Genomic DNA, 55,605 nt, shown 5'->3' with positions numbered 1-55,605 from the left:
GACACCGCCGAACAACCCTTCACAGAAAGCCCCCCGACCACAGGTCGGGGGGCTTTCTGCATTCACGGGTACGGGTGTCCGGACACAGTCCGATCAAGCAGAGTTCCGTCGTGTTCGCGCCGGGATAGTCTCTTACCCATAATGCCGCAGAAACCACGACGCTCGATATCACCCCTCGGTTCCCCGCTGCTCGGGCACACCGAGGAATCCCCGCGTCGCCGGCGTATCCGGGTGCAAGTTTTGCTCACTGTCTTCCTGCTGGGCGCCAACGCAATCGGTGCCGTCATCGTCGGCGCTCTCATCAGCGTGGTCGTGCCGGGACCAGATGTGGTCACACCGCGCGAGTACTGGTGGGTCAACTTCATTCTGATCCCGTGTTACCTGGTGGTGGCGTTCGTCATCGGGGTGGTCTGGGGAACCAAGCGCACTGTCAACGGGCTTCGCTGGGCCATCGAGGATCGTGTTCCCACGCGCAAGGAGCAGAAGCGCACGCTGGCGATGCCGTGGCGGCTCACCCGGTTGCAGATCGGTTTGTGGATCGCGGGGCTCGCGATCGTGACGACGGCCGACGGCATCATCGATCCGAACTCCATTCCCAAGGTCGCCTTCACCATCGCGTTCGGTGGTGCGACCGTGTGTGCGTTCAGCTACCTCCTCACCGAGTTCGCGCTACGCCCTGCCGCGGCGCGTGCGCTCGAGGCCGGCGATCTCCGTCGCATCCGCCTCGCGGGCGTCATGGGCCGATCGCTGCTGTCCTGGCTTCTGGGTACCGGTGTCCCCGTGGCTGGTCTGATGGTGATCGCGATCGCGTCCTTCATCCGTGACGACACCACGGCCGATCAGTTCGCCGTCGCGATCCTGTCGCTCGGCGGGATCACGTTCCTGTTCGGCTTCGCACTGACACTGCTCGGCGGCCTGGCGACGACGGCGCCCATCGACAACGTGCGCTCGGCGATGGTCGAGGTCGAACGGGGCAACCTCGACGCTCGGGTGTCCGTGTACGACGGCACGGAACTCGGAGAACTGCAGAGCGGTTTCAACCGGATGGCCGAGGGGCTCGCGGAACGCGACAAGATTCGGGACCTCTTCGGCCGCCATGTCGGCATGGAGGTCGCGGAGGCGGCGCTCAAGAGCAATCCGGAGCTCGGCGGGGAGGAGCGGGACATCGCCGTCTTCTTCATCGATCTGATCGGATCCACCGAGCTGGCGTCGTCGCAGCCGCCGGCTCAGGTCGTCGACCTGCTGAACCGCTTCTTCGACGTCGTAGTCGACGAGGTGGACAAGCACCACGGGTTCGTCAACAAGTTCGAGGGTGATGCGGCACTGGCAATCTTCGGTGCACCCGGTGATCTCGACGATCACTGCGGGGAGGCACTGAACGCGGCACGCGCCATCATGCGGCGCCTCGAGCTCGAGGTCCCGGATTGCCAAGCAGCCATCGGTATCGCGTCGGGCCGTGCAGTGGCGGGCAACATCGGCGCGAAGCAGCGGTTCGAGTACACGGTCATCGGTGATCCGGTGAACGAGGCTGCACGACTGTCCGAGCTCGCCAAGACCGCGGACGGACGTCTGGTGGCGTCGGCACGCACGGTGGAGCACGCACACGACCAGTCGAGTGAGGAGTGGTCGTTCGGCAAGAGCGTGACCCTGAGGGGGCGGTCGGAGGAGACGCAGCTCGCGACCCCTGCCTGACTCTGCCCAACCCGGTCGATAGGGTTGGCCCGTGCGTCTGGTCATTGCTCGGTGTCAGGTCGATTACGTCGGCCGCTTGACGGCCCATCTGCCGTGGGCGAAGCGTCTGCTACTCGTCAAGTCCGACGGATCGGTGAGCGTCCACGCGGACGATCGGGCCTACAAGCCGCTGAACTGGATGACGCCGCCGTGCTGGTTGGTCGAGAACCCCGCCGAGGCGCTCCCCGCGGACGGCGACGTCGTTCCGGCGGATCGGCAGCTGTGGGTCGTGACCAACAAGGCCGGTGAAGAACTGCGCATCACCATCGAGGACATCGAGCTCGACACCAGCCACGAGCTCGGAATCGATCCCGGCTTGACCAAGGACGGCGTCGAGTCGCATCTTCAGGAGTTGCTCGCCGAGCACGTGCACACCCTCGGAGACGGATACACGCTGGTGCGCCGGGAGTACCCGACGGCGATCGGCCCCGTGGACCTGCTGTGTCGCGCGGAGGACGGTGCGACGGTCGCGGTGGAGATCAAGCGTCGAGGCGACATCGACGGTGTCGAGCAGCTGACCCGCTATCTCGAACTGTTGAACCGCGATCCGCTGCTCGCCCCGGTACGGGGCGTGTTCGCGGCCCAGCAGATCAAGCCGCAGGCGAAGACGCTCGCGCACGACCGCGGGATCCGTTGCCTCACATTGGATTACGATTCGCTACGCGGTATCGAGTCGTCCGACTTCAGATTGTTCTGACACGGTCGCCTACGATCGGGGCTGTGCCGCGGCGTAACAATCAGCGAACCGGCCGCTCGGGACGGGCGGACCGGCCTGCTCCGACGTTCGGGAACTCGACTGCCCGCAGGGAGGCCGGGCCCGCGTTCGACGGCGACGAGGAGTACATAGTCCGTCCCGTCCCCGGCGCGCGAGCCACCAAGCACTACCGTTGCCCCGGATGCGACCAGGAGATCTTTCCCGGTGTCGCGCACGTCGTGGTGTGGCCGTCCGATCGCATCGGGGGAGCGGACGACCGTCGACACTGGCACACGGGCTGCTGGTCCGGCCGCAGGACCAGAGGCCTCACTCGCCGCTGGTCCTGACCCCGCCCTGCTTACGTGGCGTCGACGGACGTGTCCGAGTCCTCGTCGTCCAGCAGGGTCTCGTCGATCTCGAGGTCGTCCGGGGCGAGAGGCGCGTCCAGCAGTTCGCTCTCGCGGTTGACCGACGCCAGCATGGCCGGCACGGAATCCAGCTGCCCGCGGATCCCCAACAACTGCGCCAGGACTCGGCCACGCAGAACCCGGAGTTCCTCGGCCAGTTCCTTCGCGTGTGCGATACGACGCTCGGACTGCTCGGTGGCGGCCTGCAGTCGACGCTTGGCCTCCGCGGTGGCGTCGGCAAGCCTGCGCTCGGCCTCCGCCTTGGAATCGGCCTCGAGCTCGTTGACGGCGTTCATCACCTTGGTGCGGCGATCGACCATGGTGATCTCGAAGTCTTCCTGCGCTGCGGCCCGCTTCTTCTCGGCCTCGGCGGCCAGGCGATCGCGCTCCGCCTGGGCTTCTTCGATGATGCGCGCGGCCGTGGTGCGAGCCTCGGCCAGCGTCTGTTCCTGCTCGGTCTCGAGCGCGGACCGTCGGTCCTTCAGCTCGGCGACCAGGCCCTCGTACTCCCCGCGCATACGCGCCGCGTCCTGCTCGGCGATGGACACGGTCTCGGCTGCTTCGGCCTCGGCCTTGGCGCGAACCTCGGAGGCCTCGTCGGAGGCGAGGCGCAGCATCCTGGAGATGCGATCGCTCATGCCCTCCGCGGTGGTGGGGGGAACGGACAGACGGTCGATGTCCTTACGGAGATCGTCGATGTCGTCGCGAGCGTCTTCGAGCTGGACCGCGAGATCGCGGGCCTGAGCCGCTGCGGCATCCCTGTCGGTGGAGATCACCCGGAGTTCGGCGTCGAACCTCTCGAAATACCGCTGGACCTCGTCTTTGTCATATCCCTTGCGGGCGATGCTGAAAGGCAGGGAGCTGCTACCGGTGACGTTCTCTGGGGCCATGGGCACAACTTACCGTCACGCGCCCCGTTATTGCTGTCGGGTCGTCGACCAGCTGTCCGAGATACGCGGGTCAGTGTGCGGCAGGTTCGACCAGTTCCACCAGCACACCGCCGGCATCCTTGGGATGGACGAAGTTGATGCGCGAGTCGGCAGTGCCTCGACGGGGAGCGTCGTACAGCAGCCGCGCGCCGCGGTCGCGCAGGAACGTTGCGACTTCCTCCACGTCCTTCACCCGGAAGGCGAGCTGCTGGAGTCCCGGACCGTTGCGGTCGAGGAACTTCGCGATGGTCGACGACTCGTCGAGGGGCGCGAGCAGCTGGATCTGAGCGGCGCCGCTGTCGGCTCCCGGCACGGAGATCATGGCCTCGACGACGCCCTGGCTCTCGTTGACCTCACGGTGGGTCACGGTCATGCCGAAATGCGAACGGTAGAACTCGATGGCTGCGTCGAGATCCGGGACCGCGATACCGACGTGATCGATGGCGGTGACCAGACCGGCCGACACCGCATCCGCCGTGGCCGTGGTCTCCTGGGTGCTCGTCATGCTTTGACGTTAGACCTTTTCGGGCCGGGTGTATCGGTGGTGTGAGTCACAATCGAAGCCCGGTTCCGTTGGTGACAGCCCAGTGAGGACCTACGGCAGAATAGGGGCATGGCCGACAACCGTGTTTCCAGCACCGACATCCCCGCGACCGGTCCGGCGGTCGCTCCACCGATCGTCCGGTGGTTCCGGATCGTGGCGATCGCCGAGGCGATCACCTGGGTCGCGCTGCTGATCGGGATGGCCGTGAAGTACGTGCCGGACCCGAACATCGACAGTGGTGTCCGTATCCCCGGCATGCTGCACGGTGCCGTCTTCGTGCTGTACCTCGTCGTGACCGTCCTGACGGCACTGGCTCTGCGCTGGAGCAAGGGCCTGACGGTCGTGGCCCTGCTCGCCAGCATCCCGCCCTTCGGGACCATCATCTTCGAGGTGTGGGCGTCGCGGACCGGACGGCTGGTCCGTACCGCTGTGCCCGCATCACCACAGCGCGTCGACAAGTGACAAAATAGCGGCGTGACTCGACCCGGATCTCGTCCCCCAGTACGCCCGTCCGCCGCTGCGGCCGCCGCCATGTCCGGAGCCGTCGACCTGTCCGCGCTCAAGGCCAAGGCGCAGGCTGCCGCAGGCCCTCCGCCTCCGACCGCCGAGAACGGTCTGGCAGTGTCCATCACGGTCACCGAGCTGGACTTCGAGGCCGAAGTGCTCGTGCGGTCCAACCAGGTTCCGGTGATCGTCAACCTGCTCTCGCCGCGCTCCCCGCAGTCGCTCCAGCTCACCACCTCGCTCGAGGCCCTCGCTGTCGAGGGCAACGGTGAGTGGGTGCTGGCGAACGTGGACGTCGACGTCAATCCGCGCATCGCGCAGGCTTTCGGGGTCCAGGCAATCCCCACCCTTGTCGCCGTGGCTGCCGGGCAGCCGCTCGCCGATCTCCAGGGTCTGCAGCCGGAAGAGAGTTTGCGGGAATGGCTCGCGGCCATCGCCCGCGCCGTGGAGGGCAAACTGACCGGACCGACGGGAGCCGACGGCCCCGCGCCCGAGCCCGAGGACCCGCGTTTCGACGCGGCCGAGAACGCTCTCGCCGACGGGGATCTCGTTGCGGCCGAGGCTGCGTTCCAGGACATCGTCGATGCCGAGCCGGCCAACAAGCAGGCGCTGAACGGTGTCCGACAGGTTCGGTTCCTCGCCCGCATCCAGGATCTGCCCGAGGGCGTCCTGGAGAAAGCGGATGCGGCTCCCGACGACGTCGACCTGGGTCTGCAGGCTGCCGATTCGTTGCTGTACCAGCAGCGGACCGAGGACGCGTTCGCTCGGGTCATCGCCCTCGTCGCCCGTACACGCGAGGACGACCGTGCCCGCGCACGGGCCCGGCTTCTGGAATTGTTCGAGCTGTTCGACCCGGCGGATCCGCTGGTGGTCGCTGCACGACGCAAGCTTGCGACGGCTCTCTACTGACCGGTTCTCGTCAGCGGTAGCGCCCGTCGCACGCGTCCTTGCCGCCGAGGACTCCCCAGCGGAACGCGTCGACACGCGAGAAGCCGCTGGGGACCGTGCGACCGTCGACGTCACTCGCCGCGAGTCCGTCCGACAGCAGTCCGGACACCGCCTCGTCCAAGTCGCCGGGGGAGAGCGTGACCGCCAGTCCGGCCGCGACGGTCGGATCCGTCGGGCTCAGCGCTGCCGTCACGGCGCCGGACAGGCAGGCCGACCGCAGGGCGGTGCGCGCATCGGTCAGGGAATGGCCGGCGTCCTTCTGGACCGCGAGGACGTAGCGGGAGACGAAGAGGACGTAGGCGCCGTAATCGCCGGTGACGTCCACCGGCACGACAGCGTCGTCGCTCATCTCGGTGGGACGTCCACGATCTGCCAGGGCATTGACGGAGATGCCGATTATGTCCGTGGACGGGCAGTACGACACCGGTTCGGTGGTGTCCGCGTCGGGACATCCGGTGTCCGCACCCGAGTAGTCCACCGTCGGAGGTGAATCCGTCGGCATGACCTGTTCGAAGGTCTTCGCGAACTGCTCGAGCGTGTCGCGCGTCACCGGGAGCTCACCGGTATCGAGTGGGCTGTCGAACTGTCGCGGCAGAGTCGAGCGCCGCGATTCGACCTCCTTCTCGTCGATTCGCGTGCACGATTCGGCGCCGTCGGTGAACCCGATCTGAGCGGCGGTGACGCGCTCGAAGGCGGACCCGTGCACGGAATCCGGATCGTTCGGATCCACGTCCCGCACCGCGACGGTTGCGGCGAGGACGTCGTTCAGTCCGTCCGAGGTGTTCAGCGTGAAGTGAGTCGAGTCGCCCTCGGCGACGTGCCTCATGAAGGCGCCGGCGAAGCAGTCGGCCTGCTGCTCGGCGACGATCGTGGGATCGTCGTCGCCGATCAGTCCGGATTGCGTCTGCACGGCGTGTCCGTACTCGTGCGCCAACACCATGACGACCGACATGGGGCCGAAGGCGTCGACCATCGCGGGCATCAGGACGCCGCGGTCCCAGCCGATGCTGTCGTCGAGGGAGCAGTACCCCGCGTTGGCGAGCCCGTCCGTCGTCTCGTCGCAGAAGATCGGACCCTCGCCGGGTTCGTCGGACGAGTCCCACGACACCAGTGACCGGATGGGCTGGAACGATCCGCGGAACAGCGTCGAATAGGTCGTGCGCCAGAACTTCTGGATGTCGTCCACTGCATCGGCGGCCAGAAGGTCGGTCTCGGTTCCGGCGAAGCCGACGACGTCGAGTTGGGCGTGACCGACACCGGGACGAGGACCGGAGGGACCGTCCGTGACCGGCAGGCCCGCCACGGTGAAGGGGTCGTCGTAGATGGAGACGGCGGTGCCGTCGATCACGGACCCGCACGAGGACAGGACCGTGACCGCGGCCAGCGCGAGGAGGCTCGCGGAACCGAAGGTGCGGAGAGGCCCGCGGCGAGTCGATCCATCGATATCGACGCGAGCCCCGACCATCATCTCTCCAGTCTGAGCCAGATCGCTCCGTAAGGCGGCAGGGCGACGCGGGCGGATGCCGGTCGACCGTGCCATGAATGCTCCGTTGCCGTCACCTCGCCGAGGTTGCCGACTCCCGAACCGCCGTAGACCTCCGCGTCGGTGTTCAGGATCTCGACCCAGCGACCCGGCTCGGGTAATCCGACACGATAGTCGCCCTTGGGTGAGCCGGAGAAGTTGAACAGGCACGCACTGACGGATCCGTCGTCGCCGTAGCGCAGGAAGCTCAGCACGTTGTTCGCCGTGTCGTTCGCGTCGATCCACGAGAATCCGTCGGGGGAGCCGTCCTGCGTCCAGAACTCCGGCCCGGCGACGTAGGTGCGGTTGAGGTCACCGACGAGCTGCTGCACACCGCGGTGCAGTGCGCCGACGCCGTCGTCACCGATTTCCCACCAGTCGAGCCCGCGTTCGTCCGACCACTCGGCCGTCTGCCCGAACTCCTGGCCCATGAACAGCAACTGCTTGCCCGGGTGAGCCCACATGTACGCGAGCATTCCGCGCAGTCCTGCGGCCTTCGCCCAGTCGTCGCCCGGCATCCGGGACCACAGAGTGCCCTTGCCGTGGACGACCTCGTCGTGGCTGATGGGAAGGACGAAGTTCTCGCTCCATGCGTAGACCAGGGAGAACGTGACCTCGTGATGGTGGTACGCGCGGTGGATGGGGTCGCGCCCGACGTAGCCGAGCGTGTCGTGCATCCAGCCCATGTTCCACTTCATGCTGAAGCCGAGTCCGCCGACGCTGGTGGGCCGGGTGACACCGGGCCACGACGTCGACTCCTCCGCCACGGTGACGACACCGCGGTGGAGCTTGTGGACGGTGGCATTCATCTCCTGCAGGAACGCCACGGCCTCGAGGTTCTCGCGACCGCCGTAGATGTTCGGCGACCATCCGCCCTCGGGGCGCGAGTAGTCGAGGTAGAGCATCGAGGCGACCGCGTCGACACGGAGTCCGTCGATGTGGAACTCGTCGATCCAGTAGAGGGCGTTCGCGACGAGGAAGTTGCGCACCTCGGTGCGGCCGAAGTCGAAGACGTAGGTGCCCCAGTCCAACTGCTCGCCGCGCTGCGGGTCGCCGTGCTCGTAGAGGGGAGAGCCGTCGAACCGTGCGAGGGCCCAGTCGTCCTTCGGGAAGTGCGCGGGAACCCAGTCGACGATGACGCCGATGCCGTCGCGGTGCAACAGGTCGACGAAGGCACGGAAGTCGTCGGGGGAACCGAACCGCGACGTCGGAGCGTAGTACGACGTCACCTGGTAGCCCCACGATCCGCCGAACGGGTGCTCGGCGACCGGGAGGAGCTCGACGTGCGTGAAGCCCGTCTCGCGGACGTGAGCCGAGAGTTGCTCCGCCAGTTCCTGGTAGTTCAGGCCGGGACGCCACGACGCGAGGTGCACCTCGTACACGCTCATCGGGGCGCGGTGAGGTTCGAGTTCGGCTCGCGCGGTGATCCACTCGTCGTCGTTCCACTCGTAGGTGGAGTGGTTGACGACCGACGCGGTGGACGGCGGAACCTCGGTGGCGAATGCCATCGGGTCGGCCTTGTCCTTCACGGACCCGTCCTTGCCGTGCACGCGGAACTTGTACAGCGTGCCCGCGCCGATGTCGGGAACGAACAGCTCCCACACACCGGTGGTGCCGAGAACTCGCATGGGCCAGGTCTGCCCGCCCCAGCCGTCGAATTCGCCGACGACGGTGACGCCCACGGCGCCGGGCGCCCAGACGGCGAACGACGTTCCGGTGACGGTGCCGTCCGGCGTGGTGTAGCTGCGGGTGTGCGCGCCGAGGATGTCCCACAACCGCTCGTGACGGCCTTCGCCGAAGAGATGCAGATCGAGTTCCCCGAGCGTGGGCAGGAACCGGTATCCGTCAGCGACGGTGACGGTATGGCCACCCGGGTATTCCACGCGCAGACGGTAGTCCGCGAGATCCTCGACCGGCACCTCGGCGGAGAACACACCGTGGGCGACGTGGGAGAGCTCGTATTCCTTCCCGCCGATGAGGGCGGTGACGCTGAGAGCGTTGGGCCGCAGGCTGCGGATGGCGGTCCCGCCCGGCACCGGGTGCGCACCCAGCACGGAGTGCGGATCGTGGTGGTGGCCGCGTGCGAGCAGCGACAGGTCGTTGCCGCTCGGTGCGGCGAGCGTGTCGGACCCCGAACCGGGGGAGGTGCGTTCCGTCATGACTGTTCCTTCCGGAAAGCGAGTTCGGTGCGGAGTGAGTACGGGACGGGCGGAAGCGCCAGGATGTGCGCTACCGAGCGCCACGGCTCGAGCTTGACGTAGTTCGCCTGACCCCACTGGAATTGTTGGCCGCTGACCTCGTCGGTGACGGTCAGGTGCTCCTGCCAATCGCGTCCGATTGCCGGCATGTCGATCCAGACGGTGCCTTCCTCGGCGCCGAACGGGTTCAGGTTGATCACGACCAGCACGGCGTCGCCGGTGACCGGATCGAACTTCGAGTACGCGATCAGCGCATCGTTGTCGATGCTGTGGAAATGGATGTTGCGCAGTTGCTGCAGGGCCGGGTGCGCCTTGCGGATCGCGTTCAACGTGGTCAACCACGGCTCGAGAGATTCTCCGCGTGCGCGGGCTCCCTCGAAATCGCGGGGACGGAGCTCGAACTTCTCGGTGTCGAGATACTCCTCGCTGCCCTCGCGGACCGGAACATGTTCGTAGAGTTCGTAACCCGAGTAGACACCCCACGTCGGCGACAGCGTCGCGGCCAGGGCTGCCCGCAGCGCGAACATTCCGGGTCCACCCGTCTGCAGGCTCTCGTGCAGGATGTCCGGAGTGTTGACGAAGAGGTTCGGACGCCCGAGATCGGCCTTCGCGGCGATCTCCTGACCGAACTCGGTCAGTTCCCACTTGGCCACACGCCACGTGAAGTACGTGTAGGACTGCGTGAATCCGCGTCGGGCGAGCCCGTACAGGCGAGCGGGACGCGTGAACGCCTCGGCGAGGAAGAGGACCTCGGGGTCGGTCTTCTTCACCTCGGCGATCAACCACTCCCAGAAGTCCGGCGGCTTGGTGTGCGGGTTGTCGACCCGGAAGATCTTGACTCCCTGGCTGATCCAGAATCTGACGACGCGCAGCACCTCCGCGTAGATGCCCTTGCGATCGTTGTCGAAGTTGACCGGGTAAATGTCCTGGTACTTCTTCGGCGGGTTCTCGGCGTAGGCGATGGTGCCGTCGGGGAGAACGGTGAACCAGTCCGGATGAGCCTTCGCCCACGGATGGTCCGGTGCGCACTGCAGCGCCAGGTCGAGCGCGACCTCGAGGCCGAGCTTGCGTGCGGCCGTCACCAGAGCGCGGAACTCCTTGACCGTGCCGAGCTCCGGGTGCACCGCGTCGTGCCCGCCCTCGGAGGCGCCGATGGCCCACGGCGAGCCCACGTCGGTCGGGCCGGGGGTCAGAGTGTTGTTGCGGCCCTTGCGGTTCACTCTGCCGATCGGATGGATCGGCGGGAAGTACACGACGTCGAAGCCCATCGCCGCGACGCGGGGGAGTGCGCCGATCGTGGTCTCGAACGTGCCGTGTCGCGGAGTGCCGTCGTCGTTCCACCCGCCGGTCGAGCGGGGGAACAGTTCGTACCAGGAGCCGACCAGCGCCGCGCGCCGGTCGACCCACACGTTGATGGCCTCGCCGCGCGTCACCAGCTCGCGCAGAGGCTTCGCGTGCAGAAGCTCGCGCACCTCGGTGGTGAACGCCGGGGACACCCGCGACGGCAGCGGCGCGTCACTACGGAGCGCCGCGACGACGTTCTCGAGGAGGGGCTTGTCGGCCCGGTCCACGTTCTTGGTCGCGCGCTCGAACAGGCGTGCCCCGGTCTCGAGATCGTTGGCCAGTTCCGCCGGCCCCTGGCCGACGCCGAGCTTGGCCTCGACCGCGTGCATCCAGGTGGCGATGGGATCGCCCCACCCCTCGACGCGTGCGATCCAGAAACCTTCGGTGTCCGGAGTGAAGACTCCGTGGAAGATGTCGGGCTGTTCACCGGGAGTCATCGGGATGTGAACCGATTTACCCTGGCCGGGCCCGCGGACCGCCAACGTCGCGTTGACGGCGTCGTGTCCCTCCCGCCACACCGCGGCGGTGATCGGGAAAGTTTCTCCCACAACGGCCTTGGCGGGATATTTACCGGACGATGTGTTGGGTAGTACGTCGTCGATGCCGATACGGCCTGTCACCGAAGCCCCTTTTCTGCTGGTTGTCGCCAGTTCTATGGTGTCGGGCTGAGCCTGAAGTTCAACCGTAGACGAACCGGCTCGGTCTTTCTCGGAACCGACCGAGAGCACGACCGCGACCCGACGTGAGGGCACGGAGCATCCTCGGATCTCTCGTGCGTGATGTACCCGCACGGCAGTTCTGCAAACGCTTTTCCGGCGTGCGCGAGCTCTCCCGGCAGTAGTCTTCGGAATCGTGAAAGCCCTCCGCAGGTTCACCGTCCGCGCACAACTCCCGCCTCGTCTGTCCGGGCTGGCCGAATTGTCCGTCAACCTGCGATGGTCGTGGCACCCGCCGACGCTGGAGCTCTTCGAGAGCATCGATCCCGAGCTGTGGGTCAGCGGTGACCGCGACCCCGTCCGCATGCTCGGTGAGGTGCAGGCCTCGCGTCTGCAGGCACTGGCCGAGGACGACGAGTTCGTCCGGCGGGTCGACGACCTGGTCGACGACCTGCACCTCTACCTCGCGCAGCCGCGGTGGTTCCAGAAGCAGGTCGACGCGGGCGAGGACCTCCCCGTCGGGATCGCCTACTTCTCGATGGAGTTCGGTGTCTCGGAGGTGCTGCCCAACTACTCGGGCGGCCTGGGAATCCTGGCCGGCGACCACCTCAAGGCCGCGTCCGACCTGGGCTTGCCGCTCATCGGCGTCGGCCTGCTCTACCGGTCCGGCTATTTCCGCCAGTCGCTGACCGCGGACGGTTGGCAGGCCGAGCGGTACCCGTCGCTCGACCCTCAGGGGCTCCCGCTGCGGTTGCTCACCGACGAGTCCGATGCCGCCGTCCTGGTCCACGTAGCCATGCCCGGCGGTCGTGTGTTGCGCGCGCGCATCTGGATTGCGCAGATCGGCCGTGTTCCGCTGCTGCTGCTCGACTCGGACATCGCCGACAACGACCCGGAACTGCGCGGCGTGACGGACCGCTTGTACGGCGGCGACCAGGATCACCGCGTCAAGCAGGAAATTCTCGCAGGTGTCGGCGGAGTCCGGGCCGTGCGCGCCTACACCGAGTACCACTCGCTTCCGGCGCCGAGCGTCTTCCACATGAACGAAGGTCACGCCGGTTTCCTGGGTCTCGAACGCATCCGCGAGCTGCACGTCGACGGCCTCGACTTCGACGCCGCGCTGGCGGCGGTGCGAGCCTCCACGGTCTTCACCACCCACACGCCCGTTCCCGCCGGCATCGACCGGTTCCCGGCGGATCTGGTCCGGCTGTACTTCGGGGACGGCACCGCCGACTCCTCGCTTCTGCCGGGTATCGAGATGGAACGCATCCTCGAGCTGGGCCGTGAGAGCGACCCGACCGTGTTCAACATGGCGCACATGGGTCTGCGATCGGCGCAGCGCGCCAACGGTGTGTCCAAGCTGCACGGCATCGTCAGTCGAGGCATGTTCGACGAGCTGTGGCCGGGCTTCGACTCGTCCGACGTCCCCATCGGCTCGGTCACCAACGGTGTCCACGCGCCGACATGGGCGTCGCCGCGCTGGCTCGACCTCGCGAAGCGGACCGTCGGATCCGACAGCATGGAGGAAGCGCGCGGGTGGGAGCAGCTCGCCGACGTTCCCGCCACCGAACTGTGGGAGACGCGCTCGGCTCTGCGCGCCGAGCTGGTGACGGAAGTGCGTCGGCGCGTGCGCAATTCGAGCCTCGAACGCGGATCGACGGACGCCGAACTGGCGTGGACGGACGACGTGTTCGACCCGAACGTGCTCACCGTGGGCTTCGCCCGCCGCGTGCCGACGTACAAGCGGCTGACCTTGATGCTGCGTCAACCCGAACGTCTGCGCGCGATGCTGCTCGACCCCGACCGTCCCGTGCAGTTGGTCGTCGCCGGCAAGTCCCACCCGGCCGACGACGGCGGCAAAGCGCTGATCCAGCAGATCGTGCGTTTCGCCGACCAGCACGACGTGCGGCACCGCATCGTGTTCCTCCCGGACTACGACATGTCGATGGCCCGCTACCTCTACTGGGGCTGCGACGTCTGGCTCAACAACCCGCTCCGTCCTCTCGAGGCCTGCGGCACATCCGGCATGAAGTCCGCGCTCAACGGTGGACTCAATTTGTCCATCCGCGACGGGTGGTGGGACGAGATGTACGACGGCGAGAACGGCTGGGCCATCCCCACCGCCGACGGCATCGTGGACGAGAACAGGCGTGACGATCTCGAAGCGGCGGCGCTGTACGAACTGCTCGAGAAGTCGGTGCTGCCGAAGTTCTACGACCGCGGCGCCGACGGCCTGCCGGCTCGCTGGGTCGAGATGGTGCGGCACACCCTGACAACGCTGGGTCCGAAGGTGTTGGCGTCCAGGATGGTTCGCGACTACACGGCGCAGTACTACGGTCCGGCCGCCCGGGCGGGAGCCGCCGTGATCACCGACGACTACGCCGGAGCGAAGGCACTGGCCGAATACCGCCGACGCGTCGACTCCGCCTGGTCGGACATCACGGTGACCGACGTGGACGCCGACGGGTTGCCCGACACGCCGGTACTCGGATCGTCGCTGACCCTGTCGGCCACGGTCGCTCTCGGTGGGCTCAGTTCCTCGGATGTGTCCGTGCAGGCAGTGTTCGGCCACGTCGATCAGGACGAGCAACTCCGCGACGTGGTCAGCGTTCCGATGACGCACGAAGGAGGAGCGTCGGGCGGAGAACGGTTCACCGTGACGACGACGCTTCCGCTGTCCGGGTCGGTGGGCTACACCGTGCGGGTGCTGCCCCACCACGCGCTGCTCGCGGGAGATGCCGAGTTGGGACGCGTCGCGGGACCGGTGGGCTGACTCAGGCCGGGTCGGCGGTGAGCCGGGTGAGCGCCTTGCGGACGATCTCCGGGTCGGTGGTCTCCCAGAACGGCGGCAGCGACGCCCGCAGGTAGCCGCCGTAGCGCGCTGTAGCGAGGCGGGAGTCGAGGACCGCGACGACACCCTTGTCGTCGACGCTGCGCAGAAGTCGGCCCACCCCCTGGGCGAGCAACAGAGCAGCGTGGTTGGCGGCGACGGCCAGGAAGCCGTTGCCGCCCCGCGACTCGACCGCGCGCTGGCGTGCGACCAGCAGCGGATCGTCGGGCCGGGGGAACGGGATGCGGTCGACGATCACCAGTGTCAGCGAGCGGCCCGGAACGTCGACGCCCTGCCACAACGACAGGGTGCCGAACAGCGATGTCGCCTCGTCCTTCGCGAACCTCTCGACCAGCGCGCCGGTGGCGTCGTCGCCCTGACACAGCACCGGGGTGTCGAGCCGTTCCCGCATCTCCGCGGCCGCGGCCTTGGCGGCGCGCATCGAGGAGAACAGTCCCAGCGTCCGACCGCCCGCCGCGGAGACCAGCCCGGCAATCTCGTCCAACTGGCTCGGCGACGTGCCGTCACGACCGGGGGCGGTCAGGTGCTTCGCGATGTAGAGGATTCCCGCCTTGCCGTGGTCGAAGGGCGAACCCACGTCGAGGGAGTTCCAGCGGAACGTGTCCGCGTCGGACGGCGCCTCGGACCCGGTGGCGAGGGCGGCGTCGACACGTGTGGGGTTGGCCGCCGGGAGTCCCCAGTTGACGGCGAGCCCGTCGAACGAGCCGCCGACGGTGAGCGTCGCGGACGTGAGGACCACGGTCGACTCCGCGAACAGGCGAGTCCGGAGCAGACCGCCCACCGACAGCGGCGCCACCCGCACCACCCGCTTGACGACGCCGCGGAACTCGTCGACCGACAGCCAGACCACGTCGCGGCGCTTGGCCGGGTCCGACTCCTCGAACGTCTCGAGGATGCGCACCGCGGTGTCGTGCACGTCGTCGATGGCCGCCAGCGCGGCCGTCCGTGCGGCGGCGGCGTCGGGATCGGCCGCGGCGGCGCCCTGCTTCGCCGGGCCGATCGCGGTACGGACGGCCCACGCCGCATCGCGGATGCTCGCGATGGTCTGGGAACCGCCGTGCGGCAACTCTTCCCAGCGTCCGCCGTCGAGCTCGTCGAGCAGTGCGGCGAACCCCTCGGCGGCGCCGGCGAGGCGGTCCAGGATCTCGTCCTCGACGAGCTTCCCGCATCGACGCATGGCCGCGCCCACCGCGGTGGCGGACATCTCGGCGGTGGCGGCGGAGGTCACGCGATCCACCAGTTCGTGGGCCTCGTCCACGACCACCACGTCGTGTTCCGGCAGGACGGCGATACCGGTGATCGCGTCGATGGCGAGCATCGCGTGGTTGGTGACGACGACGTCGGCTCGGCCGGCGTCGAGGCGCGCGATCTCGGCGAAGCAGTCCTCGCCGTACGGGCAGCGCGACTTGCCCAGGCATTCGCGTGAGGTCACGCTCATCTGCCGCCAGGCCTGATCGGACACGCCGGGGTTCAACTCGTCCCGGTCACCGGTCTCGGTGTCCGAGGACCACTCGGTGATGCGCTTGACCTCGCGGCCGAGTCGCGAGACGGCGAACGCGTCGAACAGCTCGTCCTCCGGCGCTTCGGACGGGGCGCCGTGCAGCTTGTTCAGGCACAGATAGTTGCCGCGCCCTTTGAGGATCGCGAACTTCGGCTCGTGAGAGAGCGCGGTGGTGAGGGCCTTCGACAGGCGAGGAAGGTCGCGGTCCACCAGCTGACGCTGGAGCGCGATCGTGGCCGTCGAGACCACGACGGTCTTGCCGGAGGTCACCGCGTGCCGGAGCGACGGGACCAGATAGGCCAGGGACTTGCCGGTGCCGGTGCCCGCCTGGACGGCGAGATGCTCGCCGGTGTCGATGCTGTGCGCCACCGCCGATGCCATGGTGAGCTGCGCCGTCCGCTCGGTGCCGCCGAGAGCGGTGACCGCGGTGCTCAGCAGACTGGGAACGGTGGGCAGATCAGACTTCGGGGATTTCGGGGACTTCGGCGGCACCGTGGAAGGCTACCGCTCGCCACCGTCGCGCTTGCTCACCTCATCTGCTGGCGCGGACACCGTCGCGAGCGAGGTCGTCGAGCACGGACGGCACGGTGGTCGGGGACACGGCAGCGCAGTAGTCGACCAGCACGGTGGTGTCGAAGCCTTCCTTCGCGGCGTCGCGCGCCGTGGCCCGTACACAGTGATCGGTGGCCAGGCCGACGACGTGCACCGCGTCGATGTCGCGGGCACGCAGCCAGTCTGCGAGTCGCGCACCGTCGTCCGCAGCGCCCTCGAAGCCGGAGTAGGCAGCGTCGTACTCGCCCTTGGAGAACACCGTCTCGATGGAGGACAGGTCGAGATCGGGATGGAAGTCGCACCCCGGCGTGCCGACGACGCAGTGCGGCGGCCAACTGTCGACGTAGTCGGGGGTGTCGGAGAAGTGTGCGCCGGGATCGATGTGGTGATCGCGGGTGGCGACGACGGCGTCGTAGGTGGACCCGGCGATCAGAGTGGTGATCGCCGCGGCGACGCGCGCACCGCCGTCGACGGCCAGTGACCCGCCCTCGCAGAAATCGTTCTGGACGTCGACCACCACGAGTGCTGTACCCACGGTCAGGAGAATACCGTCGGAACGGCCGGATCACCCTGGGACAAGCCGAGGCCTTCCCAGGGCAGCGACCGGAGTCCGTCGGCGACCAGGGTTCTGGCGTCTTCGACGGTGCTGCACTCGACCACCTCGCCCGCGCGCACCAGCGGTACGGACAACTCGCGCACCGTGTACGGATCGGAGGCCGGTGTCGCCGCGTCGGCGTGCAGCACCAGTTCCTCTACGACGGTTCCGGTCCGCCGCGCCAGCCGCACCGCGCGCTTGCGGCCACCCCGCGATTCCTTGTGGGAGCTGCGCTTCGCCACCGGGATGCCGTCGACCTCGACGAGTTTGTAGACCATGCCTGCCGTGGGTGCGCCCGATCCGGTGACCAGCGAGGTGCCGACGCCGTAGGTGTCGACAGGTTCCGCACGCAGCGAGGCGATGGCGTACTCGTCCAGATCACCGGAGACGACGATGCGGGTGCCGGTCGCACCCAGGTCGTCCAGTTGGCGACGGACCTGGCGGGCCAGGACGCCGAGATCGCCGGAGTCGATGCGCACTCCGCCCAGTTCCGGTCCGGCCACCTCGACGGCCGTCGCGACGCCCGCGGTGATGTCGTAGGTGTCCACGAGGAGGGTCGTGCCGACGCCGAGCGCGGCGATCTGGGATCGGAATGCCGCGGCCTCGTCGGGGCCGTTCGCGTCGGTGTGCAGGAGCGTGAAGGCGTGGGCGCTGGTTCCGGCGCCGGGAATGCCGTGCCGGCGTACCGCTTCGAGGTTCGACGTCGCGGAGAAACCGCAGATGTATGCGGCGCGGGAGGAGGCCACCGCGGCTTCCTCGTGGGCGCGTCGTGAGCCCATCTCGATCAACGGTCGGCCGTCGGACGCGCTGACCATGCGGGCCGCGGCGGCCGCGATCGCACTGTCGTGGTTGTAGATCGACAGCGCCAGGGTCTCGAGGATCACGCACTCGGCGAAGGTGCCGCGGACCGAGAGGATGGGGGAGCCGGGGAAGAACAGTTCGCCCTCCCGGTAGCCGTCGATGTCGCCGCCGAACCGGTAGTCACGCAGCCACGCCAGCGTGTCGGGGTCGAGGAACGCCAACGAGTCGAGCTCCGCCTCGCCGAAACGGAAGTCCCGGAGAGCGTCGAGGAAGCGGCCGGTACCCGCCACCACGCCGTACCGCCGTCCACCGGGCAACCGGCGTGCGAACACCTCGAAGGTGCACGACCGGTGCGCGGAACCGTCCCGAAGGGCGGCGGACAACATGGTCAGCTCGTACTGATCGGTGAGCAGCGCTGTTGACGTCACCAGGCCACCCTAGTTCGGTCGTCGTCTATACGATTGTCGACCATGTCGCGACCTCTGTTCATCGCCACAAGCATCGTGTTGGCATTCTGTGTCGGCGTAGCGCTCGCAGGGCCCGACCCGATGCCCGCGCACTTCGCCTCCGACGGTGTCGCTACCCGATTCGAGTCCCGTGTCGAGTTCGCCGGGACAATGGGTGCGATCACATCCGCGCTCGGTCTGCTCTTCCTGGGCGCACGGTCGGTGATTCCGCGGCTTCCCGCGTCGGCGATCAACATGCCGAGCGTTCGGGCGCACCGATACTGGACATCCGCGGAACGCCGAACGATCCTCGATCGCATGGTGTCGGAAGACATCGAACGGATCGGAATTGCGACGATGGCCCTGCTTCTGGGTGTTGTGGTGTGCTCGGTGGCCGGGGCGTCGTCCGGTCGGCTGCCGGTGGCTGTCCTGGTTACACTTACCGCCGCCTACATGATCGTTCTTTTCGCCTATGTGTGGTGGATGGTGGCCCGTCGTTACCGCGTACCGGAATGAGTACCGCACGCCGTATCCTCGAACCCATGGCTTCGGATCTCACCGCGACACTTCCGCAGGCCACCCCCGACGCGGACGTGGCGGTGGCGGAGGACACGGCGACGGACACCCCGTGGGTCACCATCGTCTGGGACGACCCGGTCAACCTCATGCACTACGTCACCTACGTCTTCCAGAAGCTGTTCGGATACAGCAAGGACAAGGCGACCGAGCTGATGATGCAGGTGCACTCGGAGGGCAAGGCCGTGGTCTCGAGCGGAGATCGCGACAAGATGGAAGTCGACGTGCAGAAGCTGCACGCGGCCGGCCTGTGGGCCACCATGCAGCACGACATCTGACCTGTCGGCTCGCGAAGAGAACTACCCCGTGATCGTTGGAAGGACCGTCGTCGTGCGCATGTGGACCCGGAAGAACGCGCTGAGCGGCGTCAAGTTCAAGTCCGAGATGGACCCCCGTGAAGTGGCCGTGCTCCGCTCGCTCGTCGAGTCCGTGATCGGCCTGCTCGACCGCCGAGGCGCCGAGGCGCCGACGGACGACCTCGCGGAGCTGACCGGTATGCGCTCGGGGAACACGCGGCCTCCGGAGGACCCGACGCTCGCGCGATTGCTCCCCGATTTCCACCGCCCGGAGGGTGCGGACTCGGCCGAGTCCGACGGACTCGCCGAGCAGGCCGACCTGAACGGCGCTCTGCGCGGCCTCTACGAGCCGGAGATCATCGACGTCAAACGTGCAGCGGGAGCGACCATCCTGTCGACACTTCCCGAGGGCGGAGGCAAGATCGCGCTGACCCGTGAACAGGCCGATTCCTGGCTGACCGGCCTGAACGACGTCCGCCTCGCGCTCGGGACGACGCTGGGCATCGACGCGGACACCCCCGACCAGCTCGAGGAGGACGATCCGCGGGCGCCGCATCTCGACGTCTACCACTGGCTCACGTGGATGCAGGACTCGCTCGTCCAGGTTCTGATGCCGTGATCCGCGACCTCCTCTCGGATGTCGTAGGACTGACGGTCGGGCACCACCACGTGCTCGATGAAAATGTCACCCTGTCCGATCCCGACGTCGACGGCCACGGCCGAGCGACCGGGTGCACCGTCGTCATGACCGATGCGCCGGTCACCGCCGCGGTCGACGTCCGGGGTGGAGGACCGGGAACGCGGGAGACGGATCTGCTCGACCCGTCGCATTCCGTGCAGAAAGTCGACGCCGTGCTGCTCGCCGGCGGATCCGCCTACGGTCTGGCCGCCGCGGACGGAGTCATGCGGTTCCTGGAGGAACGCGGTCGCGGCGTGCGGATGGGCCGCGACGACCGGGTGGTGCCCATCGTTCCCGCCGCTGTCGTCTTCGATCTTCCGGTCGGCGACTGGTCGACGCGACCGACCGCCGACTTCGGTTACGCGGCGGCGGCCGACGCCTCGGCCGACTACGCAGCGGGCAGCGTCGGAGCGGGAACCGGTGCACGCGCAGGAGTGCTGAAGGGTGGAGTCGGCAGCGCGTCGATGCTCATCGAGTCGGGCGCCGCGGCAGGACTCACCGTGAGCGCACTCATGGTGTGCAATCCCGTCGGATCCGTGTTCGATCCCGCGAGCGGAACCCTGTGGGGCGCATCGTCCGTACCGGAGCTCGATCTGCGGGACCCCGATGCCGCCGACATCGCCGCCGCCGCTGCACTCGCCCCGAAGGACACCTCTCTGAACACGACCATCGGTGTCGTCGCGACGGACGCCGACCTCGGTGCACCCGCGTGCCGACGCCTTGCCGTCGCCGCGCACGACGGTCTGGCGCGGGCGATCCGTCCGGCGCACTCCCCGCTGGACGGCGACACGATCTTCGCGCTGGCCACCGGCCGCACGGAGCCGATCGACGACGGCCGCGGGGGAGTCGACGCCTCAGGTCCCGACGATCCTGCGATGCTCCCGGACCTCGCCGTGCTCGACGCCCTCTGTGCCGCCGTGGCCGTGGTGGCCGAACGCGCCATCGTCCGGGCCGTGCTCGCGGCCACGTCGGTAGCGGGCATTCCCTCGTATCGCGACGTCTTCCCCAGTGCTCACGCCTGACTCGACGCCTCGAGTATCGTCGGAACCAGGACACCTCACCGATCTGCACGACGGGACTGCCATGACCATCGGAACACCCGGCGCATCGCCGGCGACGACGCGCGGACGGTCACGGTGGGCAGGCGCCGCACTGGTGACAGGCAGCTTCGTCCTCCTGCTGTACGTGATCGAAGCTGTCGACGTCGCGTCCGGTCTGGCGCTGGACCGCCACGGCATCGGTCCCCGGTCGATCGACGGACTCCAAGGCATCGCCTTCGCCCCACTGCTGCACCACGGCTGGGACCACCTGTTCGCCAACACCGGCCCGCTCCTCGTTCTCGGATTCGTGCTGATGCTCTCGGGAATCGGCCGGGGCCTCGCGGTCACGGCGGTCGTCTGGATCGTCGGCGGACTGGGAACGTGGTTGACCGGAGCGACCGCCTCCCTGCACGTGGGCGCGTCGATCGTGGTGTTCGGATGGTTGTCGTACCTCATCGTCCGCGGCGTGTTCGCCCGCGACATGAAGCAACTCCTCGTCGGAGTCGTCGTTCTGTTCGTCTACGGCAGCGCCCTGTGGGGAGTGCTGCCGACGCAGGAGGACGTCTCGTGGCAGGGACATCTGTTCGGAGCCCTCGCGGGAATTCTGGCCGCCTGGATGTTCGCCGGTCATGCTCGACGCGAGCGTTCGGCACCGATCACGGTGCAGCAGAGGCTCTCTTGACACTTCCCGACGTCCGCGTGTGACCTACGGAGAATGTCACGACACGGCCGGTCGCGGAACGTGCTCGCGGCGCGTGCCCGGCGTGGCAGCATGACCCTCATGCGTCTCACGGTTCTGGGTTGTTCGGGCAGCGTCTCCGGTCCCGACTCACCGGCATCCGGCTATCTGCTCGAGGCTCCGGACACGTCGCCGATCGTCATGGATTTCGGTCCCGGCGTCCTCGGCGCGTTGCAGAAGTACGTGAACCCGGCCGATGTCCATGTGCTGCTGTCGCACCTGCACGCCGATCACTGTCTGGACGTGCCCGGTCTGCTCGTCTGGCGTCGGTACCACCCGACCCCGGCGGCGGGCCGAGCGATCGTCTACGGGCCGTCGGACATGGCGTTCCGGCTGGGGGTGGCGTCCGCGGAGAGCGGCGGACGCATCGACGACATGTCGGACACCCTCGACCTGAGGTACCTGCGGGACGGCGGAACCCTGCAGTTCGGCGCGTTGACCATCGAGCCGCGTCGGGTGTACCACCCGCCGGAGTCGTACGGCATGCGCATCACGACCGAGCGCGGCACCGTGCTGGCCTATACCGGTGACACCGGCGTCTGCGATGCCGTGCAGGAGTTGGCCTCCGGGGCGGACGTTCTCCTGGCCGAAGCCTCGTGGACACACGACGCCGACCGTCCCGTGGGCGTACACCTGTCGGGTACCGAGGCCGGGCGGCTGGCCGCGGCTGCCGGGGTGTCCCGTCTACTGCTCACCCACATCCCGCCGTGGACGTCACGCGAGGACGTCATCGCCGAAGCCGCGGCCGAGTTCGACGGGCCCGTCGACGCGGTGACTCCCGGGTACGTCGTCGAGATCTGATCACCGGCGTTCCGATGGGCAATCCCCGCTACGGCTAGGGTGGCAGCCGTGTCCACACGCGAAGACGGTAGAGCAGACGACGAACTCCGCAACATCACGATCACCCGCGGATTCACCTCGCACCCGGCCGGGTCGGTGCTGGTGGAATTCGGCAACACGCGAGTGATGTGCACGGCCAGTGTCGAGGAGGGAGTTCCTCGCTGGCGCAAGGGATCCGGACTCGGATGGCTCACAGCCGAGTACGCGATGCTTCCCGGCGCGACCCACACCCGCAACAGTCGCGAATCCGTGAAGGGCAAGGTCAGCGGACGCACGTCCGAGATCAGTCGTCTCATCGGCCGGTCGCTACGGGCCTGCATCGACCTTGCTGCCCTCGGCGAGAACACCATCGCGCTCGACTGCGACGTCCTCCAGGCCGACGGCGGCACGCGCACCGCGGCCATCACCGGCGCCTTCGTCGCCCTGTCCGACGCCGTCACCTACCTCGCCGCGCACGGCAAGTTGGCCGATCCTCAGCCCATCTCCTGTGCCATCGCCGCGATCTCCGTCGGTGTCGTCGACGGCCGTGTGCGCCTCGACCTCCCGTACGAGGAGGATTCCCGCGCCGAGGTCGACATGAACGTCGTCGCCACGGACACGGGCACCCTCGTCGAGATCCAGGGAACGGGTGAGGGCGCGACGTTCCCTCGGTCGACGCTGGATGCGATGTTGGACAACGCGCTCGCCGGATGCGAGCGCATCTTCGAGATCCAGAAGGAAGCCCTCGCCGCGCCGTACCCGGGAGAACTGCCCGGTGCCTGACCTGACGCCCAGCACCGGGACGGTCCGACTGCTGGTCGCGAGCCGCAACGCCAAGAAGCTCGCGGAACTGCGCCGAGTCCTCAACCGCGCGCAGGTGAGCGGGATCGACCTGGTGGGCCTCGACGAGGTCGACGAGTACCCGGAGACCCCCGAAACGGGAGCCACCTTCGAGGAGAACGCTCTGATCAAGGCGCGCGACGGCGCCGCGGCAACCGGATTACCCTGTGTCGCAGACGATTCGGGGATCGCTGTCGATGCGCTGAACGGTATGCCCGGTGTGCTGTCGGCGAGATGGTCCGGACGCCACGGCGAGGACGAGGCCAACACCGCACTGGTTCTGGCGCAACTGTCCGACGTCCCGGACGATCGCCGGGGCGCGGCCTTCGTCTCGGCATGCGCGCTGGTGCTTCCCGACGGTCGCGAGACCGTCGTCCGGGGAGAGTGGCGGGGGACGGTCGCGCGGGAGCGGGCCGGGTCCGGCGGATTCGGGTACGACCCGGTGTTCGTCCCCGAAGGATCGGCGGTCTCGGCCGCAGAGATGACCCCCGAGCAGAAGGACGCCGCATCGCACCGGGGAACGGCGCTGCGGGAATTGCTGCCGCAGATCGCGGCGCTCGTTCCCTGACCGATCAGACCGCGAAGTCCCGCTTCACCTGCTGCGTGCGCTTGTGCTCGATGACGAAGGACAGGAACGGGATGGTGCCGGCGAGGAGGGTGCCGATGGTGCGCCCGACAGGCCAGCGCACCTTCACGGCCAGATCCAGCGTCACGATCAGGTAGACGAAGTACACCCACCCGTGCACGACCGCGATCCAGGTCGGAGTGTTCTCGACGCCGAAGATGTACTTGGCCACCATCTCTGCGGTCAGTACGAGGAGCCAGACGCCGGTGGCGTAGGCGAGCACGCGGTAGCGCAGCAGCGCCGGCCTGATCCGGGTGCCGTCGGCACGAGTCGTGGATCGAGGTTCTGCGGTGCTCACGAAGTGCTCCTGTCGTTCTCACGGCTGGAATCCAGCTCTGCAAGATAGCGGTTGTACTCACGAAGTTGACGGGATTCGGCGTCGTCGCCCGTGGACGTGGCCGACTCCGGACGCCGGGGCAGCAGGTCGGCGGGGATCTCGGTCATCGGGGCCGGGCCGTCGTCGTCCGTCGGTTCGTCCACGCTGTCCTCCAACTGGACGAAGCGGCGGTAGGCGAAGACGACGAACGCAGCGAACAGCGGCCACTGGAACGCGTAGCCGAGGTTCTGACCCGTGCCGGACGAGGACTCGAACCGTTCCCATTGCCAGTAACCGAGCACCAGGCAGCCGACAGCACTGACGGCGACGAGCAGGATGAGTGCTGGTCGACGCGTTCCGCGGGCCTTGTCGCCGGTCTGTTCCACACCACGACGGTACCGGACGAGCGAGTATCAACGACAGTGCGTCGTACTCGCAGAAGCATGGTGCGCGAGGGGGGACTCGAACCCCCACGTCCTCCGGACACCACATCCTAAGTGTGGCGCGTCTGCCATTCCGCCACTCGCGCGTGCAGTCGTACTCTAGTCGACCCCCGTATCGTCCGGCAGCGTCGTCGCGGTCGTGCCGGAATCTCGGCGGCGCGCCCACGTTGCGGTCTGACTGTGACAGTTCGGGCAGAGATATCTCAGATTGGCCAGCCGGCAATCGAAGTAGTTGCCGTCGACGTGATCGACATGAAGGCGTAGGCGCGAGCCGTTCCACGTGGTTCCGAGCCCGCAACCACGACACCGCTCGGGAACGCCCGACTCGGTCAAGGCGCGTCTCAGATGATGCGGTTTTGCCCGGGCGGAACCCGGAGGGCGTACGACGAGAATGTCGAGCGCTGTCTGTCGATTCCCGGCCGGTACTCCCTTGCGATGGGCTTGCCCGGTGAAGTGTGAGGTATCGAAACGGAGTCGTGTGATCCGACGCGAAATGTGCGCATGCGAATCGCCTGTGGGAGCAACGCCGAGGTACCGAAGTACCCCGGCGATGCTTACCGATTGCGAAACGGCGTTCCGCAGTTTCTCCTCGCTATGTCTCAACTACCCGCGGTTGCAGCTGTCGGCGCCGCCGTTCGATCTGTTCGCGACATTTGTCGACGCTGGTACCGCCAGATGCTGTGCCGGACTGTCGCCACGTCGACCTGCAGGACGATGGCCGCGTTTGCGATCAGGTCGCGGCACTCGACGTCCGGCACGTCACGAGTGCATGCCTCCGAGACGAAGGCGGTGACGTGCCGATCGAGCGCTGGTACGTCGACGCCCGAGGACCCGACGAAGACGTCCCACGACGCCGGCCCGACTCCTGCTACTCCCAGAACGGCCTGACGTACTGCGGCGAGGCCGTCCGAGTCGAGTGCGGCGAGATCACCCACCGATCGCACCCCGAACCCGACGACGAGAGCCGCGCAGTCACGGACCGCCTCGGCCTTGGACATCCGGTTACCGGACACGCGCTGGCGATTGCCCAGAATGTCGAGGAGTTCCTCGGGTGAGAGAAGCGCGAACGACGACAGGTCGTCGGATGCGTCGCCGCGCCACGCGCGCCAGGACGTGACGACCTTGCGGACCCCCGTGGCAGCGGTGCCGTACGTGGCACGGGACGAGAAGATCGCGTCCAGCAGTGCGGCCTCGGAGTCCTGAGGCCACCCGTCGAACCAGAAGGGCCAGCTCTCCCGCGGCATCGCGTCGGAAATGGCGGCGACGACGCGGTGGAGAGGCGTGGCCAGATCTATCGGCCTGGTGTCGAACGTGGACGTGGTGTCGAACGTGGACGTGGTGTCGAACGTGGAACTGGTGTCGAGCGTCATGATTCCCCCCGGAAGCAGCACTGGTGCACGGTGTGTGCAGAGGGGACCGTAAACCGTCGGTCCGACAGGAAAGTCGCTGGTTATCGGCGACGTCGGGCAACGTGACCGTGCTGCCGCATGTAACGCTTTGATAACGATGAACACGAGGGTTTCCTCAGGTTCGTGTGTCGAGGAAACGGCGCTGGTCTGCAGCGATACTCCCTACTATTCGGTCAGTTGAGGCCGCAATTCTGGCCACGATCACGACATACCCGCCGGTAGCACTAGGACGTCAAACAGAACGTGAGGAATTCCTCATGATTCTGTGCGACCCTGGTTCCACGAGATGAGAGTGGTCTGTCGATGACGACTGCCACCGGCTCGGCCCCGACGTCCATGGCGACGAGGCCGATATCGGTCCTACGTGAGACCCACACAGGTCGATCGACACCGGGGCCGCTCATTCGAGCACCACACGACCCCAGCGCCTCGTACCCGAGGCAGGAGAGGACACGCACGCGTGACCATCAACGAGAGCACACCCCCCAATCGGCAACGATCCACCGATCGCGCGGAGGCTCTCGCCGAGCGCTTCGTCGCGGGTGAGCGCTACGCGTTTGCATTCGGCGGTCAGGGTGCACCCTGGCTCCCCACACTGGACGAGCTCACGCGCGATTGCGCTCTCGAGCCGCAGATCACCGAACTGGTCAACTCGGCAGCAACCATCCTGGCTCCGGTCTCGCAGGAACTCCTCGTGGTCCGTCCGCTCGGATTCGACCCCATCGCCTGGATGCTCGAGCAGGAACTTGCCGACGACCCCTCCGCCGGACCGTCCACCGCAGCACTCTCGTCCGCGGCCGTCTCCGTTCCCGGTGTCCTCCTGACCCAGATCGCTGCTCTGCGCGCACTGTCCGTGCAGGGGCTCGACTACACCGCGACCCCTCCGGCCGCGGTCATCGGTCATTCCCAGGGCGTGCTCGCACAGGCAGCCGTCGCGGACCAGGGTCGCAGCGACGCGGAACTGCTCGCGGTCGCCCAGCTCATCGGCGCAGCCGCCGGTCTGGTCGGACGTCGACGCGGCCTCATCGGCGCCGGTGAGCGCGCTCCCATGATCGCCGTGTCCGCCGTCGACCCGGTCCGCCTGAAGACGATCGTCGACGAGGTCGCCGGTGACGATGCCTCCACCTCCGCCGTCGTCGCCATCCGCAACGGCCGCCGCCGCGTGGTCCTCAGCGGCCCGTACACCAAGCTCGTCCGAGTCCAGCAGCGCTGCGAGGAGATCTCCGCAGCCGAGACTCGCGAGCGCGATGCCAAGAAGCGCGGCGGGGCGATCTTCGCTCCCGTCTTCGAACCCCTCGACATCGAGGTCGGCTTCCACCACCCGCAGATGGACGAGGCAGTCGACGTCGTCGCGTCGTGGGCCGCACGGTGCGGCGTCGACGTCGAACGCGCCCGCTCGCTCGCGCAGTCGATCCTGGTCGATCCCGTCGACTGGGTCGCCGCGACCGAATCCGTCGTCGAATCCGGTGCATCGTGGATCCTCGACCTCGGACCCGGTGACGCCCTCACCCGCCTGACCGCCTCGAACATCAGCGGACACGGTGTCGGCGTCGTCGCCGCGTCGACACGCACCGGTCACCGCAACCTGCTGACGCCGGGCGCCGCACCCGAGGTCGACCGACCGTGGAGCGACTTCGCCCCGACCGTCGTCCAGCTGCCGAACGGCTACACGGGCGTCGAGACGTCCTTCACCAAGCTCACCGGCCGCTCGCCGATCCTGCTCGCGGGCATGACCCCGACCACCGTCGATCCGAAGATCGTCGCCGCCGCGACCAACGCCGGACACTGGGCCGAACTGGCCGGTGGCGGACAGGTCACCGAGGAGATCTTCGCCGGACACGTCGCCGAGCTGCAGGACCTTCTCGAGCCGGGCCGGTCGGTCCAGTTCAACTCCCTCTTCCTCGATCCGTACCTGTGGAAGCTGCAGCTGGGCGGCAAGCGCCTCGTGCAGAAGGCCCGCACCGCCGGCGCCCCCTTCGACGGTGTCGTCGTCACGGCCGGTATCCCCGAGCTCGAGGAAGCCGTTGCGCTGATCCAGGAGCTCACCGAGGTCGGCATCAGCCACGTCTGCTTCAAGCCGGGCACGGTGGCGCAGATCCGCGCGGTGATCCGGATCGCCAACGAGGTCCCGGACTACCCGGTCATCGTCCACATCGAGGGCGGCCGCGCCGGTGGCCACCACTCGTGGGAGGACCTCGACGACCTGCTGGTCGCCACCTACGCCGAACTGCGGTCGCACGACAACATCGTCATCTGCGTCGGCGGCGGCATCGGAACACCCGAGCGTGCAGCCGACTACCTCACCGGCCGTTGGTCGGAGGCCGCCGGATTCCCGGCCATGCCGCTCGACGGCATCCTCGTGGGAACCGCTGCCATGGCGACCCTCGAGGCGACCACCTCACCCGAGGTCAAGCAGCTCCTCGTCGACACCCCCGGAACCCCCGACTGGGTCGGCGCCGGCACCGCGATCGGTGGCATGGCGTCGGGTCGCAGTCAGCTCGGCGCGGACATCCACGAGATCGACAACGCCGCCTCGCGTACCGGCCGTCTGCTCGACGACGTCGCCGGTGACGACGAGGCTGTCGCGGCACGCCGCGAGGAGATCATCGCGGCGCTCGACTCCACCGCGAAGCCGTACTTCGGTGACGTCGCGTCGATGACCTACCTGCAGTGGCTCGAGCGGTACGTCGAGCTGGCCGTCGGACACGACATCGACACCGACACACCGTGGTTGGACGTCACGTGGCGCGTGCGCTTCCGCGACATGCTGCAGCGCGCGGAGGCCCGTCTGCATCCGTCCGACCGTGGCCCCGTGCCGACGCTGTTCGCCGACGAGGATCTGCTGAACCGTCCGGCCGACGCCATCGCAGCCCTCACCGCCGCGTACCCCGATGCGGGTTCGGTGGAACTGCATCCGGCGGACGTCCCGTTCTTCATCTCGCTGTGCCGTCTTCCCGGTAAGCCCGTCAACTTCGTCCCCGTGGTGGACAAGGACGTCCGTCGGTGGTGGCGCAGTGACTCGCTGTGGCAGGCACACGACGCCCGCTACTCGGCCGACCAGGTCTGCGTCATCCCCGGCACCGTCGCCGTCGCCGGAATCGACCGGCTGAACGAGCCGGTCGGCGACCTGCTCAACCGCTTCGAGAAGGCCGCCGCCGATCGACTCCTCGCAGAGGGCGTCGAGTCGGTTGCCGTCGCGACGCGTCGCCACCCCGACATCGCCGGCGGACTGGTCGGCATGGTGCTCGCTGCTCCCGACATCACCTGGGCATCGCGGTTGGCTCCGAACCCCGTGCGTCGACTCGGCGCACTGTCCGAGTGGGACGTCGTGTCCGACGAACTGGCCACCCACGCTCGTACCGGTGCTTCGCTGTCGGTCCTCGGAACCGATCAGGTTCTGCTGTCCGTACCGCTCTCTCCGGGCAAAACCGTCGACATCCGGATCAGCGTCCCCGCCTCCGCCGTCGACGGTGGCGCCCCGCTGGTGACCGACGCCGACGCCGAGTCCTCCATGTCGGCTCTGCTCGGAGTGGCTGCAGGACAGGATCTTCCGACCGTCAAGAACGGTTCCGCACGCCTCAACATCGCCTGGTCGCCCGATCTGGTCGCCGATCACGCGGGCGTGACGGGATCCGGACTGCCCGCGGCCTTCGGCATCGGCCACTCGGCTGTTCCCGACGTGCTCGTCGGCGCCTGCTGGCCCGCCGTGTTCGCCGTGCTCGGATCCGCCCGGACCGCCGACGCCGGCGCCGTCATCGAGGGCATGCTCGACTTGGTGCACCTCGATCACCGCATCGACCTGGTGGGCGAGCTGCCCGATCACCACAGCATCCTCGTGGTCAAGGCCGCAGCGGGCGAGGTCGTCGACACGGACCTCGGCCGCGTCGTCGAGGTGTCCGTCGAGATCGGCGCGATGCTCGGCGAGGGGCTCGACGCTCCGGTCGTCGCCACGCTGGTCGAGCGCTTCGCCATCCGCGGGCGCACCGGCACCGGCACGCTGTCCGATCCGCCGCGCGCCGGTGGCTCGGTGACCGACGCACTGGTCGAGACCCCGCGTCGTCGCCGCCGCGACACCGCCGTCACCGCACCCCGCCACATGGGTGCGTTCGCACAGGTGTCCGGTGACCACAACCCCATCCACACCTCCGATGCCGCAGCACTCCTCGCGGGCCTCGGAAGCCCGATCGTCCACGGCATGTGGCTCTCGGCCGCCGCCCAGCAGGTCGTCGTCGCCGTCGATCCGTCCGCGACCACACCGCCGCGTCGCCTGACCGCGTGGACCACCCGTTTCCTCGGGATGGTCCGTCCGGGAGCGACCATCGACGTCCGCGTCGACCGCATCGGCTTCGAAGCCGGCACCGAGGTCGTCGAGGTCTCCTGCAAGGTCGACAGCGACATGGTCATGCTGGCTACCGGCCGCATCGCCGCACCGAAGACCGTCTACGCCTTCCCGGGTCAGGGAATCCAGCAGCCCGGAATGGGCCTGGACGCGCGGGCTCGTTCGAAGGCTGCCCGCGAGGTCTGGGAGCGTGCGGACAAGCACACCCGCGCAGCGCTCGGCTTCTCCATTCTCGCTGTCGTGCGGGACAACCCGACGGAGTTGCGGGCCAGGGGAGTCGTCCATCGTCACCCCGACGGTGTCCTGCACCTGACGCAGTTCACCCAGGTCGCCATGGCCGTCCTCGGCGTCGCCCAGGTGGCGGAGCTGCGGGAGTCCGGCGCCTTCGTCGAGGGCTCGTTCCTCGCGGGTCACTCGGTCGGTGAGTACAACGCACTCGCCGCCGTCGCCGGCGTGCTCCCTCTCGAAGCTGTCCTCGAGGTGGTCTTCCAGCGCGGATCGGCCATGCACCAGTTGGTGCCACGTGATGCGAAGGGCCGCAGCCAGTACCGCATGGCCGCCATCCGCCCGTCGCAGATCGGCCTGGCCGATGAGGACGTCATCTCCTTCGTCGAGGCGATCGGTGAGCGCACCGGCGAGTTCCTGCAGGTGGTCAATCTCAACCTGCGGGGCTCGCAGTACGCCATCGCCGGAACGGTCGCGGGTCTCGATGCTCTCGAGGTCGAGATCGACCGTCGCCGTGCCGAGTTCGGTGGCAAGCGCGCCTTCATCGTCGTCCCCGGCATCGACGTCCCGTTCCACTCCACCGTGCTCCGCGGCGGTGTGGACGACTTCCGTGCGCGACTGCTCGATCTCCTGCCCGCGGACATCGACCCGTCGATCCTCATCGGTCGCTACATCCCGAACCTGGTCCCGCGTCTGTTCTCGCTCGAGCGTGACTTCGTGCAGGAGATCGCGGATCTGGTTCCGTCGCAGCCACTCTCCGATGTCCTCGGAAGCTGGGACGACTGGGCCGCGCGCCCGTCCGATCTGTGCCGCGTGGTGCTGACCGAGCTGCTCGCATGGCAGTTCGCCAGCCCCGTCCGATGGATCGAGACCCAGGACCTGCTCTTCGGAGACGATTCCGACGGTGGTCTGGGTATCGAGCGATTCGTCGAGGTCGGTCTGGGATCGGTTCCGACGGTGGCCAACCTGGCCACGAACACGCTCAAGCTGCCGGGTCGCATCGGCCACCCGGTCGAGGTGCTCAACATCGAGCGCGATGCCGCCGTCGTGTTCTCCACCGACACCGACCCGGAGATCGTCGACGAGCCGGAGGCTCCTGCCGCGGACCCCGCTGCGACGGCGGCTCCCGCCGCTGCCGCGGCACCCGCTGCAGCCCCGTCGGCACCTGCCGGTGCTCCCCGTCCCGACGACATCGCGTTCACCGCATCCGATGCCACGACAGTGCTGATCGCCCTGTGGACCAAGCTCCGCATCGATCAGATCGGCCCCGCCGACACGATCGAGGCGCTGTGCGACGGTGTCTCCTCACGCCGTAACCAGTTGCTCGTCGACCTCGGTTCAGAGCTCTCGCTCGGTGCCATCGACGGTGCAGCCGATGCCGACATGGGCGCTCTCGCCGGCACCGTGAACAAGCTGGCGCGTACCTACCGCCCCTACGGCCCGGTGCTGACCGACTCGGTGAACGACCACCTGCGCAAGGTGTTCGGACCGTCGGGTCGACGTCCCGGATCCATCGCCGAGCGCATCGCCAAGGTCTGGCAGCTCGGTGACGGCTGGTCGCATCACGTCACGGCCGAGGTCGCTCTCGGTACTCGTGACGGTTCGTCCATCCGCGGTGGGGATCTCGGCGGGCTCGCTCCCGGTGCCCTGGCCGACGGCGCTGCCGTCGACGCGGTGATCGACGCGGCCGTGGCCGCAGTGGGTCAGCGTCGCGGAATCCAGGTGTCGATGCCGTCCAGCGGTGGCGGCGGCGGTGGTGGCACCGTGGACGCAGCTGCACTGGGTGAGTTCACCGAGAACATCACCGGACGCAGCGGCGTGCTCGCCTCGGCCGCCCGATTGGTTCTCGAGCAGCTCGGATTCGCGGACGAGGCAACGCTTCCGGAGGCCGACGCGAGTGAGGCCGAACTGGTCGACCTCGTCTCGACCGAACTGGGTACCGATTGGCCGCGTCTGGTGGCACCGTCGTTCGACGCCCGCAAGGCCGTCCTGATCGACGACCGCTGGGCCACGGCGCGCGAGGACCTCGCTCGCCTGTGGGTCGGAGACGCGAAGGCTCAGGCGCTCGCCGTCGGAGCCTTCGCCGGGACCGGCGACGCTGTCGCCGATCATGCGACCTGGTGGAGCAACCGTGCGGATTCGCAGGGTCTGACCGCGCTGGCCGAGACCTACCGCGCCATCGCGACGGCTGCAGCCTCGACCAGCGAGGCCTCCACCCGCTGGGCAGGCCAGGTCGCCGTGGTCACCGGTGCGAGCAAGAACTCCATCGCCGCCGCCGTGACGAGCGAACTGCTGTCCGGAGGTGCCACGGTTTTCCTGACCACCTCGCGCCTCGACGAGAGCCGTGTCGGCTTCTACCGGGAGCTCTACCGCACCAGTGCCACTGCGGGAGCAGCACTCTGGGTCGTTCCGGCCAACATGGCGTCCTACGCCGACGTCGATGCGTTCATCGAGTGGATCGGTAGCGATCAGATCGACTCCGCCGGTGGCGCCAAGACGCTGGTGAAGCCGGCGATCACACCGACGATGCTCTTCCCGTTCGCCGCGCCCCGCGTGGCCGGCGAGCTGTCGGACGCCGGATCGCGGGCCGAGATGGAGATGCGAGTCCTGCTCTGGTCGGTGGAGCGCCTCATCGGTGGACTGTCGAAGATCGGTATCGACCGCGACGTCGACGCGCGACTGCACGTCACGTTGCCGGGCTCACCCAACCGCGGCCTCTTCGGCGGCGACGGTGCGTACGGCGAGTCGAAGGCTGCGCTCGACGCAGTCGTCAACCGGTGGAAGGCCGAGCGCACCTGGGCCGAGCGAGTCACGTTGGTGCACGCACGGATCGGATGGGTCCGGGGCACCGGCCTCATGGGCCACAACGATCCTGTCGCCAATGCGGCCGAAGCGGCCGGCGTGCGCACCTGGTCCACCGCCGAGATGGCGGAACAGTTGCTGGCAACCTGCGACGAGGCCTCCCGTGAGGCCGCTGCACAGGCTCCGCTCGAGGTGGATCTGACCGGTGGACTGGCCGAGGCCGGGCTCGATCTGGCCGCACTGGCCAAGCAGGCGGCCGACGAGGCCGTCGCCGACGAGACCGTCGCGGACGACCTGGCAACGATCGACGCCCTGCCGGCGCCGCCGCGCCCGGCCGAGCAGCTGCCTGCACCGTCGTGGCCCGCACTGGACATCGATCCGGCCGAGATGGTCGTCATCGTCGGTACCGGCGAGCTCGGACCCTACGGCAGTGCACGTACCCGCTTCGAGATGGAGGTCGACGAGAAGCTCTCGGCGGCAGGCGTTCTCGAACTCGCATGGAGCACCGGCCTGGTGGTCTGGGAGAACGATCCCAAGCCCGGGTGGTACGACGTCGAGTCCGGTGACCTGGTGCCCGAGGCGGAGATCGCCGACAAGTACCACGACACCGTCGTCGAGCGCTGCGGCATCCGTCGCTACGAGGACGACGGCGCCATGGTGAACAACACGGCGCCGCTGATGACCTCGGTGTTCCTGGACAACGACCTGACGTTCGTCGTCGGCAGCGAAGCGGAGGCTCGCGCCTTCGTCGGAGCCGACCCCGAGCGCACCGTCGTGAACACGAACGCGGACGGCGACTGGCAGGTCACGCGGAAGGCCGGCACCGAGATCCGGGTGCCGCGCCAGATGAAGCTGACCCGCACTGTCGGTGGACAGATTCCGACGGGCTTCGACCCGGTCAAGTGGGGCATCTCGCCCGACATGGCCGGCTCGGTGGACCGCGTCGCACTCTGGAACATCGTCTGCACCGTCGACGCGTTCATCACCAGCGGGTTCGACCCGTCCGAGCTCATGCGCTGGACCCACCCCTCGTTGGTGGCCAACACACAGGGCACCGGCATGGGCGGCATGGAGTCGATGCGCTCGCTGTACATCGACACGCTGCTCGGCGATGCGCGGGCGAACGACATCCTGCAGGAAGCACTGCCGAACGTCGTTGCCGCGCATGTCGTCCAGTCCTACGTCGGTTCCTACGGCGCCATGGTTCATCCCGTCGCGGCGTGCGCCACGGCCGCGGTGTCCGTGGAGGAAGGCGTCGACAAGATCCGACTCGGCAAGGCGACGTTCGTCGTCTCGGGCGGATTCGACGACCTCAGCACCGAGGGCATCATCGGATTCGGTGACATGTCCGCGACGGCCGACTCGGCGTCCATGCATGCCAAGGGCATCAGTGATCGCCGGTTCTCCCGGGCCAACGACCGGCGACGCGGCGGCTTCGTCGAATCGCACGGCGGCGGAACGATTCTCCTCGCTCGCGGTGACCTGGCGCTCGAGATGGGACTTCCGGTCCTGGGCGTCGTCGGATGGGCGCAGTCGTTCGGTGACGGTGTCCACACCTCGATTCCGGCTCCCGGCCTCGGCGCTCTGGGCGTCGGCCGCGGAGGACAGGATTCGGCGATGGCCCTCTCGCTGAGTGCGCTCGGAGTGGCCGCGGACGACATCGCGGTCATCTCCAAGCACGACACCTCGACCAACGCCAACGACCCCAACGAGGCGGAGCTGCACACGCGTCTCGCCCGTGCCCTCGGGCGCACGGACGGCAACCCGCTGTTCGTGGTGTCGCAGAAGTCGCTCACCGGACACAGCAAGGGTGGAGCGGCAGCGTTCCAGCTGATCGGTCTGTGCCAGGTGCTCGCACAGGGAGTCGTGCCGCCGAACCGCAGTCTCGATTGCGTCGACGACAAGATGACCGAGTTCGACCACCTCGTGTGGGCTCGTGAACCGCTCCGGTTCGGAGATCGGTTGCCGCTCAAGGCCGGTCTGCTGACCAGCCTCGGCTTCGGGCACGTGTCCGGTCTCATCGCCGTGGTGCATCCGCAGGCGTTCATCGAGGCCGTGCCGGCCGAGCGTCGGGACGACTACGTGGCCACGGCGCAGGCGCGCCTCGTCGCCGGCCGACGCCGGTTGATGGACGCGATGTGCGGTGGATCGGCGCTGTACGAGCGTCCGGAAGACCGCCGGTTGGGTCATGAGGGAACGTCGAGCGATGCCAAGCATCAGCGCGAGGTCGACATGTTGCTCAGCGAAGATTCTCGCCTCGGCGCGGACGACGTCTACCGTACGGTGGCCAAGTGAGCATCCTCGGAGTCGGTCTGGATCTGGTGTCGGTCTCGGAGTTCGCCGAGCAGATGGAGCGAGTGGGGACCACCATGGTCCGCGACAGCTTCACTGCCGGCGAGCGGCGGCACGCCGCCACCAAGAGCGCGGAACCCGCGCGGCACTACGCCGCGCGGTGGGCCGCGAAGGAAGCTGTGCTGAAGGCATGGGCCGCATCACGTTTCGCACGTGCGCCCCAGATCGGCGACAACCCGTACCCGTTGATCGAAGTGGTCAACGACGCGTGGGGACGGCCGTCGATCAAGCTGCACGGGATGGCGGCGGAGTTCCTGCCGACGGTCAAGATCCACCTGTCGTTGACGCACGACGGTGACATCGCGGGAGCGGTGGCAATTCTGGAGGAGTGATCCTTCGAGAACTACGAGACGAGGGGAGCCGGCGCGATCAGCGTCGGCTCTCCTTTTCTGCTACAAGGAGGTAGGCGCCCATGAGGCGCTTGAGTTCGGCGACGGCATCCGCATGAGACTGGCCGTCCTGCACCGAGAAGTTCAGCATCGAGTAGACGACGTGCACCAGCACCTCGGCCATGAGGTTGCGTCGGACACGGGGTGTGCGCGGAGTCAGCGGCGCCAGCATCCGCTCGACCTGGGCCGCGAACGCCTTCTCGTGGATCATTCCGGTGGTCCTGGTGGCCGGCGTCGACTGCATCGCCAGCCACACCTCGCGCCGGGACGGGTCGGACGTCCACAGTCCGGACAGGTGGTCGAGGAAGTCGTCGAGGAAGCGGAGCCAGTCGAGCGACGGGATCTCACCGTCGAAATCCGACAGCTCCTGCTCCACGCCGGACAGATCTCTGCGACTGAGCTCGCACACGATGACGTACTTGTTGGCGAAGAACTGGTACAGCGTCCCGATGGGCAGACCAGCCCGCGCTGCCACTTCCTCGCACGTGAACGACTCGAAACCGACGTCCGTCAGGAGATCGCGCGATGCACTGAGCAGAGCATCGAACTTCTTCTTGCTGCGTTCCTGGGTGGGCCGTCGGCGCGGAAGCAGCTCGACGGGCTCGTTCGCATCGGCGTTCTCGCTGGTGTCGTCACCGTCGCGGACATCGGATTCGTCCTGGTGAGGACCGGTCGACGGGTGCGGTGCCGACGGGTCCCGCGCGCTGAGCATCGGTGATCCGTCGGTCGACTCCACGGTGCCCACAGTATCCGTTTCACCGCTGATCTCGAACAGGGCGACACCATTCTGCAGCGACCAATATGAACTTACGGTATGTTTAGAGTCGATAACAAGGCGAGACGTTCACTGAAGTGGCGTCCAGCCGGCCATGAATACCGGTCTCGGGGGAGTTCCAACGGTGGGGTCGGCTGCGCCTGTCTGCGAGAAGAGGAGGCACACCATGAGCAACACCCCGAAGAAGAGTGCGCGAGGACGTGGTGACACCACGGTGGTGTCCGCTGTCCTCCTCTACGACCTCGACGGCAGCACCGTCACCGCTACGTTGCTCTCACCCGTCGACGGATCCGAGCTGGGCGCGGCCGAGTCCATCCACCTCGACAGCTTCTCGCCCGAACAGATCGGGTTGACCGTGCCGATCCTGTGGGATCTGGTCGACGTCGCGGAAGCCAACGTCATGTGTGTCGTGACATCGGGTGCCGCCGCGGACATCGATGTCGCGCCTCCCATCCTGGAGCTCGCGTTCGGTGTGCCGGTCTTCGGCGCGGCCACCCCCGCGCCGCCGACGGAGGAGGTAGCGCCCGTGAAGCCCGCCGCAGCGCGTTCCACGGCGCCTGTTCGGCCGGTACCCGCCGTGCCGATCCGCCGGTCGGCCGCGACGCCGGCACGTCCGGCCCCGTCGCTGGTGAAGAAGTCCGGTGTTGCCGCTGCGGCCGCCGCCGCCGTGGCACGACCGGCCGCGACCGAACCCGAGGTCGTTCCCGCACCGGCCGTCGAGGATCGCTCGACCGTTCACGACACCGACACGGAGGTGTTCCCGGCCGTCGTCGTACCCGAGGTCGCCGCGCAGCACGATGACGCGCCGACCGAATCGTTCCTGGTCGTCCCCACTGCCGCGGCCGTTGCCGCGCCCCGTCGGTCCCGCAGGGCTGTCGGATTCGCCGGTGCGGCCGCCGCAGCCGTTCTGGTCGCCGCCGGTATCGGCACCGCTGCCGTGATCTCCGGTGGATCGGACAGCGCACCGCAGAACACGGCCGCGACCCAGCAGGCTCCGGAGTCCGCGCCGACCGTCGATACTCCGGCTCTCGCGGCGGTCGCGCCTGCTCCGGCAGCGCCTCCCGTCGCACCTCCTGGCGCTCCTGCGGAGCCTGCGCCCACCGACGCTGTCGATGCCCCCGCTGCGGCACCCGACTGGACCGCCCCCGCAGCCGCAGCACCCGCTCCGTGGACTGCCGCGACCCCGGCACCCACGTCGTGGACGTCACCGTCGTCGTCGCAGTCGCCCAGCGCCGTTCCGCCGCCGCAGTTCACTGTCCCTGTGCCCGAGAACGATCCGAGCAAGTCCCCTCAGCAACTCCAGGACGAGGCGTGGGCCAAGCACTGGGCCGAGACCGGCCAGTGGCTGAACCAGGAGTTCCCGCAGTAACCGCTTGCAGGCACAGTGCCAGACTGGGTAGATGACGTCAGGCACCGAAGCTTCTGTCCCGTCCCTCGAGCAGCTGCGCGAGCGTGTGCGCGGCGGCATGCCCCGAGTCCGTGACGAGTTGGCCACGCTGGTGGCCTTCCGCTCCATCGCGGACCCGGAACAAGCGCCCCCGTCCGAGTGCCGGGCTGCCGCGGATTGGGTGCGCGATGCCCTCCGCGATGTCGGCATTGCCGACTCCGAGTTGTACGACACGTCGGACGGCTCTGCCGCGGTCATCGGCCGTCGGCCCGCTGCACCCGGGGCACCGACAGTGTTGCTGTACTCGCACTACGACGTTCAGCCTGTCGGCGACGAATCGCTTTGGAACACGCCACCTTTCGAGCTGACCGAACGTGGCGGCCGGTGGTACGGGCGGGGATCCGCGGACTGCAAGGGCAATGTGCTCATGCACCTGTCAGCGCTCCGCGCGCTGGCGGACGACGCCGAGGTGGGCGTGGTCGTCGTGTGTGAAGGGTCGGAGGAAACCGGTACCGGTGGTCTCGAAGACCTGGTGAACGAGCGCCCCGAACTGTTCGCGTCGGACATCGTCGTGATCGGTGACACGGGCAACATCGCCGTCGGCACCCCGACGTTGACGACGTCCCTTCGCGGAATGGCGATCATTCGCGTCGACATCGAAACATTGAACGGTGCAGTCCATTCCGGAATGTACGGCGGCCCGGCGCCCGATGCCTTGGTGGCGCTGATCGCCGTTCTCGCGTCCCTGCACGACGAGCACGGGAACACGACTATCGACGGTGTCGACGGCACCGGGGCGTGGCAGGGCGCCGACTACCCGATCGACCGCTTCCGGGACGACGCGGGAGTGCTCGACGGGGTCGACCTCACCGGCAGCGGCAGTATCGCCGACCATCTGTGGGCGCGGCCGTCGGTCACCGTCATGGGTATCGACTGCCCACCCGTGGTCGGGAGCGCCGCCGCTGTCGTTCCGCGAGCGTCCGCCCGCATCGGCCTACGCATCCCGCCGGGCATGGACGCCGAGCGGACACGAGACCTTCTGATCGCCCATATCGAGAATGCCGCACCGTGGTCCGTACGCGTGAGCGTCACGCCCGACGCGGTGGGTGCCCCGTTCTCCGCGCGGACGGACGGCCCCGCGTACAGCGCGCTGCTCGGCGCACTCGGCGACGCCTACGGTCAGCCCGTGCAGTTCGCGGGGCAGGGAGGCTCGATCCCGCTGTGCACTGCGCTGCAGCGGGCCGTGCCCGACGCGGAGATGGTCCTGATGGGCGTCGAGGAGCCTCTCTGCACCATCCACGCGCCGAACGAGAGCGTCGACCCGACCGAGATCGAGAACATCGCCGTGGCCGAGGCCGCCTTCCTCAGCAGAGTGCCGGGGGAGTGGCGGCTCAGAGCTTCAGATCGCGGATGAGCTTGGCGACGTGGCCGGTGGCCTTCACGTTGTACTGAGCCACCTCGACTTTGCCGTCGGCGTCGATGACGAACGTCGACCGGATCACCCCGGTGACGGTCTTGCCGTACATCGACTTCTCACCGAATGCGCCCCACGCCTGCAGAGTCGACTTCTCCGGGTCCGACAACAACGGGAAGGTCAGGCCCTCCGCGTCACGGAACTTCGCCAGCTTCGCGGGCTTGTCGGGCGAGACACCCAGCACGTCCAGGCCGGCGTCGTTCAGCTGAGCGAGGCTGTCGCGGAAGTCGCAGGCCTGCTTCGTGCAGCCCGGTGTCCCGGCAGCGGGGTAGAAGTACACCACCACGCGCTTACCGGCGTAGTCCGCCAGCGAGACGGTGTTGCCGTCGGCGTCGGACAGGGTCAGATCGGGAGCGGCATCGCCGGCGGAGAGTCTCGAGTTCGCGGTCACGCCACCAAACCTATCCCGACACCTCACAGTCGGAGGAGCGAGCCGGACGGCGTGCTCTAGGCTCGTGAGTCAACCGCACCAGTTCTGCACAGACGCTCACCCGGGAGGGCTTTCGTGGCACGCAACACCGACAACATCGAGCGCGACATCGAGGCCGCACGCGACCAGCTGGCGTCGACGCTGGACGAGCTCAGCGTGCGCGCCAACCCCAAGCGCCTGGTGGAGAACACCAAGCGCAGTGTCGTCAGCACCCTCAACGAGCCGGCAGTGAAGTTCTCGCTCATCGGCGTCGGCGCTGTCGTCGCACTCCTGGTGATCCGCAAGATCGTCAGCTGAGCATCCGCGCAGGTCAGTGACTCGATTTCACTCCCTGCGCGCCAGGTGTTAATGTCTTTCACGCACCGAGGAGCGCACGTTGCTCCGACCATGCGCCTATAGCTCAGTTGGTAGAGCAAGTGACTCTTAATCACTGGGTCCGGGGTTCGAGTCCCTGTGGGCGCACAGCAAAAGGGCCCCCGATCAGCGGATACGCTGGCCGGGGGCTCTTTCTGTACCTGACACTCCGTCGCTCACTCACTACTTATTCATGACTTTCGGCCCAAACGGGGCTGAAAGTCATGAGTGCCGAGGTCATGTCGGGTGCCACGTTGGTGCGCTGGATGTAGTGCGCCTCCGTGACACGCGAGTTCGAGTGACCCAGCTGCACTTGCGCTCCCTCGACTCCGTATTCGGCCCGAATAGCAGTGGCCACCGTCTTCCTCATCGTGTGTGGCGTGACCCATGCCAAGTCCTCGCCCAGCGCGGTGCGCCACGCTCGACGGACGTTCGAGGGGGAGACCCAGTTCCCGGTGGAGGTGACGAAAACCGGATCCGTTGCGCGCGGGGGGAGGTCGAAGGATGCCCAGCGTCGCGCGAAACTGACCACAGCGAAAGCAGGAAGCGTCACAGTCAGGGCCGGCGCATTGCCCTTCCGGAAGTTCTGACGCCGGAAGGTATCGCCCTTGAAGCGAGGCACGACGAGGGTGGAGTCGATGACGAGTGTCGGCGGATCGGTCTCGAGATGCAGATCCTCCCACCGGAGGGCCAGTACCTCACCGATGCGTGCGCCTGTGGCGATGAGGATCGTGAAGATGTCTTCGAGCACCTTCGCGGGCTGAGGGCCCATCGTGTGCCCGGAACCATCCCTGGAAGCACCTCGGCAGTACCGAGCGATCGCGTCGCGCGCCTCCGCGAACTCGCCCGGCGTCAGCGCCCGAATCGGTGCTCGAGTCTTTCGACCGACCACCCGCGCGTCCGTGACCGGGTTCGTTGTTCTCAGATCGAGGCGCACCGCGAGCGAGAACATGCCTGAACACACCACCCGAGCAGCGCGCGCTCGGCTGACGGCAGTTCGCGACGTGCGTTTGAAAAAGGCGTCGAGCGTGCCGGTGGTCACCTCGCGAATGAGCAACTCGCCCAGTGCGGGTGCGCAGATGCGACTCCAGATGTCGCGGTACCCGTTGAAAGTCTGCTCGGAGACGCTCGCCTGCTTGTCCTCCAGCCAGTAGGCAGCAAGATCACTCACCTTCGATGCGCTGGTCAGCGATCGACCTGAAGTCGGCGCGATACGTTCGCGAAGCTTCCGCAGGAGCTTTCTTCGCGCATCCTCCGGTGACGTGCCCCGCGATTCGACCGGGCGCCGCCGACCGTCGTCGTCCCGGATGTACGAACGTGCGTAGAACGCATCGCCGCGCTTGAAGTTGGTGATCGCGCCCCACTCACCGGGTTCCATGCGAGGTCTAGGCACGGGGATGTTCCTCACCGGGGTCGAGTCCGAGATCGGACATCTGCTGACCCAAACGTTGTGCGCGCTCCCGCGCTTCCTCGTAGATCACTTCGAGGGCTTCAAGCTGATCGGGTGTCTCGCGCGCCGAGATCGCGCTGCGCATGTGGATCCTGGCGCTGCGCATGGAGTGAATGGCTTTCAGCCACTGGCGGGTGAGTGTGACCCTGTCGAGCTCTGGTGCGAAGTCCTGGCGTGTCCATACAGGAACCGCTTCGCCCTCACCTGTTTGCCATCCTGGCGACGAGGCGAAGAGGCCGGACTCGCCGGCGAACCATCGCACTGCGTCGTGTGACTCGTGCGGTCGCTCGGGCAGGACGTCCACTGGGCCGCGAGGCAGATCGGGGAACAGTAACTGCACCGGTGCGATCTGCAACGCCGCTGCCAACACGATGAGATCCGCGACGTCCAGACCGCGGCGCCGACCTGTCTCCAGGTCGGAGATGACGGCGCGTGAGATCGGGTGGCCCAGCTCGGCCGTGCGGTCGGAGAGTGCTTGCCCTGACAGGGGCGGCGAGGCGGCCGTTCGCGCGCGCCGCACCTCTTTCCCCACCCTGTCGACGATCTGCTGGCTCCACTCCTGCGTCATGTGCACGCATGTTACGGCATTTTATTGCGACTCTTGCGGTGAATCGACGACAGCGGTACCTTGTGGTGGAACCACTCAGACTCAACCGCAAAAGCGGAAAGCTGGTGGTGATTCACGACAGGGGGATGCAATGAGCAGGCAGCTCTTCTCAGTACAGGAAGGCATGGCCCGGACTGGGCTCGGTCGTTCCAACTTCTTCAACAAGATTGCGTCCGGCGAGATCCGAAGCGTCAAGGTCGGCAAGCGCCGCCTGATACCTGACACCGCCATCGACGAGTACATCGAACGCCTGGAGTCTCAGAGCACCGGCGACGCGGACGTCGCCTGAGTGACACTGACACCAGACCCCTACGAAACGGAAGTGCCCTCGGCTGAACCCGGTGTGTCGAGCACCGGAGCCGAGGGCACCAGGCCTACCACCCGCGAGGACGGAGGCTTCGACGACTGACCTTAGATCACTGATCGATTCCCATCAAGGGCCTTCTGCCATTCCTGGGATCGACTCCTGACGCGGTGACTCATCCCGCGAGCACAATATTCACTGCCGATCGTCTAGCTCGCTTCATCACATGACCTGATGCGAGCGATGTCGGCATGTGCGTCGTTTTCAGGCAGAGCCCGACGATAACCAGCCTGCCGCCGTTGCCTGTGCACCCTTAGCGATCTCCGGAGACCGGCCCCGGGGCACCATGCCATCGACTGATCATTGATGACGTGGCGATACCGAAAGCCGCGCGCCCACCCGGGCGCGGGGCCAGAGGGCGTGGAGCGGACAACGTGGGTGCGGACAATGGGGGTCACCCCTGGGGGGTCCGGGTGAAGCAGAACGTAGTCCGATGCAGTAGACGGGACCATCCTCCATGCCAACAAGATGCGGGTTCGATGCCCGGAAACCGAGTCTGTGGGTCCGGCCCGTTGCAGGTTCATCGATAACGCTGACAGTTACCAGTGATCGCAGTATCGGCGGGGTTGTCAGCATCAACCGCTACCCCAGTGATGGTGGCATTGCTGGTATTGCGTCCCGTGCGGGTGTCACGTCCCAGTCGGTCATTACCGGTATCGGACTCTTCACCGGGGCGGCATGTATGGAGGTATATGCCGCCACTCGTCCCACACAGCCATCACTTACTTTTCTTCCTTCACCCGTATTGCAGGTATTGCGGGTACGGGAAGTCTCTTTCTTCGAACTTCCGACACATGAGAGGACACACATGTCACACAACGTGATCGCCTTCTGCAACCAAAAGGGTGGCGTAGGTAAGACGACGACCACCTTTCACATCGTTGATGCCGCCCGTCGCGCCGGCCACCGAGTTCTGGCACTCGATATGGACCCCCAGGGAAACCTGAGTACCGTCCTCAGTGCCGGTGAGCCGGCACCCGGCGACGCGGGGATGGCGGACGCGTTATCGGACCGGTCGGACGCCACCCTCGCCGACGTCATGGCGCCGTCCATCTGGGACGGTGTGGACCTGGTCGCCACCGACCCGAACTCGGAATCCCTCGCCTTCGTGCGGGATGAGTTGATTCTCGGCGGCGCAGGACGCGAGCGGCGACTCCGCGATGCGCTGGAGTCACTCGCTCCGAAGTATGGACTTGTGGTGATCGACTGCCCGCCGAGTCTGGACCTGTTGACGATCAACGCTCTGGTGGCAGCCCGGCGAGCGCTCGTGGTCAGTCAGTCCGCGCTCTTCTCCGCGAACGGTCTCGCACGGCTACGACGCACCATCGACGTGGTGCGCCGCAGCTACAACCCGACGCTGGAGCTGGTGGGCGCGATCATCAACCTTCACGAACGCAACACCATCGCCGGTCGCGAGCAGCTGGCGGAGATCGCCGAGTGCATCACGATCATCGGCGACCCCATACCCAAGCGAGTCGTGCTGAAGGATTCCTCCGAGGCGCAGACCAGTCTCCTCGAGTGGGGGACGACGGACGCCCGCAATCTGGCCAGCATCTACCGGCGTACATCGGGGCTGCTCATGGAGGGAGTCGGCCATGGCGCGTCCTGAACGTCTGAAGAGCAGCTTGGGCAACTCGAGCCCCCTCGATCCGATGACCGTGGCGGCATCGAGTGCGTCCGTCTCCGAACCTCGGCCGCCGGCGGGGGACAAGCCTGCCAAGACCAAGCGCACCTTCTACTTCTATGTAGAGACCAGTGAGCGGCTCCTGAATGCGGCCGAGGCCCTGATGGCTACACCGGGAGCACCGCGCGGCCCGTCCGACCTCGCTGCAGAGGCTGTGGAGCGTTACGTCGACTACCTGGAGGCCACCCACAACGAAGGCCAGCCGTTCGCACAGCGAAGTGGGCCGCTTCAGCGGGGGCCGCGCGTTTGGTAGCTCGCTATAGCAACGACAGTTGTCCGGCCCGTTGATTTCACATTGCGCACTATCCGACCCCGAAATACATTTCAGCACACTTTTTGTGGAAATGCGTCGGTGACCTGCGCTACGCCGCCCGAATGGACTACCGGCCAGGCCGAACGCCCTTTGATGAGTGCTACTTACGGCTTCGTTGATCGCGTCAGGTCGGTAGCTGTCGAGCCGGTAATCGCGGTGGAGGTCAGTCGTTCGATTGCTGAGTGAGCGAGGAGGGGGTCGGCAGTCATGGTCACCCACGCCTCGAGGTCAGGTGGTGTATCGACCGGTTGTCAGCCAGTGATCGAGTTTCGCCTTCATGGCTTTCGCGCTGCGTAGCGGTCTGATGACGTCTCGCATCCAACCTCCTTGGGGTTGGTTGGCTCCTGCGATATTTGTTTCCTGGCCGCCGAACTGCACAGCAACGATGCGCGGAGCAGAATCGTGGTGCTCAACGATGCGGAATGTCGACACCGATCCGCGTGGAAGCGTTGCGTACTGACCTTGACGGTTGTGGAGGACGAGCTCCGATGGATACACCAGGGTGTATTCGGCAGAGCGAGAGGCCAGCAACCAATGTATGCCGGCCCCACCTACTGCGACGGCCGCCATGGGGAGTGCAGTCGTCGAACGCGTGACAGCGGCACTGATGAGGAGACCGAGTGCGAGTACAAGCAGCACTGCGGTCATGACCTTGAATCCGGCGAGACGCCACGAGTCGCTGCCCAGCCGCCCGATTGGTGCAACGCCCGCGTAGCGATCCTCCATACTCTGCTTCCTACGCGATCACGCAAATTTGGCTAGGGATCAGCCGTGGTGCAAGCGCAAAGCGGTTCCAGGCGGAGTAATCGCACCGCGGTCCAGAGCCGCCCACACCGGGCCGTTCGCAGGCAACGGTGATGATGCCGAAGGAGGAAAGTCGCTGGTCTGCGCCCGATCGGCGACCATCGCGGCCAGTAGAAGGAAGCGCAGCGCGGTGAATTCGGCGGCGATCAACCACCGCCCGAAGAAGACGATGTCTATACGGAATGCCTCCTGTGTCAGTATCAGAAGTGGCCGTCATGACTTCCCTGGGGAATTATCTCCGATTGCAGTCGCCTTCTGACATTTTGACTGCAGAAGTGAATTTTACAATCGATCACCAGAATTGAATTTTCAGAGACTGCGATAGAGGCACACAAGTTCAACTTCGTTCAGGGGGTGTCTGGACCGCGCCGACCGAGTGTTGGGAGTGGGCACGGTCGCGGTTCGCGACGTCAAGCGCGGGCTGGTGGCTCGATTCTCGGCGCAGGTAGCGGGCACCTCCGTGGTCGACTCAGGCGCCAATTCGGTTGATGCCGTCGTCCTGTTCGAGCATGATTTTGCCGCCCAAGAAAACCACTCCCGCAGCAATCGCACCACCGCCGAAGACCGCGACCTTTCCGAGGACGGTGTTGAGGAACTCCTTATTCTCACTGTCCTTCTGGGATACTTGCTTCCCGTTTTCCTGGATCAGTTCGATGATGAACTTTCGTTGGTCCCAGGTGAGGTCATCCTTGTCGAGCTCACCCTTGAGGATCTCGCGGATATCTTCAAAAGCCTTGTATGCCTGTTTCTGGCTCTTATCATTCGACTTGAGCGTGGACTTGTGAGCCTTTTCTATCTCTTTCACCGTGTCCAGAGCGAATTCCTTGAAAGCTGGGAACTGTTCGATGATCTTGAGGGCCACCTCGGTGTCCATGTCGGGCATGAGAGCGGCAAACCGCAGCATCTTGTCCTTGGAGAGGTTTCTCCAGGACTCGATGTCGAGTTGCTTCATGACTTCGACTTCGCTGAGTCCCATGCCTTGCCCTATCTGTAGTACTGTCCGGTATCTCCTCAGAGCCTAGCGAGCTGCGCCGACAGCTCAGTCGTACACAGACGAGTTCACCGAGCGACCACCGGGCAGTCTTCGCCTGAGTCGCCTCCTGCGGGTTCGGGTGTGCGTTTTGACCATCGTCATACCGGACGCCCGTGAACGGCACTCTCAGTGCGATTGCCGGCGTCGTCTTGCCTGCTCATCCGTCCGCTGGAAGTGTCCACCGAACTTGTCCAGCTTCCCGTAGTCCCCAGTGGACGAAACTGGTCGACGGGTCGGAGAACCATGAAAATCGGGTACGCACGGTGCAGCACCACCCGCCAGGACACCGCCTGGGTGCGGATGGTCAGCACCGCCGCCCCTACTGCGCCGCGGGTCGCGGTCTGAAAATCGGTGGTTTGTTCGGAAGCGATCTGATCCGCGCCGAGGACCTGGTGACCGTCGGCGGCGGCGACGAGATCACCGTCGAGCACATCGACACCGCGCCGCAGCACTGGTCGGTGTGGCTGACCGCCGCCGAGCAGTTCACTCTCTCCGAGACCGGTGAGGTGATCGACGCGGAGCGGATCGACTGGGCCACCGAGGGCGACCCCGACGCCGTCCCCGCCGACGGATTCGTGCACCACGGAACGCTCACCGAAGGCACGGTGTGGGTGCCGGAGTACTTCACCGCCGACCCCACCGCCGCAGGGGTACAGCCGAACGCGGTGCTCGCCGCCGCGCTGTCCGCACCCGCCGAGGCCGGTGACCCCGAAGCGCAGGCACAGGCCAGGGCGCAGGCGGCAGCGACGGCTGAACTCGCCGTGAAGGAGCAGGCGCGGGCGGAGCGTCGACGGACCGTCGACTTGAACAAGGCGTCCGCCGCCGCCACGAGCGCCCGGGTGGAGTGGCTGGTCAAGTTCCTCGCACGCAAGACCCTGCCGAAGGGTGCCGGGAAGTGGATCGCCGAGACGCTGGTCGACGAGCCGACACTGTTGACGGAGAACAAGGCCCCGCAGTACCTCGCGCAGGTGCTCGGCATCGCCGTACCGAAGGCGACCGGCCCCGAGGCCGGATACCCCGGCTCCGACGACAAGGCAGCACGGGCCGCGATCGCCCCGGTGGTCGACAAGGCCAGTGACGCCCGCGCTCAGGTGCTCACCCTCGCCCAGGTGCTCGCCGCCTACGAGGCCCGAATGAGCGGCAAGGGCCACGACTCCTGGCGACGCACCCACTACGGGAACCTCGACAACTACCTCGGATTCCTGAGCGCCCACGGTCACGACCTGACCCCCGTCGAGCAGGCCGCAGCGGCGACCATCACCGCCGAACAGGCCCACCAGGCGCTCACCGACGACACCGCAGACGCCGCCGCCGAGTGACGAGACGGTGCGGGTGACCCCACAATCGGGCACCCGCACTGCCCGCGGCCCGTCCCGACTGTCCCCGACCCGGGCGAGGGGGAACACCCCCTCGCGCTCCCCCCCAGGAACGCCGGACCAGCGCCGGTGGCATCGGTCGGCCGCGCGGCCACACCCGGTACGGTTGCGCGTCAGGTCAGGGCGGACCGGTTAGTGAGCGGCGCCAAACGCCTCGACGACCGCAGTGGGGATTCGACCCCGACTGCTCACTTCGTATCCATTGCTGTTGGCCCACTCCCGGATCGCCCGCGTCTGCTCCGGATCACGCTTCGACGACTTCTTGGACGCTGTCTCGGCCGCGGCGCGGACAGCAGAGGTGTGCCCACCCCGCTTACGGCCACCGACCTTCGCCGCGTGCCCGATGTAGTAATCGATCGCCTTCCGAAACTCCTTTACGTTCTTGTCCTTCAGGTCAATCGCGTAGTCGACGCCGTCGACGGAGAACTCGATCGATTCCCCGGCGCCGTCAGCGATGACGGACCCGTCGATGTCATCGGTCAGCTCGACGATCAGATTCTTGGCCACGGTGCGGTGTACCCGACTTTCCTCGGTGGAACGGTCGACATATGCCTACTCACCGTCCCACAATTACACCACCGGGCCACGAGACCGCGCCGGTGTGTCGGGTGTCTAGCGGGGAACCGTTCGACGGTCGGCAACGTCCAGGCGGTCTTGGATTGAGACGGCGACCACACAGGCTGTCCCCATCACGGCGGGAACGACCTCAAAGATCCGATTCTGCGTGCCGCGCACGATCATGTCATCGACTTCTTGTGGGTACATCGCCGGACAACCGCTGCCGTGACCGGCAACCGCAGCTTTAAACCACTGGAGGCGTATACGGCTTGCGAATGTTACCGATTATTCCTGTCTCAAGGTCTAAGTGAGAAACATCGACTTCGACCCATTCTCTCAATTTCATTGGACTAGATGCTTCATTCCTTAAAGTGATGATCGCCTTTCGAGATTTTGGTGAACTGATATCAATCTCATACTCCCACACCGGTGCGATGGTGCCATCGAAATCCGAACCTGGGACTTTCTCGACTGAAGATATTTGCCCTAGAACAACAACGGGAAGCATTGTGAGGTAGTTTACGGCGTAACTCACCTCTCCGCGAATTGTTTCGAGTTCCAGATGTAGATCATTGCGCCATATATCGTATCTCTCGATCTCGCCGACCAGCATGTAAGCTGTGTCTATTGCTCGATGTGCGCTGAACAGATCGAATCCGTCCCGGTGTGCCCAGCTGTTGCGCCATTCGATCAGCTCACGTGCGTATGCATTACGAAGTTGATTTCGTTCCATTGTATTGAAATGCCAGTCCGTTAAAGCCCGCAGCGAGCAGCTCGGATCGCTTGGGTTGTATCTAGGTCTAGGGCTCGCTGTTCTTCCCGGTCTCGCAGCATCCCGATCGGCGAGGCGTTCCGCCCAATCTGGACCTACCGCCTCTATCAACCACCTGTTCGCGAGTTCGCTTACAATAGTCCATAGTGTCTCAATGTATGTGGCGGCGAACTTCTCCTGCATCTTCTGTAAATGGGCCAGTCGTGCTCTTGAGAAATCGCGAACTTTTTCATAGTCGTCGTCTTCTTCCAAATCGTATCTAACGGATACGAATACCTCCTCCCTATGTATAGCGGCACTCCCAAAAGCGCTATCGGACCAGTCCCAGTAAAGTCGTCGCGCGTTGGGGAGTTTCTTTGAATTTATCAACGGGGCGGGACGGTGTAATGCGAGATTATGTTTAAGTTTGAAATGAAGCAGCGGTCTTGTCTCTATCAGATTTCGGAGGAGGCCTTCGTCCATCTCAGGAGTATGCCGCTAGATCGTTCTGCTGGTCTAGGTGGAGCCGCCGACGCGGCTCGGCGGAAGCCATCAAACCAAGCTGCCGCGGCCCGCGGTACGTGGCCCGGCCCCGTCGCTCCCGCACAATCACCACCGAGCCGAACAAGTGGTTGGTGGTAACCGAGGGGGAGTGGCCGGGCGGTTCCCGGTCGCAGGCCGGCCGCGCGCGTCCGGGCGTGGGCCACCCTGCGGGCGTCCGCCTAGTGGAGCTCCGCTGCGCTCCGCACCCTGGAAGAGCATTCGTTCTTTCGACACATCTGGCTACTCCGATGCTGCGTCACCCGTGGCCGTCTTACCCACACCAGACCTCCGCTGCGCTCCGGCCCCTGCGGGGTCCGAAAACTTCTCAGAACGCCTCTGGCTGAGAACTTTTCGTATCGGGTGCAGGACGCCGTTCCCGTGCGCCGCCTCCTCTGCGCCACGCCAGATGACGGCGAAAGAACGTGGTGAGGGACAAGGACCGAGCCACATGAGTTCCGGAAGGAAGCACCAGTCATGCGCGCACAGCACCCGTCCACCGCAGACGAGATCGACCACCTGGTCCATCGACGCGGCGCACCGAAGATCCGCCGCACCGTCAAACGAGCCAGCGCCCGCTACGACCGCCGCAGCGCACGCCGCGCACTCCGATCCTGACCGTCCCCCCAGCCGCACCCCACACACCACCCGAAAGGTTCCCCCTCATGACGCAACCCCGCATCACCACCACCGCCCAGCTCCTCGCCGCGATCCCCGCCCTGCTCGGCTACGTCCCCGCCGACAGCGGATCGTTCGTCGTCATCGCCCTCGAGACCGACCCGGCCGGAACAGCGGTGGTCAAACTGGTCACCCGCACCACCAGCGAGGACGCAGCACAGGCGTCGACCACCAGCACCCTGTCCGGGGCACTGGCGAACAACGGCATCACCGCCGTCATCGTCGTCACCATCGCCGCCCCAGGACTACGGTCGCACGCGGTCATCGAGCACATGCTGGCGCTACGCGAACTCAGCCGCACCACCGAGGTCATCGGCAGCTACTACCTCCCCACCCTGGCCGAGGCCACCACCGGGGAGAACCTGGACACCGGAGACCTGGTGCACGTCGACCCCTACGCCTCCGAGGTGGCCGCAGACCACATCGCCGACGGCAAGCCCATCGAACGCCGCCGCGACGCCATCGCCGCCCGCTACCAGCAAGGTGAGCACATCCCCGCCGCCGAGAACGCCGACCCCGCGCAGGTGCTCGAGGAACTGGCCGCCGTCATCTACGCCGACGAACTCCCCGACCGGGACCTCATCGCCCGCACCGCCGCCGTCATCACCACCATTCCCGTGCGGGATGCGATGTTCCGGCTCGCGCTCTACGGCCGCATCTCCGCATGGACCGCCATGGCCACCATCGCCCGCCACAGCCACGGCGACGCCCGCATCCAGGTACTGTGCCTGGCAGGGTGGCTCGCGCACACCATCGGCAACGGCCCCGACGCCGGGAGCGCCTACGAGGCAGCGCACGCCCACGCCGCCGAGACCGGGCACAGCACGCCCCGCCTGCTCGACCTGCTGGACACAGCACTGAACTCCGGACTCGACCCCAAGATCGCCCGAGACCTCACCGCCGGACTGAGCGCCGACGAGGTTCGGGCAAGCACCGGGGCGCACCTCCCCGGGGCACCCGACCGGAACTGACCGGAGCGGCCCACCTGGGCCGGGCGCCTCCCGCAGCCAGCGGGGAACGCCCGGCCACCGTCGGGGGATAGCCGGCGATCGGGCATCGAGCCCTCACACCGACCTGCGACGCACCCACCATTGAAGGTCAGGTGCGGAAACGAGGTGGAGCCGCCAGCCCGATCAGGCCGACGGCTCCCTACGCAAAGCTGCCGTTTTAACTCCACGCCCCTGTACGTCCGGCCACGAACACCGGACACCACGTCACTACCCACCAGGGCGGCCGAGAAACGAACCGCCAGGGTCTACAGAAGGTCGGGAAGGTTCGTCGGCGCGAACGCCACATCCACCGTGCCGGGGGGAGCGGTGCGGGGCAGCGTCTCCTCCACCGGCACCCCCGAGACCATCGCCTCGACCGCGAGACCCGACGGCACACACCGATCCAACTGCATCGACACCAACGCCAACTCCACACGCGAATACGTCATCCGCCGATCCTAGACTCTTGCCGCGAACGAACCCGCAAATGTTGAGAAAAGCGCACCAAACGAACCCGCCGAACCGGGACCGAAGGACATTCCCTACCATCGCCAGATCAGCTGCAGCGCAACAGATAAATCCGCTTCATCGTTATCGAACAAATTCAATCCAGCGGTGGAAATAAACCCGTCCGTGAAATAGAATGGAACCACTCCACCGAATAGTCGAAAGGCGTGAGTCATGTCCGGAATCACCGTCTACACCAAGCCCAACTGCCAGCAGTGCCGGTCGACGTTCCGGGCACTCGACAAGGCCGGCCTCGACTACACCGCCGTCGACATCAGCGCCGACACCGAAGCCCGCGACTACGTCCTCGCCCTCGGCTACCTGTCCGCACCCGTCGTGGTCGCCGGCCCCGACACGCACTGGTCAGGACATCGGGTGACCCGCATCGACGAGCTCGCCGCCGCGGCCTGACTGCACCTCACAGCCCACCACCACCACCGAAGGAGACCCCCATGGCGCACCTCGCGTTCGACTACCAGCCCGACCACGACTTCATCGCCGCTCAGATCGAAGCGGATCTCGCCGCCGACACCGCCAGTGCCGTCGTCATCCCCGGCCCCTGGAGCACCCACCCGACCGCCGACTCCATCGACACCCGGTGAGGCAGGGAACACGTCATGAGCGCACTACGGGCCGTCCCCGAACCCGAGCAGAACCCGACCGACCCGGTCCTCGACCTCGCACCCGACGTCGCAGACCCCGGCACCGACACCGGCGCCGGCCTCGACCCGCGAACCGACCCGGAATCGCTGACCCTCTGCGCGCTCATGTGGTCCACAGACACCGCAGCCGCCGTCCGCGTCACCGACGCCCTCGTGCCGGCCGACTTCGCCGAGCCCGCCTACGCCGAACTGTTCACCGTCATCGCCGACCTCGTCACCACCGGACAGCCGCACGACCCCGCCTCCGTCGCCGCTGTCCTGCACCGAGCCGGGGGAGGGCAGAAGAACGCACCGCTGCGCCGAGCGCTGGCGGACGTCGTCACCGCCGACACCACCGGATCCTCCGCCGCCGTGCACTACGCCGACATCGTGCTCTCCCAGTCCTACCGGCGGTCCTTCCATGTCACCGGGCAGCGGCTCATCCAAGCGGCCGAACAAGGCCCCGAGGAAGAATTGTTCGACTACATGGTGCAGCTCGGCACCGCTCAGCGGGCAGCGTGGAAGCGGCTCAATACCTTCCGAACCGGGGGAGCGCACGTATGACCCTCGACGAGCTCGACGGCGAGGGTCCGGACCGGTACCTCGCCGCCGATGGGACGCTCACCGCGGACGGTGACGACGCCGGCCGGTGGCTCGACACCGAACACGCACGCGGCGCCGACTGGGACACCCTGGCCGACACCCTCGAGGTGCACTCACGCGTCGCCCGTCACCTGCATACCCTCTGGTGCACCGCCCGTGACCGGGCCGCCGACGAGGCGCAACACGCACTGTTCTGATGAGTGAACCGTCGGTGTGTGTTCTCAGTGGGCGCGACGAGGCGCAGGCACGCCGTAAGCCAGAACCGCGATGGGAACGAGGTTCACTGGATCGACCCACACGGTGCACGAACCATGAAGCCGATCTTGCCTGGTGCTGGCTATGAGACGGATAACGAGCGCGGCGCCGCCCGCGCCGAGTGCGTTGATCGACTCGTCGAGCCCCACGATCCACGAGCTGTACTCGTTGTATTCGTGTCGCCTCGTCACGAGGTCGTCGTGAGAACTTCGCATGTCCGGAGTGAAGTTCGCGCTTTCGTCGTCAGTAAGCGAATCCTCCAGCGCAGCCCGGTATTCGATGATTGCTTCTGTCGACAGTGTCGAGCGGTCGATCGCGTCGAGCAGAGCTGCCTTCGATAGGACCCGTTTGGTGGGCGGCGGACCGAACCCGCGGAACACCCCGTCCGCGCCGACCGCCGACGCGAAGTCGTCGAAGTCCATGTTGGCGAGCGAGAGGTTGTTCTCCACCGACGGCATCTGCGACGGGTGTACGCGGAACGTCGGGAAGTTGACCGGGTCACCAGAGGTGTCGACGGCGAGGATCGAGTGTTCCGGGTTGGCAATGGTGTCGGCGTCGGCGAGGAAGACGTAGTACGGCGGCGGTCCGTCGATCACCTCCGCCAGCTCGACCAACGTCAGGCCGTCGAGTGCGGCGTCGTCGACGACCAGGAGGTGGGCGCCAGTGATGACACCGCCGCCCAGGTCCCACGGCTGAGATGCAGCTTCGACGGTGGCACGCCACCCTGCGTCGTCGGAGAAGTCCGTACGGATCAACAGCGACTCGACGGTATCGGGCAGTGCGCGGGTCATGCCTGCACTGTAGAACGGGCGGTCGGTTCCCCGTGCGCCGTCATCGACGCACACGGCTGACACGTACACCGGCCATCGCGAACGGTGCCGACAGCACCGCGGCGGATCCGGCACCGATCAGCGGGTAGCTCCACCACGGGAGCGTCACCAGTTCCCACCAATTCGGGGCCCAGTCAATCTCCAAGCTGGTGTCGAACGCGTACGCGGATTCAGAGTCTGTCAACGGTGCGTACGAACCGTCGTAGAAGACGTTGCTGTCGCTGTTGATATAGGCGCGCGTCGCTACGACCTCGGCGCCCAGAAGCATCAGACCAATCACCGCACCCGCGAACGCAGCCCATGCCATCAACTTCGTCATGCGCGCCACCCAACCACACGCCGTCCGTGCTGCCGCGACACCGGAATACACCCGAGGCCACCGTGGTTGCTCACACAGACGGTGTTCGATCCCAATGCCCCGGGTACCACCCCTTTGCCGCTACGAGCGGCCACCTGCCGAGAGGCGCACTGGCGAACACCGTCTCACTCAGACGACGAGAGCCGCGGACCACTGGTCTGCGGCTCTCGTCGTGTCCTGGGGCATTTTAGACGCCGCCCGAGCACGGCGGACCCCACAGGCCGGCGCCGGCGGTTTGTGCGCGGTCTTCGGCGGCGGCTATGTCCGCAGCGGCGGCCGGCGGGGTGTTCCGGTCATAGACGTACGCGCGCGCCGCGCCCGCCTCTACCGCGGCTACGGAGTAGTCCGTCTCCGTGGGACCGATCCGCAGGTATCGCAACGCTCGCCCGTAGTCGTCGACGTCGTCCTGCCCGGCGTCGGGAACCATCCGGACGCGTTGCCCGTCGAGCATCGCCCGGGCGAAGTCGGTCGCTTCCGGTCCCCAGCACTGCACCGGTGTGTTCGGCCGGTTCGTCTCCGGGGTGTCGATCCCGATGATGCGCACCCGCACCGTGCCCTTGACCGCGGTCTTGATATCGACGGTGTCGCCGTCGACGACGCGGGTCACCGTCCCCACCGTGCTCGGCGGTCCGGCGTCGGCAGTCCCGCCGGGCAGACACCCCGCGGTCGCGGCGACCACCACGACCGCGCCGGCCACTACCCCGCCGACACGGCGACGGCGGGTCACGACGC

The 55,605-nt window shown here is 66.9% G+C and carries 52 protein-coding genes and 2 tRNA genes; 30 read left to right on the top strand and 24 right to left on the bottom strand.

Annotation, left to right across the window (positions count from 1 at the left end):
• Positions 1-141: 141 nt before the first annotated feature.
• From RU01_RS13940 to RU01_RS13930, 3 genes are read left to right on the top strand one after another with little or no spacing between them, the layout of a single operon-like run.
• Positions 142-1,692 (top strand): adenylate/guanylate cyclase domain-containing protein, encoded by a 1,551-nt coding sequence (locus RU01_RS13940; RefSeq protein WP_042575162.1) that lies wholly within the window; start codon positions 142-144, stop codon positions 1,690-1,692.
• Between the two features lie 31 nt (positions 1,693-1,723).
• Entirely contained in the window at positions 1,724-2,428 is a 705-nt protein-coding gene (nucS, locus tag RU01_RS13935; protein WP_042575161.1) for an endonuclease NucS, read from the top strand.
• 23 nt (positions 2,429-2,451) lie between these two features.
• The gene (locus tag RU01_RS13930) at positions 2,452-2,772 is read left to right on the top strand and encodes a hypothetical protein (RefSeq protein WP_042575160.1); all 321 of its coding nucleotides are present in this window, start codon (positions 2,452-2,454) and stop codon (positions 2,770-2,772) included.
• Positions 2,773-2,783: 11 nt separating this feature from the next.
• Here RU01_RS13930 and RU01_RS13925 read toward each other — a convergent pair whose 3' ends face one another.
• Together RU01_RS13925 and mce are read right to left on the bottom strand one after the other, a co-directional pair.
• A complete protein-coding gene (locus RU01_RS13925; RefSeq protein WP_042575159.1) occupies positions 2,784-3,722 on the bottom strand; it encodes a hypothetical protein in 939 nt (312 codons plus the stop codon).
• Between the two features lie 70 nt (positions 3,723-3,792).
• Positions 3,793-4,266, bottom strand: a complete 474-nt coding sequence (gene mce, locus RU01_RS13920) for a methylmalonyl-CoA epimerase (protein ID WP_042575158.1) — start codon at positions 4,264-4,266, stop codon at positions 3,793-3,795.
• A gap of 108 nt (positions 4,267-4,374) precedes the next feature.
• Here mce and RU01_RS13915 point away from each other — a divergent pair, with 108 nt between their 5' ends.
• Together RU01_RS13915 and RU01_RS13910 are read left to right on the top strand one after the other, a co-directional pair.
• The gene (locus RU01_RS13915) at positions 4,375-4,767 is read left to right on the top strand and encodes a DUF3817 domain-containing protein (protein WP_082043113.1); all 393 of its coding nucleotides are present in this window, start codon (positions 4,375-4,377) and stop codon (positions 4,765-4,767) included.
• A gap of 69 nt (positions 4,768-4,836) precedes the next feature.
• Positions 4,837-5,718 carry a tetratricopeptide repeat protein gene (locus tag RU01_RS13910; protein ID WP_042575157.1) on the top strand — a complete coding sequence of 294 codons (882 nt, stop codon included), beginning with the start codon at positions 4,837-4,839 and terminating at the stop codon, positions 5,716-5,718.
• A 10-nt stretch (positions 5,719-5,728) separates the two neighbouring features.
• Here the strand turns inward: RU01_RS13910 and RU01_RS13905 are convergent, their stop codons facing one another.
• Genes RU01_RS13905 through RU01_RS13895 form a run of 3 tightly spaced genes read right to left on the bottom strand, consistent with a single transcriptional unit; the run spans position 5,729 to position 11,441 of the window.
• Positions 5,729-7,225, bottom strand: a complete 1,497-nt coding sequence (locus RU01_RS13905; protein WP_231568718.1) for a metallopeptidase — start codon at positions 7,223-7,225, stop codon at positions 5,729-5,731.
• Positions 7,222-9,438: a 1,4-alpha-glucan branching protein GlgB gene (glgB, locus tag RU01_RS13900; RefSeq protein ID WP_042575156.1), complete on the bottom strand. Its 2,217-nt coding sequence runs from the start codon at positions 9,436-9,438 to the stop codon at positions 7,222-7,224. The genes RU01_RS13905 and glgB overlap by 4 nt, the downstream gene beginning before the upstream one ends.
• Entirely contained in the window at positions 9,435-11,441 is a 2,007-nt protein-coding gene (locus tag RU01_RS13895) for a maltotransferase domain-containing protein (RefSeq protein ID WP_042575155.1), read from the bottom strand. Before RU01_RS13895 ends, glgB begins: the two co-directional genes overlap by 4 nt.
• A gap of 232 nt (positions 11,442-11,673) precedes the next feature.
• Here RU01_RS13895 and glgP point away from each other — a divergent pair, with 232 nt between their 5' ends.
• Complete coding sequence (glgP, locus tag RU01_RS13890) at positions 11,674-14,250, top strand: alpha-glucan family phosphorylase (protein ID WP_042575154.1); 2,577 nt, start codon at positions 11,674-11,676, stop codon at positions 14,248-14,250.
• A gap of 1 nt (position 14,251) precedes the next feature.
• On the opposite strand, the gene RU01_RS13885 is transcribed toward glgP, so the two are convergent.
• Genes RU01_RS13885 through RU01_RS13875 form a run of 3 tightly spaced genes read right to left on the bottom strand, consistent with a single transcriptional unit; the run spans position 14,252 to position 18,208 of the window.
• On the bottom strand, positions 14,252-16,321 hold the full coding sequence (locus tag RU01_RS13885; protein WP_042575153.1) for an ATP-dependent DNA helicase: 2,070 nt from the start codon (positions 16,319-16,321) through the stop codon (positions 14,252-14,254).
• Between the two features lie 40 nt (positions 16,322-16,361).
• Positions 16,362-16,916: an isochorismatase family protein gene (locus RU01_RS13880; protein ID WP_042575152.1), complete on the bottom strand. Its 555-nt coding sequence runs from the start codon at positions 16,914-16,916 to the stop codon at positions 16,362-16,364.
• Positions 16,917-16,918: 2 nt separating this feature from the next.
• The gene (locus RU01_RS13875; protein ID WP_042575151.1) at positions 16,919-18,208 is read right to left on the bottom strand and encodes a nicotinate phosphoribosyltransferase; all 1,290 of its coding nucleotides are present in this window, start codon (positions 18,206-18,208) and stop codon (positions 16,919-16,921) included.
• A gap of 39 nt (positions 18,209-18,247) precedes the next feature.
• Here RU01_RS13875 and RU01_RS13870 point away from each other — a divergent pair, with 39 nt between their 5' ends.
• The 8 genes from RU01_RS13870 (at position 18,248) to rdgB (ending at position 23,780) form a co-directional block, all read left to right on the top strand.
• Positions 18,248-18,739, top strand: coding sequence for a hypothetical protein (locus RU01_RS13870; protein WP_052493286.1), 492 nt, complete (start codon positions 18,248-18,250; stop codon positions 18,737-18,739).
• A 26-nt stretch (positions 18,740-18,765) separates the two neighbouring features.
• Entirely contained in the window at positions 18,766-19,077 is a 312-nt protein-coding gene (clpS, locus tag RU01_RS13865; protein ID WP_042575174.1) for an ATP-dependent Clp protease adapter ClpS, read from the top strand.
• Between the two features lie 52 nt (positions 19,078-19,129).
• Complete coding sequence (aosR, locus tag RU01_RS13860; protein WP_042575173.1) at positions 19,130-19,714, top strand: oxidative stress transcriptional regulator AosR; 585 nt, start codon at positions 19,130-19,132, stop codon at positions 19,712-19,714.
• Positions 19,711-20,796 (top strand): P1 family peptidase, encoded by a 1,086-nt coding sequence (locus RU01_RS13855; RefSeq protein WP_156148922.1) that lies wholly within the window; start codon positions 19,711-19,713, stop codon positions 20,794-20,796. The genes aosR and RU01_RS13855 overlap by 4 nt, the downstream gene beginning before the upstream one ends.
• A gap of 61 nt (positions 20,797-20,857) precedes the next feature.
• Positions 20,858-21,496 (top strand): rhomboid family intramembrane serine protease, encoded by a 639-nt coding sequence (locus RU01_RS13850; protein ID WP_042575149.1) that lies wholly within the window; start codon positions 20,858-20,860, stop codon positions 21,494-21,496.
• A gap of 99 nt (positions 21,497-21,595) precedes the next feature.
• Entirely contained in the window at positions 21,596-22,354 is a 759-nt protein-coding gene (locus RU01_RS13845; RefSeq protein WP_197074779.1) for a cyclic nucleotide-degrading phosphodiesterase, read from the top strand.
• Between the two features lie 48 nt (positions 22,355-22,402).
• Entirely contained in the window at positions 22,403-23,155 is a 753-nt protein-coding gene (rph, locus tag RU01_RS13840; RefSeq protein ID WP_042575171.1) for a ribonuclease PH, read from the top strand.
• A complete protein-coding gene (gene rdgB, locus RU01_RS13835; protein WP_231568717.1) occupies positions 23,148-23,780 on the top strand; it encodes an RdgB/HAM1 family non-canonical purine NTP pyrophosphatase in 633 nt (210 codons plus the stop codon). Before rph ends, rdgB begins: the two co-directional genes overlap by 8 nt.
• Positions 23,781-23,784: 4 nt before the next feature.
• On the opposite strand, the gene RU01_RS13830 is transcribed toward rdgB, so the two are convergent.
• The 4 genes from RU01_RS13830 to RU01_RS13815 all read right to left on the bottom strand — a co-directional run bounded on the left by RU01_RS13830 (position 23,785) and on the right by RU01_RS13815 (position 25,966).
• Positions 23,785-24,135 carry a DUF3817 domain-containing protein gene (locus RU01_RS13830; protein ID WP_042575148.1) on the bottom strand — a complete coding sequence of 117 codons (351 nt, stop codon included), beginning with the start codon at positions 24,133-24,135 and terminating at the stop codon, positions 23,785-23,787.
• Positions 24,132-24,539, bottom strand: coding sequence for a transcriptional regulator (locus tag RU01_RS13825; protein WP_197074778.1), 408 nt, complete (start codon positions 24,537-24,539; stop codon positions 24,132-24,134). The genes RU01_RS13830 and RU01_RS13825 overlap by 4 nt, the downstream gene beginning before the upstream one ends.
• A gap of 58 nt (positions 24,540-24,597) precedes the next feature.
• A tRNA-Leu gene (locus RU01_RS13820) sits at positions 24,598-24,682 on the bottom strand.
• Positions 24,683-25,195: 513 nt separating this feature from the next.
• Positions 25,196-25,966, bottom strand: a complete 771-nt coding sequence (locus RU01_RS13815) for a hypothetical protein (protein WP_156148921.1) — start codon at positions 25,964-25,966, stop codon at positions 25,196-25,198.
• Positions 25,967-26,465: 499 nt separating this feature from the next.
• On the opposite strand from RU01_RS13815, the gene RU01_RS13810 reads away from it, so the two are divergent.
• Complete coding sequence (locus tag RU01_RS13810) at positions 26,466-35,666, top strand: type I polyketide synthase (protein WP_042575147.1); 9,201 nt, start codon at positions 26,466-26,468, stop codon at positions 35,664-35,666.
• Positions 35,663-36,055, top strand: a complete 393-nt coding sequence (gene acpS / locus RU01_RS13805) for a holo-ACP synthase AcpS (RefSeq protein ID WP_042575146.1) — start codon at positions 35,663-35,665, stop codon at positions 36,053-36,055. The genes RU01_RS13810 and acpS overlap by 4 nt, the downstream gene beginning before the upstream one ends.
• A 37-nt stretch (positions 36,056-36,092) precedes the next feature.
• Here acpS and RU01_RS13800 read toward each other — a convergent pair whose 3' ends face one another.
• Complete coding sequence (locus RU01_RS13800; protein ID WP_231568716.1) at positions 36,093-36,848, bottom strand: TetR/AcrR family transcriptional regulator; 756 nt, start codon at positions 36,846-36,848, stop codon at positions 36,093-36,095.
• Positions 36,849-37,053: 205 nt separating this feature from the next.
• Here RU01_RS13800 and RU01_RS22175 point away from each other — a divergent pair, with 205 nt between their 5' ends.
• Together RU01_RS22175 and RU01_RS13790 are read left to right on the top strand one after the other, a co-directional pair.
• Positions 37,054-38,256, top strand: coding sequence for a hypothetical protein (locus tag RU01_RS22175; protein ID WP_052493284.1), 1,203 nt, complete (start codon positions 37,054-37,056; stop codon positions 38,254-38,256).
• A 31-nt stretch (positions 38,257-38,287) separates the two neighbouring features.
• On the top strand, positions 38,288-39,688 hold the full coding sequence (locus tag RU01_RS13790) for a dipeptidase (protein WP_042575145.1): 1,401 nt from the start codon (positions 38,288-38,290) through the stop codon (positions 39,686-39,688).
• Here the strand turns inward: RU01_RS13790 and bcp are convergent.
• Entirely contained in the window at positions 39,666-40,139 is a 474-nt protein-coding gene (gene bcp / locus RU01_RS13785; RefSeq protein ID WP_042575144.1) for a thioredoxin-dependent thiol peroxidase, read from the bottom strand. The two genes, RU01_RS13790 and bcp, sit on opposite strands and share 23 nt — an antisense overlap.
• A gap of 114 nt (positions 40,140-40,253) precedes the next feature.
• Between bcp and RU01_RS13780 the strand changes: the two genes are divergently transcribed.
• Positions 40,254-40,475: a DUF3618 domain-containing protein gene (locus RU01_RS13780; protein WP_042575143.1), complete on the top strand. Its 222-nt coding sequence runs from the start codon at positions 40,254-40,256 to the stop codon at positions 40,473-40,475.
• Between the two features lie 92 nt (positions 40,476-40,567).
• Positions 40,568-40,640: transfer RNA gene (locus RU01_RS13775), tRNA-Lys, on the top strand.
• Between the two features lie 79 nt (positions 40,641-40,719).
• On the opposite strand, the gene RU01_RS13770 is transcribed toward RU01_RS13775, so the two are convergent.
• A complete protein-coding gene (locus tag RU01_RS13770) occupies positions 40,720-41,925 on the bottom strand; it encodes a tyrosine-type recombinase/integrase (RefSeq protein WP_042575142.1) in 1,206 nt (401 codons plus the stop codon).
• Positions 41,918-42,550: a helix-turn-helix domain-containing protein gene (locus tag RU01_RS13765; protein ID WP_042575141.1), complete on the bottom strand. Its 633-nt coding sequence runs from the start codon at positions 42,548-42,550 to the stop codon at positions 41,918-41,920. Before RU01_RS13765 ends, RU01_RS13770 begins: the two co-directional genes overlap by 8 nt.
• A gap of 130 nt (positions 42,551-42,680) precedes the next feature.
• Between RU01_RS13765 and RU01_RS13760 the strand changes: the two genes are divergently transcribed.
• From RU01_RS13760 to RU01_RS13750, 3 genes are all read left to right on the top strand, one after another.
• Entirely contained in the window at positions 42,681-42,878 is a 198-nt protein-coding gene (locus tag RU01_RS13760) for an excisionase family DNA-binding protein (RefSeq protein WP_042575140.1), read from the top strand.
• An 883-nt stretch (positions 42,879-43,761) separates the two neighbouring features.
• Complete coding sequence (locus RU01_RS13755; RefSeq protein WP_042575139.1) at positions 43,762-44,562, top strand: ParA family protein; 801 nt, start codon at positions 43,762-43,764, stop codon at positions 44,560-44,562.
• Positions 44,549-44,890, top strand: coding sequence for a hypothetical protein (locus tag RU01_RS13750; protein ID WP_042575138.1), 342 nt, complete (start codon positions 44,549-44,551; stop codon positions 44,888-44,890). Before RU01_RS13755 ends, RU01_RS13750 begins: the two co-directional genes overlap by 14 nt.
• A gap of 288 nt (positions 44,891-45,178) precedes the next feature.
• On the opposite strand, the gene RU01_RS13745 is transcribed toward RU01_RS13750, so the two are convergent.
• The gene (locus RU01_RS13745) at positions 45,179-45,598 is read right to left on the bottom strand and encodes a hypothetical protein (RefSeq protein ID WP_197074777.1); all 420 of its coding nucleotides are present in this window, start codon (positions 45,596-45,598) and stop codon (positions 45,179-45,181) included.
• 625 nt (positions 45,599-46,223) lie between these two features.
• Complete coding sequence (locus RU01_RS13740) at positions 46,224-46,706, bottom strand: hypothetical protein (protein WP_197074776.1); 483 nt, start codon at positions 46,704-46,706, stop codon at positions 46,224-46,226.
• A gap of 437 nt (positions 46,707-47,143) precedes the next feature.
• On the opposite strand from RU01_RS13740, the gene RU01_RS13735 reads away from it, so the two are divergent.
• Positions 47,144-48,106, top strand: coding sequence for a hypothetical protein (locus RU01_RS13735; RefSeq protein WP_156148920.1), 963 nt, complete (start codon positions 47,144-47,146; stop codon positions 48,104-48,106).
• 189 nt (positions 48,107-48,295) lie between these two features.
• Here the strand turns inward: RU01_RS13735 and RU01_RS13730 are convergent, their stop codons facing one another.
• Together RU01_RS13730 and RU01_RS22890 are read right to left on the bottom strand one after the other, a co-directional pair.
• Positions 48,296-48,670: a histone-like nucleoid-structuring protein Lsr2 gene (locus RU01_RS13730; protein ID WP_042575135.1), complete on the bottom strand. Its 375-nt coding sequence runs from the start codon at positions 48,668-48,670 to the stop codon at positions 48,296-48,298.
• Positions 48,671-48,965: 295 nt separating this feature from the next.
• Positions 48,966-49,955 carry a Swt1 family HEPN domain-containing protein gene (locus tag RU01_RS22890; protein ID WP_156148919.1) on the bottom strand — a complete coding sequence of 330 codons (990 nt, stop codon included), beginning with the start codon at positions 49,953-49,955 and terminating at the stop codon, positions 48,966-48,968.
• Positions 49,956-50,489: 534 nt separating this feature from the next.
• On the opposite strand from RU01_RS22890, the gene RU01_RS22885 reads away from it, so the two are divergent.
• Both RU01_RS22885 and RU01_RS13725 read left to right on the top strand, forming a co-directional pair.
• A complete protein-coding gene (locus RU01_RS22885) occupies positions 50,490-50,630 on the top strand; it encodes a hypothetical protein (RefSeq protein WP_155957156.1) in 141 nt (46 codons plus the stop codon).
• A 47-nt stretch (positions 50,631-50,677) separates the two neighbouring features.
• Entirely contained in the window at positions 50,678-51,661 is a 984-nt protein-coding gene (locus tag RU01_RS13725) for a DUF4192 family protein (RefSeq protein WP_042575134.1), read from the top strand.
• A 284-nt stretch (positions 51,662-51,945) separates the two neighbouring features.
• Here the strand turns inward: RU01_RS13725 and RU01_RS13720 are convergent, their stop codons facing one another.
• Positions 51,946-52,128 carry a hypothetical protein gene (locus RU01_RS13720; RefSeq protein WP_042575133.1) on the bottom strand — a complete coding sequence of 61 codons (183 nt, stop codon included), beginning with the start codon at positions 52,126-52,128 and terminating at the stop codon, positions 51,946-51,948.
• Between the two features lie 232 nt (positions 52,129-52,360).
• Between RU01_RS13720 and RU01_RS13715 the strand changes: the two genes are divergently transcribed.
• The 4 genes from RU01_RS13715 to RU01_RS13705 are packed head-to-tail and all read left to right on the top strand — an operon-like array spanning position 52,361 to position 53,627.
• A complete protein-coding gene (locus RU01_RS13715) occupies positions 52,361-52,597 on the top strand; it encodes a glutaredoxin domain-containing protein (protein ID WP_042575132.1) in 237 nt (78 codons plus the stop codon).
• Positions 52,598-52,638: 41 nt separating this feature from the next.
• Positions 52,639-52,788, top strand: a complete 150-nt coding sequence (locus tag RU01_RS22880) for a hypothetical protein (RefSeq protein ID WP_156148918.1) — start codon at positions 52,639-52,641, stop codon at positions 52,786-52,788.
• Positions 52,789-52,803: 15 nt separating this feature from the next.
• Positions 52,804-53,391 (top strand): DnaB-like helicase N-terminal domain-containing protein, encoded by a 588-nt coding sequence (locus RU01_RS13710; protein ID WP_042575131.1) that lies wholly within the window; start codon positions 52,804-52,806, stop codon positions 53,389-53,391.
• Positions 53,388-53,627: a hypothetical protein gene (locus RU01_RS13705; protein WP_042575130.1), complete on the top strand. Its 240-nt coding sequence runs from the start codon at positions 53,388-53,390 to the stop codon at positions 53,625-53,627. The genes RU01_RS13710 and RU01_RS13705 overlap by 4 nt, the downstream gene beginning before the upstream one ends.
• Positions 53,628-53,651: 24 nt before the next feature.
• Here RU01_RS13705 and RU01_RS22170 read toward each other — a convergent pair whose 3' ends face one another.
• The 3 genes from RU01_RS22170 to RU01_RS13690 all read right to left on the bottom strand — a co-directional run.
• Entirely contained in the window at positions 53,652-54,476 is an 825-nt protein-coding gene (locus RU01_RS22170) for a DUF6924 domain-containing protein (protein ID WP_156148917.1), read from the bottom strand.
• A gap of 40 nt (positions 54,477-54,516) precedes the next feature.
• Positions 54,517-54,834, bottom strand: coding sequence for a hypothetical protein (locus RU01_RS13695; protein WP_156148916.1), 318 nt, complete (start codon positions 54,832-54,834; stop codon positions 54,517-54,519).
• Positions 54,835-55,060: 226 nt separating this feature from the next.
• Positions 55,061-55,605, bottom strand: a 545-nt coding sequence (locus RU01_RS13690) for a thermonuclease family protein (RefSeq protein ID WP_052493281.1), incomplete at its 5' end; no start/stop codon positions are given.

This window comes from Rhodococcus sp. MEB064, from assembly GCF_000834565.1.
In the GTDB taxonomy this organism is placed as follows: Bacteria; Actinomycetota; Actinomycetes; order Mycobacteriales; family Mycobacteriaceae; genus Rhodococcoides.
The sequence above is the reverse complement of the archived record's forward strand: the minus strand, read 5'-3'. Positions and strand labels throughout refer to the sequence as shown.

Bases quoted from the DNA above. Each gene is read 5' to 3' on its own strand.
- RU01_RS13940 (WP_042575162.1), top strand. From the start codon at position 142: ATGCCGCAGAAACCACGACGCTCGATATCACCCCTCGGTTCCCCGCTG.
- RU01_RS13925 (WP_042575159.1), bottom strand. From the start codon at position 3,722: ATGGCCCCAGAGAACGTCACCGGTAGCAGCTCCCTGCCTTTCAGCATC.
- mce (WP_042575158.1), bottom strand. From the start codon at position 4,266: ATGACGAGCACCCAGGAGACCACGGCCACGGCGGATGCGGTGTCGGCC.
- RU01_RS13915 (WP_082043113.1), top strand. From the start codon at position 4,375: ATGGCCGACAACCGTGTTTCCAGCACCGACATCCCCGCGACCGGTCCG.
- RU01_RS13910 (WP_042575157.1), top strand. From the start codon at position 4,837: ATGTCCGGAGCCGTCGACCTGTCCGCGCTCAAGGCCAAGGCGCAGGCT.
- RU01_RS13905 (WP_231568718.1), bottom strand. From the start codon at position 7,225: ATGATGGTCGGGGCTCGCGTCGATATCGATGGATCGACTCGCCGCGGG.
- glgB (WP_042575156.1), bottom strand. From the start codon at position 9,438: ATGACGGAACGCACCTCCCCCGGTTCGGGGTCCGACACGCTCGCCGCA.
- RU01_RS13870 (WP_052493286.1), top strand. From the start codon at position 18,248: ATGTCGCGACCTCTGTTCATCGCCACAAGCATCGTGTTGGCATTCTGT.
- clpS (WP_042575174.1), top strand. From the start codon at position 18,766: ATGGCTTCGGATCTCACCGCGACACTTCCGCAGGCCACCCCCGACGCG.
- RU01_RS13850 (WP_042575149.1), top strand. From the start codon at position 20,858: ATGACCATCGGAACACCCGGCGCATCGCCGGCGACGACGCGCGGACGG.
- RU01_RS13845 (WP_197074779.1), top strand. From the start codon at position 21,596: ATGCGTCTCACGGTTCTGGGTTGTTCGGGCAGCGTCTCCGGTCCCGAC.
- RU01_RS13815 (WP_156148921.1), bottom strand. From the start codon at position 25,966: ATGACGCTCGACACCAGTTCCACGTTCGACACCACGTCCACGTTCGAC.
- RU01_RS22175 (WP_052493284.1), top strand. From the start codon at position 37,054: ATGAGCAACACCCCGAAGAAGAGTGCGCGAGGACGTGGTGACACCACG.
- RU01_RS13790 (WP_042575145.1), top strand. From the start codon at position 38,288: ATGACGTCAGGCACCGAAGCTTCTGTCCCGTCCCTCGAGCAGCTGCGC.
- RU01_RS13765 (WP_042575141.1), bottom strand. From the start codon at position 42,550: ATGACGCAGGAGTGGAGCCAGCAGATCGTCGACAGGGTGGGGAAAGAG.
- RU01_RS13760 (WP_042575140.1), top strand. From the start codon at position 42,681: ATGAGCAGGCAGCTCTTCTCAGTACAGGAAGGCATGGCCCGGACTGGG.
- RU01_RS13755 (WP_042575139.1), top strand. From the start codon at position 43,762: ATGTCACACAACGTGATCGCCTTCTGCAACCAAAAGGGTGGCGTAGGT.
- RU01_RS13750 (WP_042575138.1), top strand. From the start codon at position 44,549: ATGGCGCGTCCTGAACGTCTGAAGAGCAGCTTGGGCAACTCGAGCCCC.
- RU01_RS13745 (WP_197074777.1), bottom strand. From the start codon at position 45,598: ATGACCGCAGTGCTGCTTGTACTCGCACTCGGTCTCCTCATCAGTGCC.
- RU01_RS13740 (WP_197074776.1), bottom strand. From the start codon at position 46,706: ATGAAGCAACTCGACATCGAGTCCTGGAGAAACCTCTCCAAGGACAAG.
- RU01_RS22890 (WP_156148919.1), bottom strand. From the start codon at position 49,955: ATGGACGAAGGCCTCCTCCGAAATCTGATAGAGACAAGACCGCTGCTT.
- RU01_RS22885 (WP_155957156.1), top strand. From the start codon at position 50,490: ATGCGCGCACAGCACCCGTCCACCGCAGACGAGATCGACCACCTGGTC.
- RU01_RS13725 (WP_042575134.1), top strand. From the start codon at position 50,678: ATGACGCAACCCCGCATCACCACCACCGCCCAGCTCCTCGCCGCGATC.
- RU01_RS13720 (WP_042575133.1), bottom strand. From the start codon at position 52,128: ATGACGTATTCGCGTGTGGAGTTGGCGTTGGTGTCGATGCAGTTGGAT.
- RU01_RS13715 (WP_042575132.1), top strand. From the start codon at position 52,361: ATGTCCGGAATCACCGTCTACACCAAGCCCAACTGCCAGCAGTGCCGG.
- RU01_RS22880 (WP_156148918.1), top strand. From the start codon at position 52,639: ATGGCGCACCTCGCGTTCGACTACCAGCCCGACCACGACTTCATCGCC.
- RU01_RS13710 (WP_042575131.1), top strand. From the start codon at position 52,804: ATGAGCGCACTACGGGCCGTCCCCGAACCCGAGCAGAACCCGACCGAC.
- RU01_RS13705 (WP_042575130.1), top strand. From the start codon at position 53,388: ATGACCCTCGACGAGCTCGACGGCGAGGGTCCGGACCGGTACCTCGCC.
- RU01_RS22170 (WP_156148917.1), bottom strand. From the start codon at position 54,476: ATGACCCGCGCACTGCCCGATACCGTCGAGTCGCTGTTGATCCGTACG.
- RU01_RS13695 (WP_156148916.1), bottom strand. From the start codon at position 54,834: ATGACGAAGTTGATGGCATGGGCTGCGTTCGCGGGTGCGGTGATTGGT.